Genomic DNA, 57,671 nt, shown 5'->3' on the forward strand with positions numbered 1-57,671 from the left:
GTGTCGAATTCCAAGAATGAGCTCATCAGCCAATGGCGGACGGTGGTCTCGACCCTGGATCAGGACCCCAGTCTGACCGCCCACCAGAGGGGATTCCTCTCGCTCGCGCTGCCCAAGGCTCTCGTCGACAATGCTCTGGTCCTCCTCGCTGTCCGCGACGAACACACGCGCAGAACCATTGAGACTCGACTTCTCGGTCCTCTGACCAGGGAGTTCTCCCATGTTCTTGGCTTCGAGGTGACCTTCGGGTTCGTCGTCGATCCGGAACTCGATGTACCGATTCGGTTCGAAGATCTCATCGGGGAACCCACACCGGGATCACCGATCGAAATCGATCCGGAGACATCCACCTCGGCGATGGATTCCACGGGATCCCCAAGCTATGCGCCGACGCAGGCCCCAGCGTCCGAGCCGCAGATCCCCTCTCCCTACAACCGCGCGCCTCACCCGCAGCCGCAGTCACCCAGGTACGAAGACGCCGGGCCGGCACCCAGCAATGGGGCACCTGTGGAAAGGACGACGCGAGAGATGAAGATCGCCGAGGCGACCGCCGCCCAGTCGACTCCGCCGGTCGAGGTTCCCGGACTCGCCCAGCTCAACCCGAAGTACACCTTCGACACCTTCGTCATCGGCGCTTCCAACCGCTTCGCACATGCCGCGGCCTTCGCTGTGGCCGAGGCACCGGCCAAGGCCTACAACCCACTGTTCATCTACGGCGATTCGGGTCTGGGCAAAACGCACCTCTTACACGCGATCGGCTACTACGCAACGCAGCTGTTTCCTGAGATCCGAGTGAAATACGTCTCGAGCGAAGAGTTCGTCAACGACTTCATCAACACCATCGGTTCGTCGAAGACCTCGAATTCGCTGCGTCCCGCGTTCCAGCGTCGCTACCGCGAGGTCGACATTCTGATGATCGATGACATCCAGTTCCTGCAGGGCAAGGATGCGACGGTCGAAGAGTTCTTCCATACCTTCAACGCTCTGCACAATGAGGTCAAACAGGTCGTCATCACCTCGGACCAGCCGCCGAAGATGCTCAAGGGCTTTGAGGAACGGCTGCGCTCACGCTTCGAATGGGGTCTCCTCACTGACGTGCAGCCTCCGGATATGGAGACCCGTTTCGCGATTCTGCGTCGCAAGGCCGCCGGCGAGCAGCTCGACGTTCCCAATGACGTCCTCGAATACATCGCCTCGCGGATCTCATCGAACATCCGCGAGCTCGAGGGCGCACTCATTCGCGTGACGGCCTTCGCCAACCTCAATGATCAGCAGGTCGATGTGAGTCTGGCCGAGACAGTACTCAAGGACTTCATCACCCAAGACGACACCCCAGCCATCACCGCAGCCGACATCATGGGACAGACCGCTGCCTACTTCAGCCTCACCCTCGATGACCTGTGCGGCACGTCCCGGTCGCGAACGCTGACCACTGCCAGGCAGATCGCCATGTATCTGTGCCGTGAGCTCACGGAGCTGTCGCTGCCCAAGATCGGCCAGGCCTTCGGCGGTCGCGATCACACCACCGTGATGCATGCGAACAAGAAGATTCGAACTCAGATGGCCGAACGACGAGCGGTCTACACTCAGGTCACCGAGTTAACAAACCGCATTAAACAGCAACATCGCCTATAGAACGCGGTATACACATCTGTGGATAACCATGGGGACAAACTGCGTATCCTGGGGATAGAATGGTGGATAACTCCACGAAGTGAGTGGACGGCTGTGAACTACATGGATGTGCTTACCCAAGCGCCCACCGAAGCATGTGTGAGCGTACACAGGGGATCCACACCCTCGGAGATCGCCCAAGCCTTGATTACTAGGGCGTAACCGATGGTTGTCCACAAACTCCACAGGTGCTAATACTTCTACTCATTGAATGGAAGTAATAAGAGGGTGACCGCCACCGACTGCATCGGGTCGGTTGGGGAGCTCTCGAGTGAGAGCTCGAGACCCATTCTGAGCACTGCCATTTATTCGAACACACTGTCACAGCCGATTCTCGAATACGAGATCCCTGAGTTCTCGCTTGAGTCGGTGTCTGTCGACGTTCATGATGTTGGCTGCCCAATGCCGGGACGCTGATATTTCCGATAGGCTGTGTAAAGTTTTCCGAGCAACGTCAAGCCAGTGTCTTGAGTACGTCGGGTGGCCACCCCGAAGGAGTAAAGTGAACGCCGAAGCATCTCCCCTGAAGTTCAAAGTCAACCGCGATGTCCTTGCCGATGCGGTGACTTGGGCTACCAAGACCCTCCCCAGTCGTCCCTCCGCACCAGTTCTCACCGGCATCCTCATCACCGCCGAGGCTGGTGGCACGGTCCGGCTCTCCGTCTTCGACTACGAAGTCTCGTCCCGAGTGGAGATCGCGGCCGACGTGGTCACGCCCGGTACGGTCCTCGTCTCCGGTCGACTCCTCGCAGACATCTCCAAAGCTCTTCCGAATCAGGACGTCACCCTGGAACAGATCGATTCGAAGGTCGACGTCACCTGCAGCTCGTCTCGCTTCTCGCTGATGACGATGCCGGTCGGCGAATACCCATCGCTGCCGCAGGTTCCCGACGCTTCGGGAACGGTCTCCGCCGGGGAATTCCAGAACGCCGTCTCCCAGGTCACGATCGCAACATCGAAAGATGACACTCTGCCGATCCTGACCAGTGTTCGCGTTGAGATCGAGGGCGAGAAGGTCACACTCCTGGCCACCGACCGCTACCGGCTCGCTGTCCGTGAGTTCACCTGGAATCCAGGTCGCCCAGATGTCTCCGCCGTTGCCCTTCTGCGCGGACGGACACTGTCCGATGTGTCGAAGTCCTTGGGCGGAGATGTCACGATCGGCCTGAGCAACGATGCGGGCAAGGATCTCATCTCCTTCACCTCGGCGGGCCGAGTCACGACCTCGCTGCTCGTCGAAGGCGAATATCCGAAGGTGCGGTCGCTGTTCCCCGATTCTGTGCCGATCCACGCGATCGTCGAAACAGGCGTTCTGCGTGAAGCAGTTCGTCGTGTCTCCCTCGTTGCCGAGCGAAACACTCCGCTGCGCTTCGAGGTCAGCGACGGAATGCTCACACTCCACGCCGGCACCGGTGACGATGCCCAGGCATCGGAAGCCGTTGAGGCTGTGCTGCAGGGTGACCCGATCACCGTGGGCTTCAACCCGCACTACATCGCCGAGGGTCTGGCCGCGATCGAGAGCCCGTACGTGAACTTCTCGTTCACTCAGCCGATGAAACCCGTCATCATCTCGGGACAGAGAGATCTGGAATCGACGGCCGACGAATCGTATCGATACTTGCTCATGCCAACTCGTATCTGAATGTGGATATCCCGACTTTCGCTGCGTAACTACCGGTCCTATCCGGAACTCGACCTCGAGTTCGAGCCCGGAGTCACCACATTCGTGGCCGACAACGGAACCGGCAAGACCAATATCGTCGAAGCCATCGGGTATCTGGCCCATCTGCGTTCTCATCGAGTTGCCTTCGATGCGCCTTTGGTCAACGAGTCCGCGCAGACGGCGACCGTGTCTGCTCTCGTCAACCGCGATCAGCGTCACGCCACTGTGGAAGTATCGATTCAGTCGAAGGGCGCCAACCGGGCACGAGTCAACCGCTCTCCAGTGAAGATGAAGGAGATTCTGGGACTCGTCTCCTGTGTGGTCTTCGCGCCGGAGGATCTCAGCCTGGTGCGCGGCGAACCAGCTGAACGACGTTCGTGGATGGACACCCTGGTCGTCTCACGCAACCCTCGATATTCCTCGGTGATCACGGACTTCGAACGCGCGCTCAAGCAGCGCAATGCTCTGCTCAAACGTCTTCGTGAGGACCGTGACCCGGGACTCGAGGCGACCTTGGACATCTGGAACATGGCCTACGCCGACTCTGCTTCGGAGCTGGTCTACGGCAGGCAGCGGATCCTCGCCGACATCGTCGAGCCGCTGCAGAAGAACTTCGCCTATATCGCCGCCGATGCTCGACTTGAGCGTCAGGGAATCCAGGCTCGCTATGATTCGCGCATCGACTATTCGCAGGCCGAATCGGCCGCCGAATGCCGCGAGCTGCTGTTGGCCGCCCTCGAACGTCGCCGCACCACCGAGATCGAACGCGGTCTGACCCTGCACGGTCCCGGCCGTGACGATCTGGCGCTGACGATCGGAGACCACCCGGCAAAGGGCTACGCCTCACATGGAGAAACCTGGTCCCTGGCCTTGGCCATGCAATTAGCCGGATGGGACCTGCTCAGCTCCGATGCCGGATCTGCTGCCGAACAGCCTGTCCTTGTCCTCGACGATGTCTTCGCCGAACTCGACACCGGACGCCGCAACCGACTTGCGTCGCGCATCACCGAGGCCGAACAGGTATTCATCACCGCGGCCGTGGACGGAGATCTGCCCGAAGGGCTGGAAGGCCGAAGGATCGGGCAGGAGCGTCTGCAGTCATGAGCGGCATCCAGAAGGACACCTCAACTCCGGTGGCCTCACTTGAGGCTCTCGACCGGGTCCGACGGATGGAGGCGACCGAGGCAAAGTTCGTTCGCAGCCGTCGCCGCTCGCGACTGCGCGGTGAAGCCGTCTACAGCGGCGCAGGTAAGGACAGACGAGATCCGGCAGCGATCTCATCGGCCCTGGGGAAGCTGATCTCCGCCCGAGGTTGGTCCTCGTCGATCGACATCGGCAAGGTGCTGGGCCGGTGGCCGGATCTGGTGGGAGAACAGGTGGCGATGCACTGCAAGCCCGTCGACTTCTCCCCTCCTCTGCTGATCATCGCCGCGGACTCAACGACCTGGGCGACTCAGCTGCGAGTGCTTAAGCCGACGATCCTCAGAGCGCTCGAGGCTGGTCTCGGCTCACAGACGATCACGGAGATCGAGATCCGCGGACCTAGGGGGCGCAGCTTCAAGAAAGGCCGGCGCAGCGTATCCGGCCGGGGACCTCGCGACACCTACGGCTGAGCCTCAGAGCCAACCCGAACGACGGTGTTCGGAGGGACTTCAGCAAGTGAAATTCTGACTCGGCTAGAGCCGAGATCTGAAAAGCGATAGAGAGCCTTAAACGGCGATAGCCGGTCCCGTTCGTGCCCGGGGGTACATCTGAGGCTTGGAAAATCCGGAAATGCACCTTAAAGGGCCGCTTACGGGCATTTCCGGTCATGGCGCGGTAGAATAGGAAGCTGATAGCGCCCACCCTTACAAGGAGTCATATGACGACCGAGGATCTGCCCCATTACGATGCCGGGGATATTACGGTACTCGAGGGTCTCGAAGCAGTTCGCAAACGACCTGGCATGTATATCGGTTCGACCTCGGAACGCGGTCTCCACCACCTGGTGCAGGAAATCGTCGACAACTCCGTCGATGAGGCGATGGCCGGATACTGCTCCCACATCGAGGTGACGATCCTCGCCGATGGTGGCGTGAGAGTCGTCGATGACGGGCGCGGAATGCCAGTGGCGATGCACCCCACCGAGGGCAAACCCACCGTCGAAGTGATCCTGACGATTCTGCACGCCGGCGGTAAGTTCGGCGGAGGCGGCTACGCCGTGGCCGGCGGTCTCCACGGTGTGGGTTCGACAGTGGTCAACGCGCTCTCCGAGCGTCTTGAGGTCGAAGTCCGCCGTGACGGCTACTTCTGGAACATGAACTTCGAGAAAGGCGTCCCTACCGGTGAGCTCACCCGTGGTGCTGAAACCTCAGAGACCGGCACGATGGTTACCTTCTGGCCCGACTCGACGATCTTCGAGACCACCGACTTCTCGTACGAGTACCTGCGCGCCCGCTTCCAGCAGATGGCGTTCCTCAACAAGGGCATGAAGATCAGCCTCACGGACGAACGCCACGTCCAGGTGGATGACGACAATGTTCAGATCGACGAAGACGAAGAGACAGACGCCAAACCGCGTGAGGCTACCTACCACTACGAACATGGTCTGCTCGACTACGTGCAGTACCTGAATTCGACGAAGAAGGCCGATCTCGTCCACCCTGACGTCATCGTCTTCGAGGCCGAGGAAGCCGAAGAGACGCTGTCGCTCGAAATCGCCATGCAGTGGACGACGTCCTACAGCGAATCGGTCCATACCTATGCCAACGTCATCAACACCCATGAGGGCGGCACCCACGAAGAGGGCTTCCGCACTGCGCTGACCTCGCTGATCAACAACTACGCTCGTGAGCAGAAACTCCTGCGGGAGAAGGACGCGAACCTCACGGGTGATGACATCCGTGAAGGACTGACCGCGGTCATCTCCGTCAAGCTCGGCGATCCGCAGTTCGAAGGTCAGACCAAGACGAAACTGGGCAACTCCGAGGTCAAGGGCTTCGTCCAGCGCGTTGTCCGCGATGAACTCGGACACTGGATGGAATCCAACCCGGCTCAGGCCAAGGACGTCGTCCGCAAGGGACTCCAGGCATCCCAGGCGAGATTGGCTGCACGCAAAGCCCGGGAAGCCACTCGACGCAAGGGACTGCTTGAGTCTTCGGGCATGCCCGGCAAGCTCAAGGACTGCCAGTCCAAGGACCCCACGATCTCCGAAGTCTTCATCGTCGAGGGTGACTCGGCAGGCGGCTCGGCGACTCAGGGCCGCAACCCGAACACACAGGCGATTCTGCCGCTGCGCGGCAAGATCCTCAACGTGGAGAAGGCCCGCCTCGACCGAGCTCTGGGCAACAACGAAGTCCAAGCCATGATCACCGCCTTCGGTACCGGTATCGGCGAAGAGTTCGACCTCGAGAAGCTCCGCTATCACAAGATCGTGCTCATGGCCGACGCGGATGTCGACGGCCAGCACATCACGACGCTGCTGCTGACTCTGATCTTCCGCTACATGAAGCCGCTCATCGAGCACGGTTACGTGTATCTGGCGACTCCTCCTCTGTATCGGATCAAATGGTCGAATGCTCCTCATGAGTTCGCCTACACCGAGAAGGAAAGCGACGGATTGCTGGAAGCCGGTAAAGCGGCGGGCAAACGCCTGCCCAAGGACATGGCGATTCAGCGCTATAAGGGTCTGGGCGAGATGAACTACTCGGAGCTGTGGGAGACAACGATGGATCCCGACCACCGGCTGCTCAAGCAGGTGTCGCTCGACGACGGGATCGTCGCGGATGAGATCTTCACAGTCCTCATGGGTGATGACGTTGACTCGCGTCGACGCTTCATCCAGGAGAACGCGAAAGACGTTCGCTTCCTCGATATCTGATTCTCACCGTCGGTTCCCGGCCTGTGCCGGGAACCGACGGTCACACAGACTTTCATGAACTCAAGCACCGCCCTCATGCGCGGGTTAAGACACAAGGGAAGAGCCCACATTGGCTGACGAAAACGATATCGGAACCGAAATCAACCGTGTCGAACAGGTTGATCTCAATCTCGAGATGCAGAGGTCGTACCTCGATTATGCGATGAGCGTGATCGTCGGACGTGCTCTGCCTGACGTCCGTGACGGACTCAAACCAGTTCACCGGCGCGTGCTGTACGCGATGTTCGACGGCGGTTACCGTCCGGACCGCAACTTCTCCAAGTGCTCACGCGTCGTCGGCGATGTCATGGGCCAGTACCACCCGCACGGTGACTCGGCGATCTACGATGCCATGGTCCGACTCGTGCAGCCGTGGACCATGCGCTATCCGTTGGTCGCGGGACAGGGAAACTTCGGCTCTCCAGGTGACGATGGTGCGGCTGCGCCACGTTATACCGAGTGCAAGATGGCTCCCCTGGCTCTCGAGATGGTCAGGGACATCGAAGAGGGCACCGTCGATTTTCAGGACAACTACGACGGCCGTAACCAGGAACCGACGGTTCTGCCGTCACGGTTCCCGAACCTGCTGGTCAACGGTTCGTCCGGCATCGCTGTCGGTATGGCGACCAACATCCCACCGCACAACCTCCGTGAGGTTGCCGCCGGAGCGCAGTGGCTGCTGTCTCACCCCGAGGCCAGCAAGGAAGAGGCTCTCGAAGCACTGCTCGGCATCGTCAAGGGCCCGGACTTCCCGATGGGTGCAACCATCCTGGGTCGCAAGGGCATCGAAGACACCTACCGCACCGGTCGCGGGTCGATCACACAGCGTGCCGTCGTCGAGGTCGAAGAGATCCAGGGACGCACCTGCCTGGTCGTGACTCAGCTGCCCTACATGGTCAACCCCGACACCCTGGCTGCGAAGATCGCCTCCTACGTCAAGGACGGCAAGGTCGCAGGCATCGCGGATCTCCGCGACGAGTCCTCGGGACGAACCGGACAGCGTCTGGTCATCGTGCTCAAGCGCGATGCGGTGGCCAAGGTCGTCCTCAACAACCTCTACAAGCACACCTCGCTGCAGGAGAACTTCTCCGCGAACATGCTGGCGATCGTCGACAGCGTGCCGCGCACTCTCAGCCTGGACTCCTTCCTCCGTCTGTGGGTCAAGCACCAGGTCGAAGTCATCGTGCGTCGCACCGAGTTCCGTCTGCGCAAGGCCGAGGAACGTGCGCACATCCTGCGTGGCTACCTCAAGGCACTCGACGCCCTCGACGAGGTCATCGCACTGATCCGGCGTTCTCCCTCGTCCGATGAGGCTCGGTCGGGACTGATGGACCTCCTCGAGGTCGATGAGATTCAGGCCAATGCCATTCTCGACCTGCAGCTGCGTCGTCTGGCCGCCCTGGAACGCCTGAAGATCCAGGAAGAGGCCGAGAAGATCGAGCAGCAGATCGCCGAGTTCAAATACATCCTCGCAACCCCCGCCCGGCAGCGTGAGATCGTGTCGGAAGAACTCGACGAGATCGTCGAACGCTACGGCGATGATCGTCGGACCAAGATCATGGCCGGATTCGACGGCGATGTATCGATGGAAGACCTCATTCCGGAGGAAGAGGTCGTCGTCACCATCACCCGCGGCGGCTATGCCAAGCGCACGCAGAACCACCTGTATCGCGCTCAGCACCGCGGTGGCAAGGGAATCAAGGGCGCAAACCTACGCGGCGACGACGTCGTCGAACAGTTCTTCGTCACCTCGACACACAACTGGCTGCTGTTCTTCACCAACACCGGTCGTGTGTACCGCGCAAAGGCCTATGAGCTCCCCGAGGGTTCACGGGATGCCAAGGGCCAGCATGTGGCGAACCTGCTTGCCCTGCAGCCGGGCGAGACGATCGCCAAGGTACTCTCCATCCGCGACTACGAGGAAGCAGAGTTCCTCATCCTGGCCACGCAGTCCGGTGTCGTGAAGAAGACCCGTCTGAGCGAATACGACTCGAATCGCACGGGCGGCGTCATCGCGATCAACCTCCGTGAGTACAAGGGTCAGCCGGATGAACTGGTCTCGGCACGGATTGTGAGCTCCGAGGATCACCTCCTCATGATCTCCCGCAAGGGAATGTCGATCCGGTTCGCAGCCGACGATGATTCGATTCGTCCCCTGGGCCGCGTCACCGGCGGCGTGACCGGAATGAAGTTCAAGGGTGATGACGAGCTGCTGACCATGGATGTCATCCAGCCAGACACGTTCGTCTTCGTCGTGACTGAGGGCGGCTACGCGAAGCGGACCCCCGTCGACGAATACCGTCTGCAGGGCCGTGGCGGTCTGGGAATCCGGGTTGCCAAGATCACGGAACAGCGCGGAGACTTGGTGGGAGGACTCATCGTCGACGAGGGAGAAGAAGTCCTCGTCGTCATGGAGCGCGGTAAGATCGTACGGTCGAATATCGATGAAGTTCCGGCAAAGGGACGCAACACCATGGGTGTGGTGTTCGCGAAACCGGGCAAGAATGACCGTATTATCGCAGTAACGCGTGGACCCGAGACCGTGGTCGAAGAGCTAGACGAAGAAGCTGACGAACCAGAGGGCGAGGACGTGGAGCCTCAGACCGGCAGCGAGGATGTGGAAGAGTGAGCGACAACAAACAGCCAGGCTCAGGCAAGATCATACGCACGTCCAGTGGTTCGACCCGCTTGACAGCAGGATCGTCGAAGAACGATGACAAGGCTGGTGCTGCCGGCTCCGGCAATTCGGCGGGCTCGGGGAATTCGGGCAAAGCACCCGATACGACCCGGGTGGTGACCCCGCCTGCTCCTAAAGCTTCACCGAAGCCCAACAGGGCACCTTCAGCTGGGCAGCCCTCGCCCGGACAAACCTCGGGCGGGCCTGGTGGCTCGTCCTCGGCAGGGACCGCCACAGGCGGCTCTGCGCCTTCGAGCCAGGCCACAGGATCACCGAAGCAGTCCTCGGGAGGTGGCCAGTCCACCTCGGCGATGGGAGCCGCGGCCAACACCATTCGCGCCAGCTCCGGCAGCGTGAAAATGGGCGTCAAGAACATGGTCGACAGCGGCAAGGGCAACAAAAAGAAGAAGGGCCCGCGCACGGTCCGCCTCACCGTGTCGGCGGTTGACCCTTGGTCGGTCATGAAGATGTCGTTCCTCATGTCCGTTGCCATCGGCATCGCCACCATCGTGGCCTTCGTCGTTCTCTGGGTCGTCCTCCAAGCCACCGGCGTCATGAGCGGTCTGGAGACGACGATCGGTGAAATTGCCGGCGCGGAGTCGGCCGAGAAGATCGTCGGAATCTTCGGCTTCGGCCGAGTCGTGGCGGCCGGCTTCATCATCGCCGTCATCAACATCGTGCTGATGACTGCCCTGTCGACTCTGGCCGCGTTCATCTACAATATCGGATCCCTCATCGCGGGCGGATTCCATCTGACCCTGACCGACGACTGACCCACTCTGACCGACGTCTGAGGCCTGTGACCGCCTGTTTCGGCGCTCACGCCCCCTCATCGGTTCCTTTGCCAGAACGGCGGCCCGGATGCCCTCCACGGGAATTCCGGGCCGCCGGCAGACGTTTGTGAGACCTGGCAGCGCGTATGATGAGGGCATGTGAGGCGAGTCACTGTCAGCCGATTTGTGTTGGAATGACCGGTTGGGTATCGTTTTACTTCGGGTTCACCCCCTGAAAAGGGCCTATAGCTCAGGCGGTTAGAGCGCTTCGCTGATAACGAAGAGGTCCCTGGTTCAAGTCCAGGTAGGCCCACATCCTTTCGAGGAGGATCATGAAGAAATGGATTCTCAGTGGTCTCACACTTGTGGGACTCGGAGTATTCTTCCGGTGGCGGCACGGCAATCAGAGTGCCCAGGCCGAATGGTCCGAACACACCGACTCGGTGTGAAGGTGAAACCCTTCTGGGGGTATGGCGCAATTGGTAGCGCACCTGCTTTGCAAGCAGGGGGTTAGGGGTTCGAGTCCCCTTACCTCCACCAGACGATGAAGGCTCCGAACCGATATGGTTCGGAGCCTTCGTGGTTTTCGAGCGAGATTCTCAGGCTCGCCAGTAGCCGATGTATGCGTCGATCAGGCCATCGTAGGTGTGCAGAGTCCGGTCGCCGTTGAAGTTCTGGTGCCAGACCTGTCCTTCGTAGTAGATTCCGATGTGGCCGTAGCTGCTGGTCTGGGCACCATCGCCCCACACGAGGATGTCACCGTTCTCGAAGTTGTGGTCGGTGTTCCAGCTGAACCCGTTCGCAGCCATTTTCTTGCCGCCGATTCCGCCGTTTTGGTAGTCAATGGCATTTCCCCACGCGCCGTGGTCGACGCCATGGATTTCTTCGAGAGCTCGGGAGATCAGGCTCACGCATTCGCCCTGGTAGCCGCCCTTCGAGTTCTTAAGGCCCTGTCCTTCGTAGTGGTGGAGGAAGTCACCGGTGTTGTCGAACTTCACCTCTGCCGATGGATTCACCGGGGACGCTTGCCCGGCCTCGACGTTTGTTCCACCTGTGCTGGCAGTTGATGCTTCAGCGGCGGTGGCGACAGTGCTGGTGCCAAGCAAAGCTGCTGCGGCAATCGTCGCCGCTGCCAGGGACTTCGTGGTTACGGTCTTCAGAGTCATTCCTCATCCGTTCGCTCGGAGTGCCTTTGTGAGTGGAAGCACTGGACTTCCAGTCTCGACGCTAACAACGGAGTCGAAGGGACTCAGCCGCTGATGATGGGTGCACAGAGAACTGTGATGGGGTATCCGCGCCGTGTGCACATGCCGTTCATCGATCCGTTGTCGACCAGGAGAAGTGACGGATGCAACCAGGTGTGCAGGTAAGATTTTCCCGATATTCCCAAGTTGACGGAATAAGCTGAGACAGATTGCCGTTGATCTCTTTGCCCACACGCAGATTCGGCCTCTGCCTGTGGTATTCCGCCCAGTCCGGGCGATGACAGAAAATTTTTCGATCGGAGCACCTCTTTGTCCAGCGACACCTCACCGTCCCGTCCCAACGATCCGCGGGCTGACTCCATCGATCCTGCCGGAATGAGGGTGATCTGGCTGCTGCTGGTCGCCGCCTTCGTCGCGATCCTCAACGAAACGACGATGGCCATTGCGATCCCAGAGCTCAACGCTTCGCTGGGGATTCCGCCAGAGCTCGGCCAGTGGCTGACCAGTGCATTCATGCTCACCATGGCCGTTGTCATTCCGACGACCGGATTCCTCCTGCAGCGTTTCAGTACCCGCCAGATCTTCCTGGCGGCGATGATCTTGTTCTCCTCGGGCACCCTGATCTGCCTCGTGGCTCCCGGATTCACCGTCCTGCTCGTCGGACGCGTCGTCCAAGCTGCGGGCACCGGCATCATGATGCCTCTGCTGATGACGACGATGATGAATGTCGTCCCAGCGCACTCCCGTGGCCGCATGATGGGTCGGGTCGGCCTCGTCATCTCACTCGCCCCTGCAATCGGTCCGACGATGTCGGGCATCGTCCTCGACTCCCTCGGGTGGCGCTGGCTCTTCGCCATCGTCCTCCCGATCGCGCTCATCGCCCTCGGCCTCGGCGCCAAGTGGATGACCAACCTCGGCGAGAGCACCCACGCTCCGATCGACTACGTCTCCGTCGTGCTCTCGGTCTTTGCTTTCGGTGGCATCGTCTTCGGCCTCAGCCAGTTCGGCGGAGGACATGGCGGCGACGCAGGTGGAAGCTCCTCAACCGGCTTCGCGTGGACTGCGATCGCCGCCGGGCTTGTCTTCCTTGCCCTCTTCGCCTGGCGACAGCTGGTGCTGCAGAAGGAGGATCGGGCCCTGCTCGACCTGCGCGTCTTCTCCGCGAAGAACTATGTCATTGCTGTCATCATCATGGCCGTCGTCTCACTGGCCATGTTCGGCACCTTCTCCCTGCTTCCGCTGTACCTGCAGAACGTCGCCGGGCTCAACGCCACCCAGTCGGGTCTCGTCCTGCTGCCGGGATCGATCCTCATGGGCGTCCTTGCACCTGTCATGGGCCGCATCTACGACGCACGAGGACCCAAGACTCTCCTGGTCCCAGGATCGATCATGATCGCCGCATCGATGTTCTCCTACTCCATGGTCGGCATCGGCACGCCCACGTGGGTGCTCGTTGTCATCCAGACCGTCATGTCGCTGGGACTGGCCGCGTCGTTCACACCTCTGTTCTCCGCCTCGCTGGGTTCGCTGGAGCGCAAGCTGTACTCGCATGGTTCTGCGGCGCTCAACACCATGCAGCAGGTGGCCGGAGCGGCTGGAACCGCGCTGCTCATCTCCATCTACTCCTCTGCCCTGCATTCGGGTGAGGCGGCAGGCCGTTCCGTGGCGGAGTCCGGTCAGCCGGGAGCGCACAGCGCGTTCCTGCTGGCAGCGATCATCGCTCTCGTGCCCGTGGTGCTCTCGTTCTTCATCAAGAAGCCCGAAGACCAGGAAGATGCCCCCGCCGAGGTGGTCGACCTGGCCCCGAAGTCACCCGCCGAGTGATCTGAGGGACAGTGGGCCCCGGGTGTGCACCGTGAACTGGTGCACACCCGGGGCCTTCTGCAACTCTGGACCTTGAGCACATCGGGTCGTGGGATGACTCAGGGTCTTGATGACTTCGGGTCTTGATGACTCAGCCCTTGACCGTGCTGTGGCGAACCGGTTTCAGACCGACTGTCCGGTCGGTGCAGTCAGCGTCCCCGAGACGCCGTCTCCTGCGTCTTCGGAGTTCGCCAGCGTCTGCGAAGCGCGACGCAGTTCTCCGCCGCGAGACAGGGCTCCGATGAGGAAGACGATGAGGCCGGCGACGGTGACCAGAGAACCGGCCCACAGCGGAGATGAGTAGCCGAGGCCAGCGGCGATGGTGAGTCCGCCGATCCAGGCACCGAAGGCATTGCCCACGTTGAAGGCTGCGATGTTCGCTCCTGAGCCCAGTGTCGGTGCGGCCTGAGAATGGCGCATGATGCGCATCTGCATCGCGGGCACCGTGGCGAACCCGAACCCGCCCATGAAGATCAGGGCGATGATCGTGGCGACCTTGCTGTCGGCAAGCTGCGAGAACACCGCGAGGATGATCACGAGCCCGATGAGCAGAACGAGCAGTGTCCGCCCGAGGTTCCTATCGGCAGCCTTGCCGCCGAGGATGTTGCCGATGAAGAGTCCGACTCCGAACAGGACGAGCAGCCATGGCACGGTGGAACTGGCGAACCCGGTCACCCCGGTGAGTGTGAATGCCATGTAGCTGAAGGCACCGAACATACCGCCATAGCCGAGGATCGTGATGAGGATCGAAGCCCACACCTGTCCGGATGCGAAGATACGGAACTCGCTGAGGATGTTTCCGGTCGACTTCGCCTGTGCAACTGCGGCAGGGATGAGGGCAATGATCCCGGCAAGGGCGATGACGCCGATGATGCTGATGGCCCAGAAGGTTGAGCGCCATCCGGCGGCTTGGCCGAGGAACGTTCCCAGGGGAACGCCGAGGACGTTGGCCGTGGTGAGGCCCGCGAACATCATCGAGATGGCTGCCGCCTGACGGTTTGGTGCGACAAGTCCGGCCGCGACGACCGAGCCGATGCCGAAGAAGGCACCGTGACAGAGCGCGGCGACGATCCGCCCGAGCATCATGAGCTCGTAGCTGGGTGCGAGGGCGGAGAGCGCATTGCCGATGATGAAGAGGACCATGAGCCCGATGAGCGCCGTCTTGCGGTTGACTCGGGTCAGCGCCACTGTGATGAGGATGGCGCCGACGGCGACAGCGAGAGCATATCCCGAGATCAGATAGCCGGCGACGGTTTCGGTGACGCCGAAGTCGGCTGACACCTCGGGCAGCAGGCCCATGATGACGAACTCCGTGAGTCCGATTCCGAACCCGCCGATGGCGAGAGCGAAAAGTGCGAGTGGCATGGTGTGTATCTCCTTTTGCGTCAGGACGGCGGACCACCTCGGCGCGTGTGCAATAGAAGGCGTATGCAGTAGTTGCATGCGCAACGATATAAATACTTGCACACGCGTTCTATCGGCGCAAGTGGTGTATTCTGTGGGGAAGACGATTGTGAGGGAGAGACACATGGGCATCAGGGATGACGCAGTCGAGATCCGGTCTCGAGGCTGGCGCACTCTTGCCGCTCTGCACGCATTGATCGAGACTGAGTTGGAGCGTTCACTCCAGCGTGAGCATCAGCTTTCGGTCGTTGAATTCACTGTTCTGGATGCGCTCAGCCGGCAGGACGGCTGGCACATGCGCATGCGGCAGCTGGCTCGTGCGGCAGCATTGTCGAGCAGTGCTACGACGCGTCTCGTCACCCGTCTGGAGGACCGTGGACTGCTGACGAGGATCCTCTGCAATGACGACCGTCGGGGCATCTACACCGAACTCACCGATGCTGGTTGGAAGCTGTTCGAAGCTGCCCGACCAACACATGATCAAGTCCTTGAGGCGGCGCTGACCGAAGCAGGCGAAGTCCCGGAACTCGGGCCTCTGGTCACCGCTCTGCATTCCGAGGTTGTCCAGGCTTAGATTTCGTGCGCGGTTCCCTGGGCCGAGGCGGCTAGGCACTGTAGTCAGGTTGGGTGTGTGGGAGTAGTGTGTCTGCCACAGTTCGGACTGAGGAAGGACTCATGGACACTCAGATCCTCCCCGCTACAGCAGAGCGTTTCGATGACGTGGAGACGATGCTCGGGCCCAAGCGCGGCCCCGATGCCATCGCCTGCTGGTGCCTGACCTATCGGCTCGGCAGCAGAGCATCAGGCAAGCTCGATGCCGCCGCGAGGAAGGCCGCCGTTCACGATCTGTGCTCCCATTCGCCGTCACCTGGGATTCTCGCCTATCTCGAGGATGAGGTCGTCGGCTGGGCATCGGTGGCTCCTCGCTCTCAGGTCGCGGAACTGGCCGATCCGACGACGTATCCGAGAGTCGATGATGTCGAACCGTGGTCGATCTTCTGTCTGCGCACCCGCGGAGGGAAGCGACGGCAGGGAATCGGTCAGCAGGTGCTGCGCGGAGTCATCGACTTCGCCTGGTCCAACGGCGCCGAGGTGATCGAGGCATATCCCTTGGACACGACGGAGAAGACGGCACCTGTCTTCACCTACCCCGGGCTGCGCTCGATGTTCGAGAAGGAGGGTTTCACGAAGGTCGCGGACACCGAGTCCGTGATCGGCGGAGCCAGGCGTGTGGTGATGCGCTTGGAGTCCTCGTGAGCAGCGGATCCCTCACTCACCCCTGCGATTGCGCAGTCAGTGTATGAGCGGGTAATATCGGCCTGTACTCCGGGGGTATGGCGCAATTGGTAGCGCACCTGCTTTGCAAGCAGGGGGTTAGGGGTTCGAGTCCCCTTACCTCCACTCGAGAAGCTATTGAGACAGCACTCGTAAAAGAAGATCCCGCCGACAGCGATATGGACGCTGTCGGCGGGATCTTTGTCTGTGCTCTGTGCCCGACTAGATTCAGGCGTGGACGCGGATGAGGTGTTCGTTGGTGAACGCCTGGAAAGCCCACTGGGCGTTCTCGCGGCCGTAGCCCGAGCGGTTGATGCCGCCGAACGGGTACTCCGGTCCCGATTCCATGTGTCCGTTGATGAGAGTCATTCCGGCGTTGATCTTGGCACCGAATTCCTCTCCCTTTTCGAGGTCATCGGTCCACACCGAGCTCATGAGACCGTATTCGGTGTCATTGGCCAGACGCAGTGCATCCTCTTCGTCCTTGGCTCGGTAGATCATGACTGCGGGTCCGAAGAGCTCATTGCAGCCGAGGTCCGACTTCGGGTCGATGTCGGAGATCACTGCAGGCGACATGAACCAACCTGGACGGTCGAGCTTCTTGCCGCCGGTGTGCAAAGTGGCACCATCGGATACTGCCTTGTCGATCATGGCGACAACCTCATCGAGGGCGCCCTCGGAGGAGACCGGTCCCATGCCGACATCCGGGTCATCGAAGGTCGAGACCTTCGTCGCCTCGGCGGCCTTGACGGCCTCGGCGAGGAACTCGTCGTAGAGATCATCGACGACGATCATGCGCTTCGGTGAGGTGCAGACCTGACCGGCGTTCGCCAGGCGCAGTCCGACGAGCTTCTGGGCCAGTGCCGGCACGTCCTTCGAGTCGAGGACGACGGCGGGGTCATTGCCGCCGAGTTCGAGGACGGCACGCTTGTAGTACTTGGCGGCGATGGCGGCCACTGAGGCACCGGCACCCTCGGACCCGGTGAGCGAGAAGCCCTTGACGCGGAAGTCCTTGAGGACCTCCTCGGCGTGGGAGCTGTCGAGGTAGATGTTCTGGTACACACCCTTGGGCAGCCCCGCCTCGGTGAGGAGATCTTCGAAGTACTGTGAGGACTTCGGGCAGATGGAGGCCTGCTTCATGATGATCGAGTTGCCGACCATGAGGTTGGGCAGCACGAAGCGAGCGATCTGGTTGTAGGGGAAGTTCCACGGCATGATTCCCAGCAGCACGCCAAGCGGCTGGTGGCGCACGTAGCTGCTGGCCGCACCTGCGGCAGCCAGATGTGTGGGTGCCAGGTGGGTGGCGGCGTTGTCGGCCATCCAGCGGGCTGTGCGGGCGACCTTGTCGACCTCGCCGAGTCCCTGCTTCTTGATCTTGCCCATCTCACGGCCGATGATGTCGGTCATCTCGTCGGCATTGGCATCGACGAGGTCAGCGAACTTCCGCAGGATCGTCGCGCGCTCATGCAGCGGAGTCTCTTTCCACGACAGGTGGGCTTCGTGGGCGCGATCGATGTAACCGGGAATCTCTTCCTTGGGAACGGAGGCGAACTCCTCCTCGATCTCACCGGTATTGGCATTTGTCACTGCGAACTTGCTCATGAACGTCCTCTCGAGCATAGGAAACGGCGATACAGGGTCAACAAGAAGAATGACGTGCGCATTCCGCTGGGGCAAGTCGGTCTCACACCTTGCCCACCTCTGACCCGAATCTCGGGCCTCAGTTCTCAGCGCGAGAAGCGGAACTGGGGGCCGCCTCGGCGATGATGGTGGTCCGGGAAGAGCACTGCCTGCTGCGTTTCACGGCAAACGACAGCGCGGCAGCGACCGCGCACATCGCGGCACCGCCCCACCAGGCGTAGGTGTACTCGCCGAAGACGTCGCGGATGACGCCCGCACCGAAGGCCGCAGCCGCAGCACCGAGCTGGTGGGCCGCGAAGACCCAGCCGAAGACGATCGTCCCCTGCTCGCCGAATACCTCACGACACAGCGCCGAGGTGGGCGGAACGGTGGCGACCCAGTCGAGGCCGTAGATGACGATGAAGAGCACCATGGACGGGTGCACGATGTCCGAGAGCAGCCAGGGCAGAAGCAGAAGCCCGACGCCGCGGAACGTGTAGTACGTGAGGAGAAGGATGCGCGGGTCGAACTTGTCGGTAAGCCAGCCCGAGAATACGGTGCCGACGATGTCGAAGACACCGACGACGGCGAGCAGGCCCGCCGCTGTTGTCGACGGCATTCCGTGGTCATGGGCGGACGGGATGAAGTGGATGCCGATGAGCCCGTTGGTCGTTGCCCCGCAGATGGCGAACGCGATCGCCAGAGCCCAGAAGGAACGGTGTCGCACCGCGAAAGCCAGCCCCGCAAACGCGCGCTTGGCGGCTCCGCCGGTCGGCTTCTCCTCGGGAACATAGGTCTCGGGATCGGCACCGTAGGGCAGGACTCCGCGGTCCTCAGGGTGATCGCGCAGGACGAACCATACGATCGGCACGGCCACGAGAGCCGCGGCGGCGATGAGCAGCGAAGCGGGTCGCCACCCGGTGGACTCGGCGATTGCGGCGACCGGGGGCAGGAAGATGAGCTGACCGGTGGCCGACCCGGCCGTGAGCATCCCCATCACCAATCCGCGGCGGCGGATGAACCAGCGATTGGCAATAGTTGCGGCGAAGACCATGGCCATCGACCCCGTGCCCAGCCCGATGAGCACGCCCCAGAAGACGAGCAACTGCCAGGACGCGGTCATGATGACACTGCCACCGGCGCCGGCTGCGACGAGGAAGAGCGCGAGGGCGACGATCTGGCGAACTCCGAAGCGATCCATAAGCGCAGCGGCGAACGGGGCCGTGAGTCCGTAGAGGATGAGGTTGACGCTGACCGCCAAGGACATGACACTCATCGACCAGCCGAAGTCATTGTGGAGCGGGATCATGAGCGCACCAGGTGCTGCCCGGAAGCCTGCTGCGGCGAGCAGGGCAAGGAAGGCGACGGCCGCCACCCACCAGGCAGGGTGAATGCGGCGGCGCTTCGACCCCTGCGGTCCGGCGGTGCCTCGAGGAGTGGTCGACATCGATCCCTCACACTTTCTTGAAAGAAGTTATGCTGGATGAAGTATAGACAGACTTCGCTGAAGAAAGGAAAGGGCTCATGCCGTTGAGATCAGACTGGTCCGAGGCGCTGTGCCCCATCGGGAGATCGCTCGATGTGCTCGGTGACCCCTGGGTGCTGCTCATCGTCCGTGACGTCCTCCATGGACGCGGTCGCTTTGAGGCGTTGCGTGAGGGACTGCAGATCTCCGAAGCGGTGCTCAGCCGGCGTCTGCATGCGATGGTCGAGGCTGGTCTGCTCGAGCGGGTCGACTATCAGGACGGTGCACGCACCCGCCAGAAATACGCTGGCACCGAGGCCGCGGCCGATCTTCTGCCGATCCTCCAGCAGCTTGCGCTCTGGGGAGAGAAGCACACGGAGATGCCCGCTGCAGGCGGACATATGGCGATGATCCACGAAGACTGCGGCGAGGAGACCACACACGGTGAAGTGTGCAGCTCGTGTGGTCAGACGCTCGTTGCTGAGGCGATGACCTGGGTGAAGCCGTGGAAGAACGTTCGCGTCACCCTCGGACCGGTGGGGTCGCTGGTTTAGACTGCGAAGATGCCCGATCAACGAAGACTGAGCTATTTCGTGGCCTCCTCCCTCGACGGCTTCATCGCAGGACCCGATGGGAGCGATCCGAGTTCCTGGTGGCCCATGACCGATGACTACCTCGACTTCATCCGCACCGAGTACCCCGAGACTCTGCCCGGCCCCGCCCGGCAGGCGCTGGGCGTCACCGACCCTGGGCATCACTTCGATACCGTGGTCGAGGGACGTCGTTCCTTCGAAATCGGCCTGGCCGCTGGATTGCCGGACGCCTACCCTCATCTGCGCCACCTCGTGTTCTCAACGACCTTGGAGTCTCCATCCGATTCGGACGTCGAAATCGTCAGCGGCGATCCGATCGAGCGGATCAGGCAGCTCAAGGACGAACAGGGAAAGGGCATCTGGCTTGTCGGTGGAGGCACACTCGCAGCGAGCCTGCGACCGGAGATCGACGAACTGATCATCAAACTCGGGCCCGTGACCCTGGGCTCGGGAATTCCGCTCTGGGGTCATGATGCGGGATTCGACAGGGAGATCTGGTCTCGGACCGAGGCCACAAGCTACCCCGGTGGAATGACCCTGCTGCGCTTCGAACGGGCCGGGGACGGCTGAGAGCGGCTGAGCTGACTTAAGATCCGTCCGGGGCGATGTGCACCGTGAATGGTCGCGTAGCTGAGTCATAGGCAGCCGTCGTTCCGGTGGCTCCCATGCCGCTGGCTCGGGCCGGCTCATAGGTCCGCACGCCGCTGCCGCCCTGCCACTGATTGACCCAAACGACACCGGCGGGGATGCTGGCAGCCAGATCGATGTGATCGGCATTGCGCGAGTACACCGTGGCAGCCAGTCCGAATGATGACTCTGACGCCCGTTCGAGCCCCTGAACGAATGACGACACGACCGAGACCGGAGCGATAGGACCAAAGGTCTCCTCAGTCATGACCGACATCGAAGAGTCGACATCGGTGATGACAGTTGCTGGATAGAAGAACCCGTGACCATCGGGGACTTCACCTCCTGTTTGCACCGTGGCACCTTTCGCTACGGCATCGCTGACCTGGTCACCGACGATGTGCCGCTGCCTCTCGTCGACCAGGGGTCCCATCATCACATCCGGCTGCAGGCCATCGCCGAAGGCGTACGCTTCGGCAGCCTTGACCAGCTCGACGACGAATTCCTCAGAAATGGCCTGATGCACGAAGATGCGTTCCATTGATGTGCAGATCTGCCCCGTATTGACGAACGAGCCGAAGGCCACCGCCTCAGCGGTCGCCCGAACATCGACGTCTTCGTCGACGATGACCGGATCCTTTCCGCCAAGTTCGAGAACTGCACGGTGCAGTGCCTCTCCTGATGCGGCACCGACCTTCCGCCCGGCGGACACGGAACCGGTGAAGTGAACCAGGTCGATGTCTTCGTGACCGACCAAGGGTTCACCGGCGTGGACGTCGCCGAGCACGAGGTTTAGGACGCCGTCGGGGAGGTCGAGCAGCTCGAACAGTCGCACTGTCGACAGCGGTGAGCGTTCGGAGGGCTTGATCACTACGGTGTTTCCGGCCGCAAGCAGGGGGCCGAGAGCACCTAAAACCATCGTGACGGGGAAGTTCCACGGTGTCACGACGGCGGCCACGCCCACCGGCTGGCGGATGATTCGAGTGCGACCTCCGTCGGGATCGTCGGCAGAGGTTTCGAATGCGTATGTCAGCGCTTCCCGTGCGGAGGCCTTCAGCCCTCCAACTCCGGCCGCGATGAAGTTGCGGCCGATGCCCACGGGTTTGCCCATCTCGCGGCATTCGAGTTCGGCCAGTTCGTCGGTGTGTTCCTCGATCCGATCCGCCCAGCGGATGATCCGGGCCACGCGGTCCTCGACCGTCAGTGCCCTCCACGCGGATTGGGCTGTCCGCGCCGAGATGACTGCCAGGTCGACGTCGGCTTCCGCCCCTTGCGGGAACTCGGCGACTGGCTCCTCGGTCGATGGATTTATCACCGTCAATCGGTTCGGGTCCTGGGAGTCGGTCCAGGTGCCGTCGATGTAGTTCTGCAGTGTCTTCACAATTGTCGCGTCTCCTCTGAAGATGGGAAATGGTCGGTGGCTGTGCCGGAGTCGGCCTGTGCCCTGGTCAGTTGATGCGGTCGGCCATCAGCTCGCCGACCATGATCGATGCCAGGTTCGTGTTGGCGCGGGGCACCGATGGGAAGATCGATGCGTCGACGATGTAGAGGTTCTCGGTCCCGTGCACTCGGCAGTCGGAATCGACGACGGTGGTTGGATCATCGGCTCGTCCCATACGGCAGGTGCTTGTTCCGTGCTGAGCATCGGCGACAGTAGCCAAAAGGTGGGCATCCAGGGCGTCATCGTCGTCCAAAACAGCGAAGAGCTCCTGATTGCAGTCCTTCACGGATCCGCCGAGGATGGCCTGCGTCGCGTCCTGGTCGAGCAGTTTCACTGCGGCTCGGATGCCGGCACGCAGCCGGGCACGGTCGCCAATCTCGGAGAGCATCCGTTCTGCGACTGCAGGTTGCGCGTGGGGGTCAGTCGAGGTCAGCGTGACCGTGCCGCGGGAGTCAGCCTGGTTGAGCCAGACCCCGAAGGCGCCGTATTCGGCACCTGTGTTCGCCGTCGCCATGGAGATCACGCTCTGGTTCATCGAGACGAACATCAGATCGTTGTATCTAACTATCTCGGTTCCCTCTTCTGGGCCGCTGGACCAGCGCACGCACACATTCGTGTGGCGATCGTCCGGTGACGAGATGCCCGAGGAGTCATTGAGCGGAAGGGTGATAGACGCCATCGCATGGTCCTGCAGACCCTGTCCCACAGGAAGGTCGGCGAGGACGTCGATGCCCAGAGACTCGAGCTGGTGGTGTGGGCCGATGCCAGATCGTAGGAGGATCGTCGGTGAGTGGATAACCCCGGCGCTGAGGACGACGGTGTCTGCGTACCGGGTTTCGGAGTCCTGCCCGGAGAGCAGGCTGACACCGACCGCACGTGAGTCTTCGAAGAGGACACGGTCGACCGTTGCCTCGCCGAGGATTGTGAGAGTCGGCAGTTCACGCGCGCCTTCGAGGTAGGCATCGTTGACGCTGACTCGGCGCGAATCATGAGAGTTGATGGGGTAGGGAGAGACTCCAGTCGCCTGCGGTGCATTGACATCGGCGGCCCAGGGGTGGCCGGCGGCCAACGCTGAGTCAGCCAATGCCGTGTCCACTGCGCCCCACTTGTTGCGCGGCGCGCGGTAGATGGGAGTGGGCCCGGAATCGCCGTGATATTCGGCGGCGCCGAAGTCTTCGTCGTTCTCGAGCTTGGAGAAGTACGGCAGAACCTCCTCACCCGACCAGCCTTCGCACCCGGATGTCGACCATTCGTCGAAATCCTCAAGCGGCGGTCGGATCGCAATCTGCCCGTTGACCGATGAGCTTCCTCCTACGCCCTTTCCTCTCCAGTAGATTGCTTCGGGCTGAGTATCGGTGCGAGTTGCGTTGAGATCGGTCCACATCATTCCTGCTATGGCGTCGGGCTCCATGATTGCGACTGCAGGGTTCGGTGATCTCCACGCTTCGTGCATCTCTGCCGAACGATAGTTACGCCCGGCTTCGATGAGGAGGACACGCTTGCCCTTCTCCGCCGATCGAACCGCGAATGCCGCCCCGGCGGAGCCGGCACCGATGACGATGATGTCCCAGTTGTCTTCTTTCACGTCACATCTTCCTTGAGAACGGGTAGCTTGGGAGTGGGTGGCGGACTATTCCGCTCTTCCAATACAATGACGTACGTCACAACATTCAGTCAATAGTGAATGTTCATTAGAAAATGAATTGTTATGAAGGAGTTCGACGTGGCGGCGCTCGCAGACACAGATGATCGGGAAGCGAAGGCGTCGCTGATCGAGAGTTTCAGTCGTCGGATCGGCGAGGCCATGAACTGGCCCCCGATGGCAGGTCGTGCGGCGGGAGTTCTCATGCTCAGCGACTCACCGCTGAGTACGGCCCAGCTTCAAGACGCCCTCGATGCGAGCAAAGGCTCTGTCTCAGAGACCACGAGGCTGCTCATCGACAACGGCGTGATCGAACGGTTCAAGGAACCGGGACAGCGGCAATTCGTCTATCGCTGGAGGTCAGACGCGTGGATCGGGTGTCTTGACCATCAGTATCGAGCAACGACTCAACTGCTCGATTTCGCAGAGTCGGTGCAGGATCAAGGTAGAACATTGCCATCTGTCCAGCGTCGGCGAGTCGAACAGATGGAAGAGTACTATCGCTTCATGACCAATCGGCTTCAGGAGCTGCTCAGGGAATACTCCGAATCGGCGACGTCAGGCGACAGCGTCTGAGGCCTCTTCGGGCGTTGCGACGCCGATACGAGTACTCCAGACCCGTTCGACCCGGATCGCAACTGCGACGACGACCAGGGAAGCTAGTGCCAACACGATGGCGACGACGACCGGTGCCGTGAATCCCCACCCGAGTGCGATGACCGCCGCGCCCAACGCCGGTCCGATGGCATTGCCGACGTTGAACGCCGAGGTGTTCACACTGGCTGCCAGGGTCGGTGCCTGGGTGGCGATCTGGAAGACGCGGGCATTGAGCGCCCCGGCGATGGAGAACCCGCTGGCGCCGACGAGGACGATCATCACGATCGCCGCCCAGCCGTTTTCGGCCACGAGCCACAAGGCGAAGAGGCTGATCGCCAGGGCAATGAGGCTGCCGACGATATTGCCGAAGATATTGCGATCGGCGAATCGCCCGCCCACGACGACGCCGATGAATGCGCCGATGCCGAAGGCGGCCAGGACTCCCGGCACAAGGTCGTGGGAGATTCCGGCCACCTGGGTGAGCAGGGGCGAGAAGTAGGAGAAGGCTGCGAAGACCGAAGCCTGGAAGAGTGCAGTCGTGGCCAGAGCCAACCAGATCCGCGGGCCCTTGAACGCTTGGATCTCGGCCTTGAAAAGGGTGGGCAGATGCTGGCTCGACCCGCTGCGCTCCCCGGTCGCGCTGCGAACTGTGAGCGCAATGAGGACGGCGGCGAGAGCGGTGACGATCGCGACGGCCCAGAAGGTCGCCCGCCAACCGAACTGGGTGCCCACCCACGTGCCCACGGGCACACCGATGAGGTTTGCAACGGTCAGACCGCCGACGAGGCTGGCCAGGGCACGACCATGCACCTCGGCGGGGGCGATGCGGGTCGTGTGGACGGCGGCGACGGCCCAGAACCCGCCGCAGGCGATGGCCGCCAGGACACGGGTGACCATGAGGATCGAATAGTTCGGCGACAGAGCGGCCACAATGTGCAGTGCGGAGAAGGCGACGATCGAGATGATCATCGTCGCCTTCCGCGGCAGCTTGAGGGTCAGTAGCGCCATCGCCGGTGCCCCGACGATCATTCCCACGGCGAACCCGGTGATTAGGAGACCAGCCTGGGGGATGCTGACCTGCAGGTCAGCGCTGATGGGTTCGAGGATCCCGGCGATCATGAACTCGCTGGTGCCCAGGCAGAAGATCACCGCTGCCAGAAGGTAGACCTGGGCCGGGACACGGACTCTCGCGTGAGTCGAAGTCGTCACTGGGGGCTGCTTTCGGTTGAGACGGGAAGTCCGGGTGAGCGGAGGTCGGTGCGGGCTGCGGTGTGGTTGTGAAGTGCTGTGAGCCCCGCAGGAGTGCACAGCCCTGCGATGAACGCGGTCGCCTGCGCCTGGACGTTCTCGGCGGGCATGACCCGAGCTGCGACTCTCAATCCGGCGAGCACACTGTGGATGAGTTCCGCATGCACCTCCGCATCGAGCTCGGAGCGAATGTGGCCCTCGACCTGGCCGCGTTCCACGACGATGCGGTACGTCTCCAGCCATGCCTGACGATCGGGATCGAGGATCGTGCACACCGCGTCGACCTCACGTCCGAGTTCGGCAGCGGTGTTGGCAGACAGGCATCCGATGCGCTGATCGTCCTCACACTGTTTGGCCAGTTCCCCGCCGAGGCGGTGCATGATGAGTGCTGGTGCCGGTGCTGTCCCTGTCCTCAGTTCCTCCCGGAGCGGGATTCCAGACGCGGTGTATTCGCGCAGTGCCCGTAGGAACAGGGCATCGAGGCTCTCGAAGGTGTTGTAGAAGCTGGAACGGCCGATGTCAGCGCGTTCGCAGACGAGGCGACGTCGGTGCCGGTATAGCCGTGCTCGCTGAAGACGGCGATCGCGGCGTTGATCACCGCCTGCTCGTCGAAGCTCTTCTTCCTGCCCATGGAACGAGAGTAGGTTATTTTGGACACTGCTGTCCAATATAGGCTGAGGACTGATCAGATCATGGGTGGCGCCAGATCACGGGTCGTGGGGTGAGAGGACGCAGAACTCGTTGCCCTCCGGGTCGGCGAGGACCACCCAGGGCTCCTCACCGGTCTGGCCGACGTCGACGCGGACGGCGCCGAGACGAAGCAGTCGCTCCACCTCGGCGTCGCGATCCTTCGGTCGGAAGTCGAAGTGGAGTCGGTTCTTCACGGACTTCGTCTCATCGTCGCGTCCGAAGAGGATGCCCGGAAGTCTGTCCTTGGTCTCGCGGATCTCGAATTCTTCCGGATCATTGCCCACGACGACCCAATCGAGTGCCTCGGCCCACCAGCGGCCGAGGACCTGCGGGTCGTGGGCATCTACGACGGTCTGCTCCCATTCCAGTGCCATGAGTCAACGATAGTTTTCGCGCGAGCACTTGTGAACCGGGCCCAGGTGCCGAACGGGGTACTGCAGGTGTAGCGTTACGGCAAGGAACCATGCTCACGCACCACACTCGAGGAGGAGAGTCGTCCATGAGCTCGATCAGCCCGGAAGAGAAGCAGAGACTTCGCGATGACGATGCGAACTGGAAGCTCGGAGTCCTCTACTTCTGTCCCAAAGACCCAGCGTTCCTCGTGCCGAAGCGCGTCGGGATCGGCTGGGGATTCAACTACGGCAGCCCCTGGACCCTCGTATTCGTCCTCGCCGTCATCGCGATCATCGTCTGGGGCGTCGTCTTCTGAAGTGCCGAGGTGCTCAGGCGTTCACGCGCTGACGTCGTGGAGATGATGCTTGAGTTCGTGCAGTCCGTATCGGGTCAGTGAAGTGACCGTGAATTCGCGCCCGTCGGCGCGGTAGCCGACCCGATCCCACTGGTCCCCGGAGACCTGCGACAGGCCGGCAGCGTAAGCCAGGGCTGCAGCTCTCAGTTCCACGGCCACCTCGGCGGGGTCCTGGTTCCGGTAGTCGGATTCGATGGCGACAGCATCACCGTCGAAGTTCGGCAGGGTCGGGGACTCCTGCGTGATGATCAGGTGCGTGCGCTCGCGGAAAAGGTCGAGGATGTCACGCACATGAGCGGCGTACTCGACGTCAGACCAACGGTCCGGTTGGGTGCGCTCGCGCGCATTCGGCCTGGTCAACACCTCGTTCCACGTTTCCGCCGAGGCTGTCGCGAAGTCGGGGACGCTCGTGACGTCCTCGTGTCCGGTGAACCCGCATTCGGGGCATCCGGCCTCGAGCACATCCGCCCAATCGCGTGTGTCCGGTTCGATCTCGTTCATGTTCCGCCCTTGTTCCCTCAGTTCGAATTCTTGCCGTCGAGCACGTGTTTGAGCACCGTCGCGTCGCTGATGTCGTCGCGCTTCGAGGCCGTGATGAGGGTCAGTTTGCCCTTCTTCGCGTACTCCTTGAGCTGCTTGAACGCCTCGGCATGGTCATCGTCTTTGAGCTCGTCACGGTAGCGCCGCGAGAACTCCTCGAACTTGTCGGGGTCGTGGGAGTACCACTTGCGCAGGTCGCTGGAGGGAGCGAGCTCTTTGAGCCAGTCGTCGAGCTCGGCCTTGTCCTTGCTCACTCCGCGCGGCCAGATGCGGTCGACGAGGATCCGAGTGCCGTCGTTCTGAGCCGGGTCGTCATAGGCCCGCCGAACCTGAACCTGATGCTTCTGCGTCATGCTCGACCTCCATGCTGTCGTCCTGATCCCAGTGTAGGACAGACGAAGTGAACGGCAAGGACAACTTCCGCGGTTGTCGAAAACGGATATTTCCCGTTGTCAGACGGTTGCCGGCCGTTGTCAGAGGGGGCGTATACTGACCAGCCAAGCACCATTGCGATGATGCAGTGCACCTCGATGATCATTCGTGCGAACGAGGAGATGATGGCGTGACGGTACAGAACGTGGCACTTCCGAACGGGAGGACTCCGCAGCACGTCCTGGGTCCGCCTGCCCCCTCGGCGATCTTCCTCGTCGTCACCGTCCACCCGGGCGCGGAAGCTGAGGTCAAGGACTTCCTCGGCGATGTCAGCGGACTCGTGCGCACCGTCGGATTCCGCTCCCGCGAAGACCACCTGAGCTGTGTCACGGGCATCGGCGCCTTGCTGTGGGACCGCATGTACTCGATACCGCGGCCCGCTCAGCTCCACCCCTTCATCGAACAGCGCGGTGACACCCACACGGCACCTTCGACCCCGGGTGACATCCTCTTCCACATCCGCGCGCGACGCATCGACCTGTGCTTCGAACTCGCGCGGCTCATCATCGGAGAAATCGGCTCGTCTGTCGACGTCGTCGACGAAGTGCACGGATTCCGCTACTTCGACGAACGCGACATCTTGGGATTCGTCGACGGGACCGAGAATCCCGAAGATCAGGAGGCCATCGACTCGGCCTACGTCGGTCCCGAGGACCCCGACTGCGAAGGCGGCAGCTACGTCATCGTGCAGAAGTACACGCACGAGATGAAGGACTGGGAATCGCTGAGCGTCGAGGACCAAGAGGCGGCATTCGGTCGCCACAAGCTCTCCGACATGGAGTTCGACGACGATGACAAGGCCGCGAACTCCCATCTCATCCTCAACACCATCGAGGATGAGGACGGCACCGAACATAAGATCGTCCGCGACAACATGGTCTTCGGTTCCGTCGAGTCCGGCGAATACGGAACGTACTTCATCGGCTACGCCGGCGATCCCTCGGTGACCGAGCAGATGTTGGAGAACATGTTCATCGGAGATCCTCCCGGGACCTATGACCGCATCCTCGACTTCTCGACCGCGGAGACCGGCAATCTGTTCTACGTCCCAACCCAGGACTTCCTCGAGGATCCGGGCGAGGACGAGGATGCAGCCACGGACGACGACACTGGTCGCGCCGAGGTCCTCGCCGAGGATTCCACCGAACCCGCAGATCAGACAGCCGAAGAAGCCGCTCGGGATACATCCGACGGCAGCCTCGGAATAGGCAGTCTCAAAAGGAGTAGACAGTGAATAATCTCTATCGCGATCTCGCCCCAGTCACGGACTCCGCCTGGGCCGAGATCGAAGAGGAAGCCCGCCGCACCTTCAAACGCAACATCGCCGGCCGCCGCATCGTCGACGTCGAAGGCCCCACGGGCTTCGAGACCTCATCCGTGGGCACTGGTCACATCCGCACGCTCGGAAGCACGGGCGGCGACATCTCGATCAAGCAGCGCATCTCGCAGGAATTCATCGAGCTGCGAGTGCCGTTCACGGTCACCCGGCAGGCCATCGACGATGTCGAACGCGGGTCCGGCGATTCGGACTGGCAGCCGGTCAAGGATGCCGCCACCACGATCGCGATGGCCGAGGACAGCGCGATCCTCCACGGCCTCGACTCGGCCGGCATCGGCGGAATCGTGCCCGGCAGCTCGAATACCCCAGTGGCGATCCCTGATGCCGTCGAGGACTTCGCCGACTCCGTGGCCCAAGCGCTCAGCGGTCTGCGCAAGGCCGGCGTCGACGGTCCCTACAGCCTGTTGCTGTCCTCGGAGGAGTACACGAAGGTCTCCGAATCGACCGACCACGGCTACCCGGTCCGCGATCATCTGTCCCGCCTGCTCGGCGACGGAGAGATCATCTGGGCCCCGGCTCTCGAGGGCGCGCTTCTCGTCTCAGTGCGCGGCGGAGACTACGAACTGCACCTCGGCCAGGACCTCTCGATCGGCTATCACAGCCATAACGGCGACAGCGTCGAGCTCTACCTGCAGGAGACCTTCGGATTCCTCGCCCTGACGGACGAATCCAGTGTTCCCCTGCACCGCTGACCTCATCCTCAGCGGCAACAAGGACGGTCGATGAGCGGCGATCCGAGTGACGTCTCGACCGGCGCTCCGAGTGTGAACAGGCTCGTGCCCGCGCCGCTGGAGACGGTCACGCTGCCTGAGGCCTTCGCCTTCCCGGAGGGTGTCGAACACTGGGTGCGCGCCGTGTTCGTGGCTTCGGTCGATGGCGCTGCCACCATCGCCGGTCACGCTGGTGGACTGGGCAATGACACGGACAAGTCGCTCTTCGCGCTCAATCGCGCGCTGGCCGACGTCATCCTCGTGGGCGCGGGCACGGCTCGGATCGAGGACTACGGCCCGGCCGAAGACGATCGGCAGTGGCGTCACCTGCGTCAGGGGCGAACCCCGACTGCGCCCATGGCTGTGGTCTCACACAGCCTGGACTTCGACTTCTCGTCCCCGCTGTTCACCGAGGCTCCCGACGATGCACGAACAATCGTCATCACGTGTGCCGATGCTCCCGCGCAAGCCCGTGCGCAGGCAGCTGAGGTCGCCGAGGTGGTCGTGGCCGGGCGCTCGACCGTGAACCTGAGCGCGGCGATCGCTGAGCTCGTCTCTCGCGGGCTGACGCGCATCGTCTGCGAAGGCGGACCCCGCCTGTTCACCGATCTGCTGAGAACCGGGGACGTCGACGAACTCAGCCTGACGAGGAGCCCCATGCTGGTGGCAGGGGATGGAACCAGCATTCTCCACGGTGCGCGGTTCGACCCGCCAGCCGACCTTTCCCTGGCGTCCCTTTACGGCACCGACGACGGCTATCTTTACCTGCTCTATCGCTGCGAAGGCTGATTCGCCGCGCTCACTGAGTCCCCGCGCAAGCTGATTCGGGCGTCTGTTGAGCGGGGCCTCAGCTCACCCGAAGCCGATTCCTGCTCACCCGACTGCCGACGTATCCACTCGCTTCCGCGCGCTCTCGCTGAGGTTGTTCATGACAACCGTACGCACCTGCTGGGCGATGTACTCCTCGAGACTGACCTCCCGCTGCTGGAAGTACCAGTGCTTGAGTGCCCACATGTGCGCCATCGTCATGAGGTCGTGGCCGAGGGTATGCGCATCGACGTTATGGAGATCGTCTTGTGCCGCTGCCTCGGAGACGACATCGATGAGTGGCTGCAGGGTTGCGAGTTCCTGAGTCTGGATGGACTCGAGGCCGTCACGCGAGAGTGACCGTGAGACCTGGTAGGTCAGCACAACCGCCTGCCGATGCTCGTCGACGACCTGGCAGAACTCCGTGAAGGCCGCGATGATGCGGTCGACGGGGTCGTCGGCCTTCTCAATGGCCGCCGGCACGCGGATGCGGAAGTCCTCGAGCACCCGCGTGATTGCGGCGAGGACGATCTGCTCCTTGTCCGAAAAGTACTTGTAGAGCAGACCGACGCTGACCCCGGTCGACTTCGCGATCGCCTGCATGGACACGGAATGCGCGCCCTTCTTCTGCATCAGGCCGATAGCGGCGTCGACGATCTGCCGTTCACGGAACTCGGCTCGAGCACCGCGAACGATGGCATTGAGATCTTCGGTCTCACTTGTCATGCTTCACGACCACTTCCTCGCGCAGTTTGAACTTCTGAATCTTACCGCTCGGAGTGCGCGGGAACTCGTCGAGGATCTGAAGAACCTCGGGCCAGTAGTGCTTCGTGACCCCCTTCGAGGCGAAGAATTCACGCAGATCGTCCATTGTGAAGGACTCTCCTTCGCGCAGGGAGACCACGGCACAGGCGATCTCCTGCAGGCGCGGATGAGGCACGGCGACGAGAGCGACCTGGGTGATCGCCGGGTGCTCGTAGAGGATGTTCTCGACGTAGGCGACGGGAATATTCTCCCCACCACGAATGATGATGTCCTTGGAGCGTCCGCCGATCTTGATGAAGCCCTCGGCGTCCATCTCGGCGATATCGCCGGTGTCCAGCCAGTCCCCGTCGAAGGCGCCTTCGGTGAGCTTCGGCTCCAACAGGTAACCGACGAACAGGAATGGGCCTTTGACCTGGACCTTTCCCTCACTTCCTGCAGGTACCGGCTCGCCGAGAGGATCGACGACCCGCAGCTGCATGTCGCCGAGGGCACGTCCGTCCGTGCTGGCGACCTTCTCCTCTGAGTCACCGGGAGCGGTCATGGTGACGAGGCCGCACTCGGTCTGACCCCAGCCGCCGAAGACGTTGAGCTCGGGCAGCAGTTCCTTCGACTCGCGGATCATGACACGAGGGATCGGTGCACCCATGCAGCAGAAGTGCCGGAGGCTGGACAGGTCATGGCTCGTCGTCTTCGCCACCTCGATGAGGTCGTGGAGGAACGGTGTGGCTCCCGAGGTGTGTTCGACCTTGAATTCGTCGATGAGACGGGCAAACTCCTCACCGTTCCAGACATCCTGGAAGACCCCGGTTCCGCCGATGAGCAGGGGCAGGCACACTCCGTACATGAACCCGGTGAGATGGCCGAACGTCGAGGCCATGTGAATGACCGAGCCGGCTCCAAGCCCTAGGTGGTCCGGCCAGGGCAGGGCAGCCGCCAGCACGGAGTTGTGGGTGTGCATGACGCCCTTCGGGTCGCCGGTGGTTCCCGATGTGAAGAGGATGAGACCGACGTCGTTGGGGTCGGGTCGACGCGCTTCCCAATCGACGCCGGCAGCGGAAGCGCTGTTGCCGCGGCCGAGGAAGTCCGACCACCGTTCGAATCCCTCACGTGGGGCGAAGTCGGTTTCCCCAGGCGTGCTGAGCACGACCGTGTGGCGCAGATCTGGGAGCTGGGCCCGCAGCCGGTCGACCATCTCCGTGTAGTCGAACTTCCGAAACGTGTGCGGGACGAAGAGCACGGACACTCCCGATTTCTTCGCCATGTAGCCGATTTCGCGGTCGCGGTAGATCGGGATGAGGCCGTTGCTCACAGCCCCTGCCCGGATCGCGCCGAGGTGGATGACCAGCCACTCGTACCAATTGGGCAGTTGGATGCCGACAACGTCGCCGGGCTCCACACCGAGGTCGACCAGGGCGCGGGCGCACCGCTGAGAGTCCTCGGCCAGCTGCCGATAGGTGTGGGACCCGTAGGGGTCACGTGAGGCTATCGCATTCGGAGTCTCCGCCGTCCAATGATCGAGGTGGTCGAGCAGTGTTCTGTTCTTCCATGCACCGGTCGAGGTGTGGTCCGCGATGAGGGATTCGGTGAGGATCGTGTCGAATCGAGTGGGCATGTCAGGGCTCCTTTGCGCTGTGTGCGTGCCGTTGATTGCTGATCGTGCGGGTGGACTGTTCGGTTGATCGGGGTGGGGACTGAACGGGGTGGGTGGGTCAGGCCATGGTGAGTCCGCCGGAGACGGACAGGGTCTGACCGGTGACGTAGGCCGATTCGGGCTGGGCGAAGAAGGAGACCGCGTTGGCCAGATCGTCGGGGTGGGCGAGGCGACGCATCGGAATCGCCTTCTCCAGCGCGGTGCGCAGCTTCGGGTTGTCAGCCGAGATCTCCGCGAACAGCGGGGTGTCGGCAGGGCCGGGGCAAACGCAGTTTGCGGTGATGTTGTGTCGGGCAACCTCGCGGGCGAAGGTCTTCGTGAACGAGATGATGCCGCCCTTGGCCGCGGAGTACACGGCTTCACCGCTGGAACCGACGCGACCGGCGTCGGAGCCGATGCTGATGATTGCACCGGATTCAGCGGCGATCATGTGACTGGCGACCGACTGGGTGCAGTTGAGGGTCCCGATTAAGTTGATCGCGATGACGCGGTCCCAGGTGTCGGCAGTCGATTCCATGAAGGGTTCGACCTTGTCCCAGCCGGCGTTGTTGACGAGGACGTCGATGCGTCCGAATTCTTCGATCGTTCGCGCGGTCATGGCATCGACCTTGGCCCGGTCGGTGACATCGACGGCGATGCCGATCGATCCGTTGCCCAGCGCCGAGGCGGTCTCCTGGGACTTCTTCTCGTCGAGGTCGGCGACGACGACGGTGGCTCCGTCTGCGGCCAGGCGGGTCGCGATGCCCTTGCCGATTCCGGAGGCGGCGCCGGTGACGATGATGATGCGGTTGTCGAGTGCAGACATGATGTGGTCCTTTCGGAAGGTGTCTTGGTCGGATGAGTGGCTGTGATGGTGTTTCAGGGGGCGTAGGCGCGTCCGGCTGATTCTCTGGCGATGACGAGCTTCATGATCTGCGCGGTTCCGTCCCCGATCTGCATGCCCAGGACGTCGCGGAGGCGTTTCTCCACGTCACGGTCCTGTTTGTAGCCGTTCTGACCGTGGAGCAGAAGACACTGGTGGATGGCGTGATAGGACTCGAGTGGAGCCCACCATTTGCACATTGCCGCCTGCGAAGTGTGAGGTAGACCCTCGTCGCCGAGCCACAGCGTATTCAGACACAGCAGCCTTGCGGCGGCCATCTTCGTCTCCGCCTCCGCGAGGGGGAATGAGACGCCTTGGAACTTCGACAGCGGCTGGTCGAAAGCCTCGCGTTCCCGCACGTACCCCCACGTGTCTTCGATCGCTCGGGTGGCGCTGCCTGTGCACTGGAGTCCGATGAGGGCACGGGAGAAGTCGAATCCCTGCATGACCTGGGAGAATGCTGTTCCTTCGGCGCCGAGGAGGTGATTGCCCGGGACCCTGACATCGGTGAAGTCGACGGAACCGCGAGCCACCGCGGCCTGCCCCATATCGGCGATCGCAGTGCGGGTCACTCCGGGGGCATCGAGGTCGACGAGGAAGGCGGAGATGCCCTTGCCTCGCTTCGCATCAGGATCGGTGCGGGCGAAGATGACCGTGGCCGTCGAGGTCATGGCCAGTGACATGGACTTTGTGCCGTTGATGATCCAATCGTCGCCATCGCGCGTGGCGGTGGTCTGGGGATTGCCTGCATCGGAGCCGGCGTCGGGTTCCGAGAGCCCGATTGCCACTGTCTCGGCACCCGAGGTGATGAGTCGGCAATAGTGCTCGGCAACTTCAGCGCTGGCATTGCGGGCGATGACTTGACCCATCAGCGAGCCCACCACCTGCAGATATGCCACGTTGAGATCGCCCCGAGCGATCGCCTCGGTGACCAGTCCTGCGCTCACCTTCGTTTGGCCCTGCCCGCCGAGGTGGGTCGAGAGTTCGGGTGCGATGAGTCCGGCGCGACCCATCTCCTGGGTCAGCTCGGCTCCGATCGACCCAGCGGCCTCCCGGTCACGCGCCTCGGATATGAGGCGGTCCTCGAACGTCGCTGCTGTGTCGAGCAGTCCCTGTGTCTCTGGGGTGATTGCGAAGTCCACTGTGATCCTCTGTTCTGGTGGGCTGGTTCAGTACGCATTGTCGAAGCTGCTGAAGTCCGGGTCGCGCTTCTCGGCGAAGGCGGCCGCGCCCTCATGCGATTCCGGTGAGTGCGCGTAGAGGTCGAGTGCGCTCATAGCCAGGTTGGTGAACCCGGTCTGCATCTCGCTGTCGGCATTGAACGACTGCTTGAGGAAGCGCAGCGCTGTGGGTGCCTTGAGTCCCAGTGCTCGGGCCCGTTCCTTGGCCCGTGGCATGAGTTCCTCGGCCTCGACGACTTCATTGGTCAGTCCCCAGTTCTCGGCCTTCTGGGCGTCGATGAGCTCGCAGAAATACCACATCTCGCGAGCCCGCTTCTCGCCGACGACCCGTGCAAGGAAGGCCGTCCCATATCCGGCGTCGAAGGATCCGACCTTCGGCCCGGCCTGTCCGAAGCGAGCATGCGTGGCCGCGATCGTGATGTCGCAGAGGGTGTTGAGGACGTTGCCTCCGCCGATGGCTACACCGTTGACTGCGGCGATGATGGGCTTCGGCACCGATCGCATGGTCTTGTGCAGCTCCGAGATGCGGAACATGCCGTACCGGCTGGGACCGTAGTCTCCGGTCTTCGCCTTCTGTTTGACGTCGCCGCCGGCGCAGAACGCCTTCTGCCCCGAACCGGTGAGGATGATCGAGCGGACGCGATTGTCACCCCAGGCCAGTGTCAGCGCCTCGATGAGTTCGTCGACGGTCTGTGAGCGGAAGGAGTTGAACGAGTCGGGACGGTTGATGGTGATGACCGCGAAGGAGTCTTCGACCTCGTAGAGGATGTCGTCGAACTCCGGTGTGGTGGCCGCGGATTCGTGTGTACCTTGCATCTTTGCCTCCTCGATCGGCTTCTCTCTACGGGCGAAGGGTCTTCGCTCAGAGGGAAATGAATCTATGTTCACAACTAGTGAACATCAATTCATTAGTGAGGTCAAGGCCCGAGTCGGCAGGAAAATTCCGCGCGTTGACGGTAAGAGGCGGCCTCAAGTGTGAGAATGAGATGGTCTCAGGTGTAAGAATGTGAGCACAGACCCGAGTCCGGGCCCCGGCAGCAGGATCAGGGTCCCCCGAGTCACCACCGAAGAAGTGGTGTCCATGCACTCCCGACAGGACGATGATGACCCACGCAGTGCACTCCAGACCGCAGCCCGCCACGGGCGCGGAGATCGGCTCGCTCATCGGCGGAGCCTTCGGACTCGTCTTCCTCATCGTCAACAGCGCAGGCTTCTCCACCCTGGGCCGGACGCTGGTGCTCATCGTGGGCATAGCCGCCTTCGCCGCCATCGCGTTTCTCGCGCTTCGCGGGTTGGGGCGGATGAAGCGTCCTCGGGCGCAGACTGCAGACTCGCAGCTGCGCACGACCGGCCCCTTCGGGCGCAGTTACTGGATCATTGTCGCGATCGAGGCAGTCGCACTCTTCGGGGGCAGTCGTCTGCTCAGCGGTATGGGTCATCCCGAACTCGGTGTGGCCTGGGTGTCATTCGTCGTCGGAACGCACTTCTACGCCCTCGGCTATGTCTTCAAGCTCGGGCGCTTCCACATTCTCGCCACGGTCGTCACGGCGTGCGGCATCGCCGGTTTCATCGCCTTCTTCGCCGGTGCTCCCGAATTCATCCCCGTCTTAGGCGGGATCATCCCCGGTTTTGTGCTCCTCGCCTTCGGCCTGTGGGCGCTCGTGCCGCTCGAAAGTCGCTGAGGAACTCTCAGTGTGCTCTCGGAGCCCAGAAGCACACCAAAAGTCCCTCCATGCGCCGGTCCCAAGTTCGAACCCGGCTGATTGACCCCGGGCTCTACTCCGACGGAGCTCCTGGAGCCTGGGGCTTCGGGGGTGTTTGCACGCGCGGGGCCGGGAAGTCCGGGGGCGTGGCCGCAGGGGTCTTCTCCAGGCCGGAGAGCACCTCGGCGATGGCGCGGTCGAGCTGCAGATCGTCCTCACTGAACAGCTGTGAGGGATCATGCTCGACCTCGATATCAGGCTCGACACCGTAGTTCTCCACGTCCCAGCCCTTGCCCTCAAGCCAGAAGGCGTAGCGCGGCTGAGTCACACCGGTGCCGTCGACCAGGTCGTAGCGGCCATCGATGCCGACGACTCCGCCCCAGGTGCGCACACCGATGACGGGGCCCAAGCCCTTCGCCTGAGCACGGGCATTGATGATGTCACCATCGGAGCCCGAGAACTCATTGGCGACGAAGGCCACTGGCCCTCGGCGTGCGTCTTCGGGATCGGCGATCATGGCGTCGTAGTTGCGCACGGCGTTCCAGGCGATGACACGATCGGCGAAGCGCTCGGCCACCAGGGCGCTGGTGTGACCGCCGCGGTTGAACCGGACATCGACGATGACGCCGTCGGCCGACATCGCCTGTCTGAGGTCGCGATGCAGCTGTGCCCAACCGTTGGGCATCATGTCCGGGACGTGCACATAGCCGACGCGTCCCTCGGACTTCGACCTCACATACTCTCGCCTCGATCGCACCCAGTCCTGGTACCGCAGCTTCTCCTCGCTGGTCAGCGGCACGATCGCGACCACGCGGTCCTTGCGGCCACGGCGCAGTGTGAGTTCGACGATCCTGTTGCCGGCACCCTGCAGGTGGGCGGCAGGCCCGCGTACCTCATCGACCCGTTGACCATCGACAGCCAGGATGATGTCGCCCTCCTGAGCCCCGACACCTGCCTGGCGCAATGGCGACCTGGCCGCGGGTTCACTGCTCTCACCAGGCAGAATCCGTGCGATCTGCCAACCGTTCGGTGTCCGTTCCAGGTCGGCGCCGAGGAAGCCGAGTCGCTTCGACGGGTTGCCCAAGCCAGTCGAGGGAGTGACATAGGCATGCGATGTGTTGAGTTCCCCGACCGTCTCCCACAGCACGTCGACGAGATCATCATGGGTCAGTGCCTTCGCGGCGACTCGGCGCCACCGCAGGGTGACTCCCTCCCAGTTCACGCCGTTCATGTCGGCACGCCAATAGTGATCGCGCATGATCCGTGAGTTCTCTTCGAACATCTGCAGCCACTCGGCACGCAGGTCGAGTTCGAAGCGCAGCCGGGAGAGATCCACCGAGACGCACTCGTCATCGTCATCTTCGACCTTGCGGTTGCTTGGACGCACAGTCACATCGCCGTCGTTGTAGACAACCATGAGCTTGCCGTCCCCGCTCACCCAATAGGCATCGACCTTATCGACGATGGTGACGAGTTTGCGTTTGGCGAAGTCGAAGTACTGGATCGACTCCGTCGGAGGGGCATCAAGGTCGGTGCCGAGCACACCGTCCTCCGATTCCCCGGCACGGATCCACAGGACACCGCCGACTGCCGACTCAAGCTTGCGGAAGACACCGGCAGAGACGGGGAACGCGAGGATCCGCTCCTCGGCGCCCTCGACATCCAGCTCGACGCTGGTGACCTTGGACTTCTCCGCCTTGGTCTTCTCTGCCTTCGAAGCCTCATCTGTCAGTTCGCTGATCGCCCACCCGCTCGAGGTCGGTCCGAACGGAGCCGGCTCAGTGGCGCTCAAGGGCAGCAGCCACGGCCTGGTCACACCGTTGAACGACAGATCGAAGGAGTGCTGATTGTAGGCAGGATCGAAGGTCCGGTCAGACAGGAACACAATGTACTTGCCGTCAGAGGAAAATGTGGGGGAGTAGTCGTTGTACTTCCCACTGGTCAGCTCCAGAGCCGCACGGTCTGATCTGGTGTCGACGAGCATGAGCTGCGCCAGCTGCTCCTCACCCTGAGTGGGCTGTGACCAGATGAGATACCGCCCGTCGGGCGAGAACTCAGGCGATCTGGCCTCACCGAAGCCGGAACGCCCGACCAATCTGGTCTTGCCGTTTCCGACCTCGACAAGACGAACGCTTCCGTCGTGGGAGATCGTGGCCAAGGTCTTCCCGGACGGATCGGAGGTCATGTGCAGAACCCGTCCGAGAGCGCCGGCTCCAATTCGCCGTTCCGTCGCCGTCGCCGAGGTGGCGCGAACTTCGATGGCATCCTCACCTTCGACATCGGTGATGTAGGCCGCCTGCCCGGTCTGTCCGAGCACCACCGGGAGGCGTGTGCGGATCGAAGAGTCCGCGCACAATGCTCGTGCGGGGCCCTCACGATGAGCCAACCAGAAGGTCTTTCCTCGCCATTCGATGAGGGAGGCATTGCCCTCGTGATCTGGGGCGATGGCGCCGATCCTGGACTTCGAGTCGAGGTTGAGCGGCTGCACCTGGGTGCCCGGAAGCTGGACTGCAAGGGTCCGGATGGCGGCATCGAGGCTGTCGAGGATGCGGATCTCGCCGCGGCTGTGCCACACGATGCGCGTCCCGTCGGTCGTCGCATTGCGGACGTAGCCTTCGGCCTCCGTCTGGAACGTCAGCTGTCGAGGTTCACCCGGCTCTCCACCGCTGCGAGTGGCCAGACCGTCCCAGATCCAGAGGTTGGCCTGCTCGTTGGCATGATGGGGAAAGCTCGCGGCCTTGTCAGAGGTGATGACCAGTGAGTCGCCGACCCACAGCGGGTCGGTCAGCGACGCCTCTTCTTCACGCAGCAGCCGCTGCCACTGGACTCCGCTGCCCGAGGCATCTGCGCTGCGATCAAGCCAGAGCCGGGGCGCGGTTCCCCCTCGGTAGCGCTTCCAGTGCGCGGGTTCACGACTGTAGGGAGTGGCCAGTGCCGTCACCGACGAGTGATGGCGGGCCATTCCCGAGGCACGACCCCAGGACAGGCGCTCGACGCTGCCGTCGATTCCCACAGACCGCACCACGTGATTGCGTGACTCGAACTCGCCGGCATTGGAACCGATGAGGACGTGCTCATCGTCGGCCCAACCGAGCATCGTCATCGCCGTCGACCCCTGCCAGGTGAGTCGGTGCAGAGAACCGGAAGCCACCTCGGCGAGCATGAGCTCAGGGTGTCCGTCGCGGTGTGAGACATAGGCGATTCGGGACCCATCAGGGGAGAACCTTGGGCTGCGCGCGGGGGCATGATCCGAGGTCAGACGCCACGCACGCCCTCCCTCGGTGGCGACGAGCCACACGTCATCGTCGGCAACGAAGGTGATGAGATCACCGTGGATGTGCGGATACCGGAGATAAGTGTTGGAATTCACGTGACCCACATTACAAGCATGCACGGACGCGGACCCGTGAAGGACGAGGATGCCCAGCCAACTTGCACGCTCGGCGAGCCCTCGTCGGCACAGGCGACCGGGCTCGGTACCGCGAGGTGACGCGGCCCATGCGGCGCGGTCGGCCCCTGACCAATAGAATGGTGTCATGCCATCTCTGACTTCGCTTCTCAACGATCGTTTCGCACTCGCCCTCGAACAGTCCTTCGGCGAGGACTTCAAGCGACGCGACCCCGTGATCAGGAGCAGCCAGTTCGCCGATTTTCAGGCGAATGTGGCTCTGCCCCTGGCCAAGGAGCTGAAGTCCAAACCGCGTGACATCGCGAACACGATCGTTGGCAACCTGGACCTCGCGGGCATCTGCGAGACCCCTGAGATCTCGGGCCCCGGCTTCATCAACCTCACCTTCACCTCCGACTTCCTGGCATCGACCCTCAACCAGGGCACCGCCGCCGAGGCTGTGGCTGAGACGCCTGCGACATCCAAGGATGCGACATCCGAGGGTGCGGCCGCTGCCGGTCAGCGCGTCGTCATCGACTACTCGGCGCCCAACGTCGCCAAGGAGATGCACGTCGGTCACCTGCGGACCACCGTCGTCGGCGATGCGCTCGCCCGCACGCACGAGTTCCTCGGCAACACCGTCGTGCGCCAGAACCACATCGGCGACTGGGGCACTCCGTTCGGCATGCTCATCGAACACCTCCTCGACGTCGGCATCGAATCCGAGACGGCCCAGGACATCTCGGCCAACCCGAATGCCTTCTACCAGGCGGCGCGCGCGAAGTTCGACAGCGACGAGGCCTTCGCCACCCGCGCCCGCGCCCGCGTGGTCGAACTGCAGGGCGGTGACCAGCAGACCCTTGAGCTTTGGGAGCGGCTCGTCGGTTTCTCCAAGACCTACTTCAACCACATCTACTCACTCCTCGACGTCACCCTGACCGATGACGACCTCGCAGGTGAGAGCATCTACAACGACGATCTCGCCGCGGTCTGCCAGGAACTCGAGGACGCGGGCCTGGCGCGCATCAGCGACGGTGCCCTGTGTGTCTTCCCCGAAGGCTTCACCGGCCGTGAGGGCGAACCGCTGCCGCTCATCATCCGCAAGTCCGACGGCGGCTACGGCTACGCCACGACGGACCTCGCGGCTGTTCGCCACCGCGTGCGCAACCTCAATGCCGACCGTGTCCTCTATGTCGTCGGCACCCCGCAGGCTATGCACTTCGAGATGGTCTTCTCCATCGCTCGGGCCGCCGGCTGGCTGCCCGAGGGCGTCGAATTCGAGCACGTGAAGATCGGCAATGTGCTCGGCGACGACGGCAAGATCCTGCGTACGCGCAGCGGAGCTCCGGTGCGTCTGGCCGAGCTCCTCGACGAGGCTGTCGCCCGCGCGAAGGCCACCCTCCAGGAGTCGAACGTCGAGTTCGATGCTGAGGAGGAGGCCCTAGTGGCCAAGACCGTGGGCATCGGAGCCGTGAAGTACGCCGACCTCTCCGTCGCCCACGACACGAGCTACACCTTCGACCTCGACCGCATGCTCGTGCCCATCGGCAATACCGCCCCGTACCTGCAGTACGCCGGTGCACGGATCCGATCGATCCTGCGCAAGGCGGAAGGGGATGCGTTCACGGCCGCGCCGATCCACCTCGGCGAGGCTGCCGAACGTGACCTGGGGCTGGCGCTTCTCGGGTTCTCCGATGTCGTCGCCGAGGTGGTGGCCGGTTCCGCGCCGCACCGACTGTGCACGTACCTCTTCGACCTCGCCCAGTCGTTCACATCGTTTTATGAGCAGTGCCCGGTTCTCATCGCAGAAACCGCCGAGGTGCGCGATTCTCGGCTGCGCCTGAGCCAGACCGTCCTCGAGGTGCTCGAAGCCGGACTCGGAGTCCTGGGCATCCGCGTGCCCGAGCGCATGTGAACCAGCCTGACCCCTCCGTCGCCCGGCGGATGCTGCCGTGGATGGTCGTGGGCATCGTCGTCCTGGCGATCAACCTGCGGGCACCGATCATCGCACCGACGGCCGTCCTCGGCGACATCCAGGACGATACGGGACTGAGCGCGGCCGGGGTTGGCCTCCTCACGGGCCTGCCGGTGCTGCTGTTCGCCCTCGTCACCCCTGTGGCGGGCAAAGCCATCGGACGGTTCGGCGCCGAGGCGGCCGTGCTGTCCTGCCTCACCGGCGTGCTGCTGGGAACCGTGCTGCGCTCACTCGGACCGCCCTGGCTCGTGCTCGTGGGCACCGGAATCATCGGCTTCGCCATCACTCTGGGCAATATCGCGGTCCCGGTGATCATCCGGCGCGAGGTCCCCTGGAGCCAGGTGTCGATGGTGACCGGCCTGTATTCGGCCACCATGAATGTCGGGTCCATGATCACCCTCCTCGGCACCGGTCCCTTGGCTGCAGCCGTCGGATGGCGGTGGGCCGTGGCCATCTGGGGCGGCATGGCCGTGCTCGGACTCGCCTACTGGCTGTTCGCGATCCGGCTGCGGATCCGACGCAACGCGATCGTCGCAGCCGCGGCCGAAACGCCGCCGACGCCCGCACCCACACCGGAACGTCGCCCGTGGCGGGAGGCCCCGCCCGAATTCCGCGCCATCATCGCACTGCTCGTGGTCACCTTCAGCGGACAGTCGATCGCCTACTACACGACCACGACGTGGCTGCCGTCGATCCTGGCAGACACCGGAGGGCTGAGCGCGACAGCCTCGGGTGGCACCGCCTCGCTGTTCCAGATCGCGGCCATCCTCGGCGCATTCGGAGTGCCGCTGCTGGCGGCCCGCACCAAACCGTGGGTGCCGGTGGCGATTATCGCCGCACTGTGGCTCTCGCTGCCTGTCGGACTGCTGCTGGCCCCAAGCTCGTTCGTGCTGTGGTCGATCACCGGCGGAATCGCCCAGGGCGGCGGATTCACCGCGATCTTCTCCATCATCGCCCGTACCGCCGGAAGTGACCGGGAGACGGCTTCGGCTTCGGCCCGGGTGCAGGGAGGCGGCTACCTCGCAGCCACCCTGGCTCCGCCGTTCGCGGGCTGGCTGGGCAATGTCACCGATGGGTGGACGGCCCCGATCCTGCTCATCCTCGCCGCGACTCTGGCGTTCACGATCACCGGTCTGCTGGCGGTTCGGATCTCCGGGCGTTTCCGGGGCGGCGGACCGGCCACGAGGCGTGAGGTTCTGGATGAATGACGAACGGCTCCCGTCGTCGAGGTTCGCTCACCTCAATCAGTGAGCACCTCGACGACGGGAGCCGTTCGATCTGTCTGCGCTGGTCAGCTGACCAGCTAGTCAGAACAGATCAGTGCTTGGCGTTCTTGTCCTCGGCTGTTTCGGCCGCTGACTTCGAATCCTCTGCAGGCTTGACGACGCTGGCCGGCGTTGCCTGGGTTCCCTTGGCCTCGGTTGCAGGATTCGGGGCTGCTGCGGCGGTCTTCGACTCAGGCACTGCCGTCTGCGATACCTCGGGTGCTGTTCCCTGGCGTGAAGCCGGGGTCGAGCCCACCGGACGGGCATCCTGCGGACGGTTGTTGGGCAGCGGCGTCGACCATGGGTCCTCGACCGGCTGCGCCTTCTTCCAGACGTAGTAGCCGATTCCGGCTGCCGAGCCGATGACCAGGGTCCACACGACTGCGGCCTTGCCACCACCGGACTTGCGAGCGGTGTCCTTCTGAATCCGCTTGCCGGCGTTCGTCAGGGCCTTGCGGGCCTTCTTCACTGCCTTCTTGTCACCGGTCAGGCGCACAGCGAGGTCGTCGACCAGCTGAGGGGTTTCGACGGCGGCCAGCGAGTTGGCGGCATTGGACGCGAACTTGCCGGCACGTTCTGTGGCCTCGGGGCGGTAGGCATCGAGCTTGTCTGCCCAGGCGTGAACCTGCTCATTCGCCCTGTCGGCGAATGCTTCGACCTGCGGACGTGCCTTGACGGCAAGACCTTCGGCCCGATCGGCAAGTGCTTCAACCTGAGGGCGTGCCTTCTCTGCAAGGGCCTCGACCTGAGGGCGTGCCTTGTCAGCGGCTTCGCGGAGCTTTGGACTTGCGGCCCCGCTGGCATCGGCCAGGACTCGGAGTGACGTCTTCTTCGCGGAATCGAGCTTCGAAGTGAACGGATCTCGAGCTGACTTCTTCGACATGAACATTCCCAATCCTCTTTGTCGGGGTCAATTGATCAGTCTCAGTCTACGGCCTAGGCGCAAGCCGCTGGTCACCAGGGCGTCATGAAATTGTCTGCAGAAACGCTGACAGAGTCCGCAATCCGAGCCACGGGAATCTGCATTAGCCGTGAGGGCGTGGAAGAATGGACCTATGACTACAGCTTCTACGCATACAGCAGTCCTGCACACCAACCACGGTGACATCACCATCAGCCTCTTCGGCAATCACGCGCCGAAGACTGTTGCCAACTTCGTGGAACTGGCCAAAGGTGAGCGTGAGTTCACCGATCCCGCCACCGGCGAACCCACCAAGCGTCCCTTCTACGACGGTCTCAACTTCCACCGCATCATCGCGGACTTCATGATCCAGGGCGGCTGCCCGCTGGGCACCGGTACCGGCGGACCCGGCTACACCTTCGACGACGAGATCCACCCGGAGCTCCAGTTCGACCGCAAGTACCTGTTGGCCATGGCCAACGCTGGCAAGCAGATGGGACGCGGCACCAACGGATCGCAGTTCTTCATCACCACCGCCGAGACCCCATGGCTCAACGGCAAGCACACCATCTTCGGCGAGGTGGCCGACGAAGCCTCACAGAAGGTTGTCGACGAGATCAACAACGTTCGCACCGCAGCCATGGACAAGCCAGTAGAGCCAGTCGTTCTCGAATCGGTCGAGATCAGCGCCTGAGACCGCTTCACCGGTGAGCAGCAGACTTCGAGTGCGGAGTACTGAGACTCACTGAACTGAGTACCATGGTGTGATGGACACACCGCAGGAGGGCTCGGCCCGGGAGACCGGCCGGGCCCCTTCTGTGTCTCCACCCCTTGTCACGAGCATCATCATGATCCTCACCGGCGTGGTCTTCCTGGCCCAGCTGCTGCCCAGCCTGGACTTGGTCCATCGACTCAGCTTCGTTCCCGCACTCGTGCTCGAACAGCCCTGGCGGGTCCTGAGCGTGGCGCTGGTGCACGAACAGCCCTCGCCGTTCCATCTCCTGGCCAACATGATCGGCCTGTTCTTCTTCGGATCCTTCATCGAGCGTGCCTTGGGCCGCTGGAGGTTCCTCACCATCTATCGCTGGAGGTTCCTCACCATCTATCTGCTCGGCACGGTGGGCGGATCAGTCATGGTCCTCGTCCTCGCCAAGCCGTTCACGGTGGATTGGGTGACGAACAACATCGGCGCCTCCGGTGCGGTCTTCGCCATCGTCGGCGTCCTGCTGGTGCCGACGCAGAAGCTGGATCGCAACATCACCGGCGTCGTGCTGTTCGTAGCACTCAACTTCGGATACGGATTCCTCGTCGCAGGAGTGTCTTGGCAGGCCCACCTCGGCGGGCTCATTGCGGGCTTCGTGCTCGGGTGCGGTGCTCTTCTCGTACCGAAGAAGCAGTCGACGCTGGTGTTCGTGCTGACAGCCGTCGGTCTGCTGCTGGCGATGCTTGTCGCCGGGGCCTGGAGGATCAACGACGCTTGGTAGATTGCTGCGATGTGATGGGCACCGAGCGCCGCAGCATCCACGGTGTCGACCACGGGTGATAGGCGGCTCTCAGGCTTATATCAGACTTCCGTCGAAAATTGGCACCTGCGGGGCTCGAATTTACTTGTCCACAACCTTTATCCACATGGTGGATAACTTACATAGGTGTATTTTCCCTGGTTACAAGCTCAAAATAAGTTATGCACAAGCGACGCACCCGGCTTGGGTATAACTTCGACCCTGTGGACAAGGGCGATGGCGAGGCGATCACGAGGCGATTGAAACGTCAATATCGGGTCCTCGACACAACCGCAGATGAGCCGCTTGCCAGCATGGTGCGGGTGCGCGAGTGCACCCATTGCGCGATCGAATAACGGGCGCTGCGTCGACTATCGGGATTACGCACCCGTGCGTCGACACAACGCCCGTTATTCGTGAAGCGGCTTGCTGACTACCGCCAGCGCGTGGACATGATCAGCCCCGCGACAAAGAAGGCGAAGCCGATGAGGATGTTCCAGTTGCCCCACGCCTCGACCGGGAACGCTCCCTGCGAGATGTAGAAGGTCACGAGCCAGACCAGGCCGATGAGCAAGAGGCCGATGAGCACCGGCAGGAACCAGCGTGGGTTCGGCTTGATCGTCTGCTGACCGGACTGCGAGGTGTATGAGGCGGTCTTGCGGCCCTGGGGGCGCTTGGCCGGATTGCCCGAACGCGAGGTGCGCTTGGCCGAGGAGCCCTTGGCGGACGAACCCTTGGCCGCGGCCTTGGAGGACTCGCTCTTCTTCTTCGAGGACTTGCTGTCCTTCTCGTGCTTGTCGACTTTGGCCGCCTTGGCAGACTTCTCAGACTTCGTGGCCGTCTTCGAGTCCTCGGCTGAGTCGTCGGCGTCGGCTGCGTCGGCCTCATCAGCGTCGGAATCATCGACGTCAACAGCGTCGTCGGCATCGAGGTCGGCGGACGTGTCGCTGTCCTTTGCGTCAACCTTCTTGGCCCCGGCTCCGACGCTCTTCGGCGCGGACTTCTTGTCCGCGGCAGTCGTGGCGGCGGTGGACTTCTCGTCTGCATCAGCATCGTCGGCAACCACATCGGAGGCGTCCGAGGAGTCATCCAAGTCGAGGAGATCGCCGTCGAGACGCTCGTCCTTCGGATCCTCGGCCTGCACGGTCTGCGGATCCTCGACATCGTCGTTCGACTGGGCCTTGGTTTCGACCTTGGCCTTCGACGAGTTGCGAGAAGTGCGCTGAGGGCGCTGGGTCCGTCCGTTGGACTTGGCCACGAGTACTCCTTTTACGGCCGACCGTTGCTGGGGTCACCGATTGATGTATAGGGACAATCGCACATCAGTCTACTCGTGACATCCGGCAGTTTTAAAAACTCCAATTACCCTGAGAACGACCTGTTTGTGCAGTTTCATACGATAAAGTGCAATACGGTGTCCCCGCTTGTCCTTTGGGCAAGCCCCGGATTCGAAACATTAGGCACGGTGCAGCAGTGGTGAATAGTCCCTCCTCGGGTAACGAATCAGACGCGGATGCGTCATCGCGACCCACTATTCGTCCTGCTCAGAGGCAGAACTCATCGCATCACCCGGCTCACGACCAGTACCCCGCTCAGGGCGGGTACCGCGGACGCGAAGCCAGCCCGGCCACAGAACCCATGAGCACCGCACCCGAGCTTGGCGGGGGCCAGAACTCCGGAGCAGGTTCGCATCCCGGGACGGGCTCACAGGCAGGAACCGATCAGCCACTTCCCAGTCGCCGTGAACTTCGGCGCCGCGAAGCCGAAGCGGCCGCGGCCAACGGTGCCCCGACTGCCGTCTACTCCGACGCCCCGCCCGCGTACACCGACTCCACCCAGGTGCAGCAGCCGGTCAGCAGTGAAACGAACCCCAACCTCGGCGCCTATGCGGGTGCGGCCGTTGCGGGCTACAGCGCACCCGGCGAGGGCAGTCGTCGCACCAATCGGCGGAGGCAGAAACCGGAGCGGGAGCCCTTGGGCCCCGTTCGCGGCACCATCCGCACCTTCGGCGAGCTCTGCATCACGGCCGGAATGGTCCTCATCCTGTTCGTGGTCTGGCAGCTGTGGTGGACCGATATCGAGGCCAACCGGGACAACGAGCAGCTCGCCGACAAGTTGGCCCAGGACTGGCAGAACCAGGATCCCAACGAGCTTCCCGATGACCCGGACGAACCTGTCGTGGCGGATCCGGTGGAGAAGAACAGCGCGTTCGGAATCTTCTACATTCCACGTTTCGGCGATGACTACTACCGCACCGTCGCCGAGGGTGTCAATCTCGAACCCGTCCTCAACCGGATGGGCGTGGGCAGGTACCCGAACTCGGCGATGCCCGGAGAGGTCGGCAACTTCTCGATCGCCGGCCACCGCGTCACCTACGGCAAGCCGCTCAACCAGATCGCGCAGCTGCGCCCCGGCGATGAGATCATCGTCCAGACCAAGGACGGCTTCTACACTTACACGTTCCGCAACTTCGACATCATCCTTCCCGACGCCGTCGAGGTTCTCGCCCCGGTTCCCAACGAACCCAAGTTCAAGGGCAAGGACCGGATTCTCACGATGACGGCCTGCAACCCGATGTTCTCGGCCAGGGAGCGCTACATCGCCTACGCCGAGCTCACCGACTGGACCCCGGCCGGCGATGGCGCCCCGGACAACATCAAGGACTCGAAGGCCTACGACAAGGTCAGCAAGAATGGTGGTGCCTGAGAATGTATGGTCTGATCTGGCGACTGCTTCCCGGCAATTGGTTCGTCAAACTCATCTTCGCCCTCATCCTCATCGCGGCCGTGGTGCTGCTGCTCATGCAGTACGTCTTCCCGGTCGTCGCCCCTTACATGCCCTTCAACAACGCAACTGTGACTGATGGAAGCGGTGGCCAATGACAAAGATCCTCGTCGTCGACAACTACGACAGCTTCGTCTACACGCTCGTGTCCTACGTCAGTGAGCTCGGAGCGCAGACGCAGGTCATCCGCAATGACGATATGTCCGCCGAGGCTGTCGTGGCCCTGGCGGCCGACTTCGACGGTGTCCTCCTGTCCCCAGGTCCGGGTGTGCCGGCTGAGTCGGGAGTGTGCCCGGATCTCATCTCCTGGGCTGAGACGTCCGGAACCCCGGTGTTCGGCGTCTGCCTGGGCCATCAGGCCCTGGGCGAGGTCTTCGGCGCCACGGTGACCCATTCGCCGGTGCTCATGCACGGCAAGACCTCGGTCATCACCCATGACAGCCAGGGCATCTTCTTCGGCTGTAAGAACCCTCTGACCGTGACCCGCTACCACTCGCTGGCGATCGTCGACGAGACCATCGACGGCGAGAAGTTCATCGTCACGGCCCGCACCGAGGACGGTGTCGTCATGGCGATCGAACATCGTGAGCAGCCGTTGTTCGGAGTCCAGTTCCACCCGGAGTCGGTGCTCACCGAATGCGGCTACCTGATGCTGGGCAATTGGCTCGAGGTCTGCGGAATCGAAGGCGCCGCCTCACAGGCCGCGACGATGTCGCCCATGGCATCGGCGATTGCAGCGAAGTCCGTGCCGGCCGGCACACCCGCATAAGCCAGCACCGCTTCAGCCGTCGCGACAGGCATCTGCGCTCACGCTCTTCCTGTGGCTCTCTCGCCGCATTAGGATTGTGAGTCACCAAGAGATCCAGCACCGCTTGCCATCCCCGGGAGACCCCGAAAGCTCGCCGAGGTGGGGCTGGGCCGGCAGGCGGAACCGAGAGGACCACTGATGCCAGAGTCGAGTTTCAACCGCACCGAGCCATTCTCCGAACTCACCGTGTTCGAGGCGTCCGAGATCCCCACGGCCGTCGTGGAGGCCAGGAACGTCGCCATGGAGGACCTTCCGGCACTCTTCGATGCCACGTTCACCGGGCTGTTTCCTACACTGCAGGAGGCCGAGATGGAGATCGCCGGTCCTGCGTTCGCACTGTACACGCGCCAGCCCAGCGACACTGTTGACCTGGAGATCGGGCTTCCGCTGACCTCGGGACTGACCCAGGCCCTGCCTCTGAGCAGGGACCTCATCGCGATCCCCTCTCAGCTGCCTGGGGGATCGATCGCAGCCATGAGTCACACCGGAGGATACGACGGCCTCGGTGAGGCCTGGGCGGTGTTCACGAAGGCTGCCGTCGATGCGGGGCACCATCCCGGGCTGCCGTTCTTCGAGGTCTACGTGACCGAACCGAACCCCGACATGGACCCCGCGGACCTGCGTACAGACCTGTTCATCACCTTGTCCTGAGGGCGGGTGCCCACACCATAGGTGGACAGGCTGGTCGTCAGTTCAACTGGTCGGTTCAGTTGGTCAGTTCAGCTGGCGCTTAAGCTGGCGGCCGGTTCAGCTGGCGTCTGAGAAACCGTCGAACAGGCCGCCTACGTCACCGGGACCCATGGAACTGTCGTCGTCCTTATTATCGTCGTTGCCGCCATTGTCGTTACCACCGTTACCGCCGGTGTCATTGCCCTCATCGTCGCTGCCACCGTCGTCAGACGGTGAGGTGGGGATTCCACCAGGGATCGACGGGATGCTCGGCGACGAAGGCTCCTCCGGTGGCTTCTTGGCAACCTTGACGGTGATCTCCGTGCCCTGCTTGACCTCGCTGCCGCCGCTGGACGACTGCTCGAAGACCTTCTTGGCCGGCTCGTCGGCGGTCTCGACCTCTTCGGTCTTGCACCCCAACTGGTAGTCATCGCCCTCAAGGATCTCGCAGGCTTCCTTTGCGGACTTGCCTGTCACATCGGGGATCTTGACCATTCCCGAGGATACGACCAGGTCGACGTTGGAATCCACATCCACCTCGGAGCCGTTGCCGGGTTTCGTCTCGATGACGACGCCCTTCTCGACGTCCGGAGAGTTCTGTGAGATGTGCGTGCCGGCCTGCAGCTTGGCGTCATTGAGGACCTTGCGAGCGCTCTCCTCAGACTTGCCGGAGACATCGGGGACCTTGACGCTCTCAGGGCCGGAGGAGATGACCAGCTTCACGACGCTGTCCTGCTCAACTCGCTGACCGCCGGCGGGGTCGGTCTTGATGGCCTTGCCCTCGTCGACGTCTTCGCTGTACGCCTCATCACGGTCGACTCTCAGGCCTTGTTCGATCAGGGCGGATTCTGCCTCGTCGGCATTCATATTGGCCACGTCCGTGACCTCGACCTGGATGATGTCCGGTGGTTTGTTGATCTCGTAGACCCACAGTGCGATTGCGGCCAGAGCCAACAGCACGAAGATGCTGCCGATCCAGATCCAGGCACGTGACCGCCTCGGCGGTGGTGCTTCGTCCTGCTTGGCCATGATCGTCGACACGGCACCCGTCTCCGGGTCGACCTCGGAGTCCTGGGCGTACTGCGGGGGACCCATCATGGCCCCGGCCATCGGGAACGCCTGGGTGCGATCCATGTGGTCATCGAAGCTCAGCGGACGGCCGTCACGGGCCGCGAGAACGTCTTCACGGAAGATGTAGGCGTCCTGGTAGCGCTCGTCGCGGTCCTTGAGCAGGGAATGCATGAGGAGGCGATCGACCTCGGGGGGAACATTGGGATTGTAGAAGCTCGGAGGCTTCGGCGTCTCACCCACGTGCTGGTAGGCGACCGCGAGCTGCGAATCACCGACGAACGGGGGACGGCCGACGAGGAGCTCATAGAGCAGGCACGCCGTCGAGTACAGGTCGGAGCGGGCGTCGACGACCTCACCGCGGGCCTGTTCGGGGGACAGGTACTGGGCGGTGCCCACGACGGACTGCGTCTGGGTCAGGCCGCTGTTGTCCTTGAGCGCGCGGGCGATGCCGAAGTCCATCACCTTGATGTCACCCTCGGGGGTGAGCATGACGTTGGCGGGTTTGATGTCGCGGTGGACGATGCCGTTGCGGTGGGAGTACTCGAGCGGCGCGAGCACACCGGCGACGACGTTGAGCGCCTCGTCGATGGTCAGGGTGCCGTGTTCGTTGAGGACCTCGCGCAGGGTCTGACCCTCGACGTATTCCATGACGATGAACGGCACGGAGACGCTGGAGCCGCCGGTTTCGACGAAGTCCTCTTCGCCGGAGTCGTAGACGGCGACGATACCCGGATGGTTCAGCCCTGCGGCGGACTGAGCCTCACGCTTGAGACGTGTGTGGAACGAGGGATCGCGGGCGAGATCGGACCGCAGAAGTTTGATCGCGACGCGTCGACCGAGTCGGTTGTCGACGCCCTCGTGCACTTCTGCCATGCCCCCACGGCCGAGGAGCGCACGAACTTCGTATCGCCCCGACAGCACCTTGGGTTCATTCATTCTGGTCCTCCGCTTGGTTCACCCACGTCGTGGGAAAGTACTCCGCATGTCATGTAGATTACTCGTCTTCTCAGCGCATGATGTCAACCAAAGATCGCCTCGTCCAGGTTCGCTCCGGCACTCGAGTTCCCCTCGTTGCCGCCGGACGGGTTCGATCCGCCGTTGGCAGTGCTAGACGATCCGTTGCCCGATCCGCTGTCTGATCCGTTCGGATCACTGCCCTGATCAGAGCCGTTCGGATTGGCGCTGTCCTGATCCGAACCGCTCGGGTCGCCGCTGTCCTGATCTGAGCCGTTCGGATCGCTGCTGTCCTGATCTGAGCCGTTCGGATCGCTGCTCGAACCGTTGTCGGCATCGGCAGTGCCGGTGTCGTTGCTCGAGGAGCCCCCGTCGTCGTTGCTGCTCGATCCCGAACCATCGTCGCCGCTGGTCTCGGACGGCGTGGGAGTGCTGCTGGGCTCAGGTTCTTCGGTCTCCACCGGTTCCTCGGCCGGACCTGAGGAGATGTAGAGCGTGACGGTGTCGCCCTCTTCGAAGGTGTAGCCGTTCTCGCCCTCGCCCACATCGGCGACCGTGCCCGCAGCGCGGGAGGACTCGATGGTCTGGGTATCGGCTTCCAGGCCCTGTTGTTCGAGGTTCTGAGTCGCCGAGGATTCGGTGAGTCCGATGTAATCGCTCTTGTCGATCTCGATCGTCTTCGCGGCCTCGGAAGTAGTAGGCGCGCTGGTGCTGGGGTCCGGCTCGGGTTCGGCATTGCCCCCGCCGAGGAAGAACCACAGCAGCGAACCGACGGCGATGAGCGCGATGATCGCAAGGATCCAGATGAGGGCGCGGCCCTTCTTCGACTGCTTCTCGTCGAGTTCCTTGTCCTCTGCGTTCTCCGCATCGAGTTCGCTGCCATTCGCAGTCCCAACCCCAGCGGCTCCTGTCGCACCGGCACCGGCGACACCTGCGGCAGCGGCGCCCGGGTAGACGCGAGTCTCCTCATTGGACGCAGTGACCGGCATCGCCTTGGTCGTCGGCACGGGTTCGGGGTTGTTGAAGACCTGGGTCAATGCCTCGGAGGCGGCGCTGCCCAGCACCATCTGCGGCAGAATCTGCTCGGCACCGGCGACATCGCCGGCGGCCAGCGCATCGGCGGCTCGGGACACGGCCATGGCATCCGAGGGCCTGCGCTCGGGCTTCTTCTCCAGGAGGCAGTCGACGAAGCGACGCAGCGGTTCGGACACCGTGTCCGGCAGCGGCGGATGCTGCTGATTGACCTGGGCGATGGCGATCGCGACCTGCGAGTCACCGGTGAACGGACGCTGCCCGGCCAGTGCCTCATAGGCGATGATGCCCAGGGCGTAGAGGTCGGAGCCGGAGCCCGAGCCCTTGCCCGTGGCCTGCTCCGGTGCCAGGTACTGGGCGGTGCCCATGACCTGACCGGTCTTCGTCAGCGGAGCCTGGTCTGTGACTCGGGCGATGCCGAAGTCGGTGATCTTGACCCGGAAGTCCGGTGTCATGAGGATGTTGCCGGGTTTGATGTCGCGGTGGATGACGCCGACCTTGTGGGCCGCACCCAGCGCCTGCGCGGACTGGGAGACGATGCTCAGAGTGTCCGTCTCCGACAGGGGTGCGCTGCGTTCGATGATCGCCGACAGTGCCTCGCCGGGCACGTACTCCATGACGAGATAGGGGGATCCCTGCTCGTCGCCGTAGTCGAAGACGCCGGCGATTCCGGGGTCGGATGCGCGGCCCATGTTCTGCGCCTCGGCGCGGAAGCGTGCGAGGAAGGTGGTGTCCGAGAGGTATTCGTCCTTGAGGATCTTCGCTGCGATCTCACGGCCGAGCACGGAGTCGACGCCCTTCCAGACCTCACCCATACCGCCCACGGCGATGCGAGAGGTGAGCTTGTATCGGTTTCCCAACAGGGTGCCTTCGACGGGTCTCATTTTTCGACCACCGCTTCCATCATGTCCTTGGCGATCGGTCCTGCGACCGTCGCTCCATAAGCTTCGTTGCCCGCGTTTCCGCCGTTCTCCACGACGACCGCCACTGCGATCTTCGGATCATCGGCTGGGGCGAATGAGATGAACCAGGCGTGCGGGGCCGCACCGGGTCCGTGCTGTGCGGTACCGGTCTTCGCGGCGACCTTCGTTCCGTCCATCTTGGCCACCGAGGCGGTTCCATCCTCGACAACGCCTTCCATCATGGTGGTGAGCTGATCGGCGGTTTTGCCTGAGACAGGCCGAGACTTCTGCGCCGGACGCATCTCCTTGATGGGTTCGAGGGTATTCGCGTTGAGCACCCGGTCGACAAGCTGAGGCTTCATCATCTTGCCGCCGTTGGCGATCCCCGCGGTCATCATCGCCATCTGCATCGGCGTGGACCTGACCTCGTACTGACCCAGCGAGGACTGCGCCAGCTGGGGCGGATTGAGGTTGTCGGGGAACGTGGACGGGCTGACCTTGAGCGGAATCTCCATGTCCTGGCCGAAGCCGAACTTCTCCGCCTGCTCCTTGATCGCGTCCTCGCCCAGATCCATGCCGAGTGAGGCGAACGAGGTGTTGCAGGATTCGGCGAGGGAATCGGCCAGCGTCGGTTGCCCTCCGTTGCGGCAGGCTCCTGGATGGGAGTTGCCGATGGTGGAAGTTGTCTGGGGCAGGTCGAGTTCGGCCGGACCGTTCAGGGTCGAATCCGGCTTGTAGTCGCCTGATTCCAGTGCGGCCGCGGCCACGAGGACCTTGAATGTCGAGCCCGGTGGGTACAGGTTGCCGCCGATCGCGCGGTTGTAGGCAGGCTTGCCCTCAGCGTTGTTGAGCTCCTCGAAGGCGGACTGCGCCGTCTCGGAGTCATGGCTGGCAATCGGGTTGGGATCCCAGCCCGGCGTCGAGGCCATGGCGAGGATCTTGCCGGTCTTCGGGTCCAATGCCACGGCGGCACCGTTCTGGTTGCCCAGGCCGTCCCACGCGGCCTGCTGCACCTTCGGGTCGATCGTGAGCTCCACGGCCGCTCCGCGCGGCTGCTCGCCGGTGAACAGGCTGCCGACCTTGTCGTAGAACAGGGCGTCGGAATCGCCGGAGAGGTAGTCTCCGGACGCGCGTTCCATGCCCGAGGCTCCCGAGACGATGGAGTAGTACCCGGTCATTGAGGCGTACGCGCGGGGGTTGAGGCCCTCAGCGCCGTACTTGCGCTGGAACTTGTACTTGTCGTCGACCGGTTCGGAGTAGGCGATCGGCTTGCCGTCGACGAGGATCGGACCCCGGTCGCGGGCCAGCTGATCGAGGACCTTGCGGTTATTCAGCGCATTGTTGTTCAGCGAGTCGGCGGTGACGAACTGCACCCAGCTCGTGGAGCCGAACAGGAGCGCGAACATGACGAACCCGACGATGCTGATGTGTGTCAGTGGTCTCTTCATCGTTCACCTCCGGTAGTGCCCAGATTCGTCGTCGGGTCCTCATCGGACCCGGTGGTCTTAAGATCGGCGGCGCCGAGGTTGGTCGTCGGTGCGTCGTCACTGGTGGTCCGGTCGGTCGCGAGGCTGCCCGCCGCGTGTTCGCGCGCCCCCTCGACACGTTTCGTGTCGTTGCGGGTTCCGGCTCCCCGCGCCGAGGCGGTGGGTTCCTCGGGATCCTCCGTGATCTTGAGGACGCCGGTGTGGAATTCCTCCACTGGGCGCCTGGCATTGTCGGAGATGCGCAGGAGCAGGGCGATGATCATCCAGTTCGCGATCAGAGACGACCCGCCTTGGGCAAGGAACGGCGTGGTCAGACCCGTGAGGGGGATGAGGCGGGTGACGCCGCCGACGACGACGAAGACCTGCAGGGCGATCGTGAAGCTCAAGCCCGTGGCGAGCAGGGTGCCGAATCCGTCGCGCAGCTGCTGGGCGGTCTTGATGCCGCGTTGGAAGATGAAGAGGTAGCAGAGCAGGATGACGAAGAGTCCGGCCATGCCCAACTCTTCGCCGAGGCTGGCGTAGATGAAGTCAGATTCCGCATAGGGGACCATATTTGGTCGGCCCTCGCCGAGTCCGGTGCCGGTCAGACCGCCGTTGGACATGCCGAACAGGCCTTGGACCAGCTGATATGACCCGCCTGGAGTCTTGTTGTACTCCTCAGCGGTCAGGGCGTTGAGCCAGCCGTCCACGCGCTGCCCGACGTGGTCGAAGAGGAAGGTCGCGGCGACCGCACCGACGGCGAAGAAACCGAGTCCGAGGATGATCCAGGAGACCTTGCTTGTCGCCACATAGAGCATGGCCACAAACAGGCCGAAGAACAGCAGCGAGGTTCCCAAGTCTCTTTCGAAGACAAGGATGCCGACGCTGGCGACCCAGGCGATGACGATGGGGCCGAAGTCTCGCAGGCGCGGGAAGCGGATGCCGAGGATCTTCGGCCCGGCCAGAACCAGCTGGTCACGGTAGGACACGAGGTAGCCAGCGAAGAAGATGGCCAGCAGGATCTTCGCGATCTCACCGGGCTGGAAGGACATCGGGCCGATGCCGATCCAGATGCGTGCGCCGTTGACCGTCTTGCCCAGGCCGGGAATCAGCGGGAGCAGGAGGAAGATCAGCGCAGCGAACCCCGAGAGGAAGGTGTAGCGGCGCAGCCACCGGTGGTCACCTAAGAAGATGATGATGCCGACGGCCAGGGCCACGCCCAAGGTCATCCAGATCAGCTGAGTGACTCCGCTGTTCTGATACTCATCCCGACCCAGGTCGACGCGGTAGATCATGGCCAGGCCCAAGCCGTTGAGCAGGACGGCGATCGGGACGAGGACGGGGTCGGCGTACTTGGCCTTCCACCACACGACGACGTGGATGATGAGGCCCAGCGCGGCCAACCACGCCGCATACTGATAGACGTTGGCGGGAATCGTGTCCTCGGTGCCGAGCCCTACAAGTGCATAGGCGCTCGTGGAGACCGCGATCGCGAGGATGAGGAGGCCGAGCTCAGCAAAGCGATAAGGCCGTGGCCGTGCGCCTTGGTTGGGGTTCTCGGACATTACTGTGACTCCTCAGTGATGGCATCACTGGGATCGACCGCTTGGGAACTCGGCGGTGAGGGCGCGGGATCGCTGGGACTTGCGGCATCCTCGACATTGCCGGAGACGGTACCGGACTTATCGGCTTCCTGTCGCAGGTTCTCAATGATGCGATCGGCCTCATCACGGGAATCGGCCTGAATGGAGCCGCGCAGACGATCCTGCGAAAAGCTGTTGAGGGTCCCGACTTCGATGTCGGTGGTGTCTTCGAGCTGACTGAGTTCGATGGGTCCCAGAGTCGTGTCGAGGCCCCGGTA

Annotated in this window: 51 protein-coding genes and 3 tRNA genes (1 of these 54 running past the window's edge); 29 read left to right on the forward strand and 25 right to left on the reverse strand. The window is 62.8% G+C overall.

Going from position 1 to position 57,671, the window contains the following annotated elements; translation table 11 throughout:
- From dnaA to PGC08_RS00045, 9 genes are all read left to right on the forward strand, one after another.
- A complete protein-coding gene (gene dnaA / locus PGC08_RS00005; RefSeq protein ID WP_114384817.1) occupies positions 1-1,635 on the forward strand; it encodes a chromosomal replication initiator protein DnaA in 1,635 nt (544 codons plus the stop codon).
- A 541-nt stretch (positions 1,636-2,176) separates the two neighbouring features.
- Complete coding sequence (gene dnaN, locus PGC08_RS00010) at positions 2,177-3,316, forward strand: DNA polymerase III subunit beta (protein ID WP_009882741.1); 1,140 nt, start codon at positions 2,177-2,179, stop codon at positions 3,314-3,316.
- Positions 3,317-4,441, forward strand: a complete 1,125-nt coding sequence (gene recF / locus PGC08_RS00015) for a DNA replication/repair protein RecF (RefSeq protein ID WP_009882740.1) — start codon at positions 3,317-3,319, stop codon at positions 4,439-4,441.
- Positions 4,438-4,950 (forward strand): DUF721 domain-containing protein, encoded by a 513-nt coding sequence (locus PGC08_RS00020; RefSeq protein ID WP_009882739.1) that lies wholly within the window; start codon positions 4,438-4,440, stop codon positions 4,948-4,950. The genes recF and PGC08_RS00020 overlap by 4 nt, the downstream gene beginning before the upstream one ends.
- Positions 4,951-5,198: 248 nt before the next feature.
- Positions 5,199-7,196, forward strand: coding sequence for a DNA topoisomerase (ATP-hydrolyzing) subunit B (gyrB, locus tag PGC08_RS00025; protein WP_009882738.1), 1,998 nt, complete (start codon positions 5,199-5,201; stop codon positions 7,194-7,196).
- Positions 7,197-7,305: 109 nt separating this feature from the next.
- The gene (gyrA, locus tag PGC08_RS00030; RefSeq protein ID WP_009882737.1) at positions 7,306-9,864 is read left to right on the forward strand and encodes a DNA gyrase subunit A; all 2,559 of its coding nucleotides are present in this window, start codon (positions 7,306-7,308) and stop codon (positions 9,862-9,864) included.
- A complete protein-coding gene (locus tag PGC08_RS00035; protein ID WP_236850572.1) occupies positions 9,861-10,685 on the forward strand; it encodes a DUF3566 domain-containing protein in 825 nt (274 codons plus the stop codon). Before gyrA ends, PGC08_RS00035 begins: the two co-directional genes overlap by 4 nt.
- A 239-nt stretch (positions 10,686-10,924) precedes the next feature.
- Positions 10,925-10,998, forward strand: a tRNA-Ile gene (locus PGC08_RS00040).
- A 151-nt stretch (positions 10,999-11,149) separates the two neighbouring features.
- Positions 11,150-11,225: transfer RNA gene (locus PGC08_RS00045), tRNA-Ala, on the forward strand.
- 59 nt (positions 11,226-11,284) lie between these two features.
- Here PGC08_RS00045 and PGC08_RS00050 read toward each other — a convergent pair.
- Positions 11,285-11,851: a CHAP domain-containing protein gene (locus tag PGC08_RS00050; RefSeq protein WP_271709202.1), complete on the reverse strand. Its 567-nt coding sequence runs from the start codon at positions 11,849-11,851 to the stop codon at positions 11,285-11,287.
- Positions 11,852-12,199: 348 nt separating this feature from the next.
- Here PGC08_RS00050 and PGC08_RS00055 point away from each other — a divergent pair, with 348 nt between their 5' ends.
- Positions 12,200-13,714, forward strand: a complete 1,515-nt coding sequence (locus tag PGC08_RS00055) for an MDR family MFS transporter (protein WP_069599107.1) — start codon at positions 12,200-12,202, stop codon at positions 13,712-13,714.
- Positions 13,715-13,876: 162 nt separating this feature from the next.
- On the opposite strand, the gene PGC08_RS00060 is transcribed toward PGC08_RS00055, so the two are convergent.
- The gene (locus PGC08_RS00060) at positions 13,877-15,118 is read right to left on the reverse strand and encodes an MFS transporter (RefSeq protein ID WP_096157837.1); all 1,242 of its coding nucleotides are present in this window, start codon (positions 15,116-15,118) and stop codon (positions 13,877-13,879) included.
- Between the two features lie 163 nt (positions 15,119-15,281).
- On the opposite strand from PGC08_RS00060, the gene PGC08_RS00065 reads away from it, so the two are divergent.
- The 3 genes from PGC08_RS00065 to PGC08_RS00075 all read left to right on the forward strand — a co-directional run bounded on the left by PGC08_RS00065 (position 15,282) and on the right by PGC08_RS00075 (position 16,558).
- Positions 15,282-15,731: a MarR family winged helix-turn-helix transcriptional regulator gene (locus tag PGC08_RS00065; protein WP_069599109.1), complete on the forward strand. Its 450-nt coding sequence runs from the start codon at positions 15,282-15,284 to the stop codon at positions 15,729-15,731.
- Positions 15,732-15,832: 101 nt separating this feature from the next.
- The gene (locus PGC08_RS00070; protein WP_271709203.1) at positions 15,833-16,414 is read left to right on the forward strand and encodes a GNAT family N-acetyltransferase; all 582 of its coding nucleotides are present in this window, start codon (positions 15,833-15,835) and stop codon (positions 16,412-16,414) included.
- 71 nt (positions 16,415-16,485) lie between these two features.
- Positions 16,486-16,558 (forward strand) — tRNA-Ala (locus tag PGC08_RS00075).
- 102 nt (positions 16,559-16,660) lie between these two features.
- Here the strand turns inward: PGC08_RS00075 and PGC08_RS00080 are convergent.
- Together PGC08_RS00080 and PGC08_RS00085 are read right to left on the reverse strand one after the other, a co-directional pair.
- Positions 16,661-18,034, reverse strand: a complete 1,374-nt coding sequence (locus PGC08_RS00080) for an aldehyde dehydrogenase family protein (protein ID WP_069599111.1) — start codon at positions 18,032-18,034, stop codon at positions 16,661-16,663.
- 118 nt (positions 18,035-18,152) lie between these two features.
- Positions 18,153-19,499, reverse strand: a complete 1,347-nt coding sequence (locus PGC08_RS00085; protein WP_101598038.1) for an MFS transporter — start codon at positions 19,497-19,499, stop codon at positions 18,153-18,155.
- 77 nt (positions 19,500-19,576) lie between these two features.
- Here PGC08_RS00085 and PGC08_RS00090 point away from each other — a divergent pair, with 77 nt between their 5' ends.
- Positions 19,577-20,071, forward strand: a complete 495-nt coding sequence (locus tag PGC08_RS00090) for a winged helix-turn-helix transcriptional regulator (protein WP_101598037.1) — start codon at positions 19,577-19,579, stop codon at positions 20,069-20,071.
- Positions 20,072-20,080: 9 nt separating this feature from the next.
- Positions 20,081-20,680, forward strand: coding sequence for a dihydrofolate reductase family protein (locus PGC08_RS00095; protein WP_101598036.1), 600 nt, complete (start codon positions 20,081-20,083; stop codon positions 20,678-20,680).
- Positions 20,681-20,696: 16 nt separating this feature from the next.
- Here the strand turns inward: PGC08_RS00095 and PGC08_RS00100 are convergent, their stop codons facing one another.
- Positions 20,697-22,118 (reverse strand): aldehyde dehydrogenase family protein, encoded by a 1,422-nt coding sequence (locus PGC08_RS00100; protein ID WP_271709204.1) that lies wholly within the window; start codon positions 22,116-22,118, stop codon positions 20,697-20,699.
- A 67-nt stretch (positions 22,119-22,185) separates the two neighbouring features.
- Positions 22,186-23,763, reverse strand: coding sequence for a GMC family oxidoreductase (locus PGC08_RS00105; RefSeq protein WP_096160133.1), 1,578 nt, complete (start codon positions 23,761-23,763; stop codon positions 22,186-22,188).
- Between the two features lie 123 nt (positions 23,764-23,886).
- On the opposite strand from PGC08_RS00105, the gene PGC08_RS00110 reads away from it, so the two are divergent.
- On the forward strand, positions 23,887-24,396 hold the full coding sequence (locus PGC08_RS00110) for a GbsR/MarR family transcriptional regulator (RefSeq protein ID WP_096160132.1): 510 nt from the start codon (positions 23,887-23,889) through the stop codon (positions 24,394-24,396).
- Here the strand turns inward: PGC08_RS00110 and PGC08_RS00115 are convergent.
- The 4 genes from PGC08_RS00115 to PGC08_RS00130 all read right to left on the reverse strand — a co-directional run bounded on the left by PGC08_RS00115 (position 24,379) and on the right by PGC08_RS00130 (position 26,729).
- Complete coding sequence (locus PGC08_RS00115; RefSeq protein ID WP_271709205.1) at positions 24,379-25,626, reverse strand: Cmx/CmrA family chloramphenicol efflux MFS transporter; 1,248 nt, start codon at positions 25,624-25,626, stop codon at positions 24,379-24,381. The two genes, PGC08_RS00110 and PGC08_RS00115, sit on opposite strands and share 18 nt — an antisense overlap.
- Positions 25,623-26,045, reverse strand: a complete 423-nt coding sequence (locus PGC08_RS00120) for a TetR family transcriptional regulator C-terminal domain-containing protein (RefSeq protein ID WP_271709206.1) — start codon at positions 26,043-26,045, stop codon at positions 25,623-25,625. The genes PGC08_RS00115 and PGC08_RS00120 overlap by 4 nt, the downstream gene beginning before the upstream one ends.
- Before the next feature lie 32 nt (positions 26,046-26,077).
- Positions 26,078-26,296 (reverse strand): hypothetical protein, encoded by a 219-nt coding sequence (locus tag PGC08_RS00125; RefSeq protein WP_271709207.1) that lies wholly within the window; start codon positions 26,294-26,296, stop codon positions 26,078-26,080.
- Between the two features lie 76 nt (positions 26,297-26,372).
- Entirely contained in the window at positions 26,373-26,729 is a 357-nt protein-coding gene (locus PGC08_RS00130; RefSeq protein ID WP_009884815.1) for a VOC family protein, read from the reverse strand.
- 125 nt (positions 26,730-26,854) lie between these two features.
- On the opposite strand from PGC08_RS00130, the gene PGC08_RS00135 reads away from it, so the two are divergent.
- The gene (locus PGC08_RS00135; protein WP_009884816.1) at positions 26,855-27,064 is read left to right on the forward strand and encodes a DUF5808 domain-containing protein; all 210 of its coding nucleotides are present in this window, start codon (positions 26,855-26,857) and stop codon (positions 27,062-27,064) included.
- A 21-nt stretch (positions 27,065-27,085) separates the two neighbouring features.
- Here PGC08_RS00135 and PGC08_RS00140 read toward each other — a convergent pair whose 3' ends face one another.
- Together PGC08_RS00140 and PGC08_RS00145 are read right to left on the reverse strand one after the other, a co-directional pair.
- Complete coding sequence (locus tag PGC08_RS00140; RefSeq protein ID WP_271709208.1) at positions 27,086-27,604, reverse strand: DinB family protein; 519 nt, start codon at positions 27,602-27,604, stop codon at positions 27,086-27,088.
- Positions 27,605-27,621: 17 nt separating this feature from the next.
- Positions 27,622-27,996, reverse strand: coding sequence for a DUF488 domain-containing protein (locus PGC08_RS00145; RefSeq protein ID WP_009884818.1), 375 nt, complete (start codon positions 27,994-27,996; stop codon positions 27,622-27,624).
- 209 nt (positions 27,997-28,205) lie between these two features.
- Between PGC08_RS00145 and PGC08_RS00150 the strand changes: the two genes are divergently transcribed.
- From PGC08_RS00150 to PGC08_RS00160, 3 genes are read left to right on the forward strand one after another with little or no spacing between them, the layout of a single operon-like run.
- Entirely contained in the window at positions 28,206-29,309 is a 1,104-nt protein-coding gene (locus PGC08_RS00150; RefSeq protein ID WP_069601202.1) for a Dyp-type peroxidase, read from the forward strand.
- Positions 29,306-30,106 carry a family 1 encapsulin nanocompartment shell protein gene (locus PGC08_RS00155; RefSeq protein ID WP_009884820.1) on the forward strand — a complete coding sequence of 267 codons (801 nt, stop codon included), beginning with the start codon at positions 29,306-29,308 and terminating at the stop codon, positions 30,104-30,106. The genes PGC08_RS00150 and PGC08_RS00155 overlap by 4 nt, the downstream gene beginning before the upstream one ends.
- A gap of 30 nt (positions 30,107-30,136) precedes the next feature.
- Positions 30,137-30,913: a pyrimidine reductase family protein gene (locus PGC08_RS00160; protein ID WP_271709209.1), complete on the forward strand. Its 777-nt coding sequence runs from the start codon at positions 30,137-30,139 to the stop codon at positions 30,911-30,913.
- An 84-nt stretch (positions 30,914-30,997) separates the two neighbouring features.
- Here the strand turns inward: PGC08_RS00160 and PGC08_RS00165 are convergent, their stop codons facing one another.
- The 5 genes from PGC08_RS00165 to PGC08_RS00185 all read right to left on the reverse strand — a co-directional run bounded on the left by PGC08_RS00165 (position 30,998) and on the right by PGC08_RS00185 (position 36,206).
- Positions 30,998-31,657: a TetR/AcrR family transcriptional regulator gene (locus PGC08_RS00165; RefSeq protein ID WP_271709210.1), complete on the reverse strand. Its 660-nt coding sequence runs from the start codon at positions 31,655-31,657 to the stop codon at positions 30,998-31,000.
- Positions 31,647-33,308, reverse strand: a complete 1,662-nt coding sequence (locus PGC08_RS00170) for an AMP-binding protein (RefSeq protein WP_096160124.1) — start codon at positions 33,306-33,308, stop codon at positions 31,647-31,649. Before PGC08_RS00170 ends, PGC08_RS00165 begins: the two co-directional genes overlap by 11 nt.
- A gap of 97 nt (positions 33,309-33,405) precedes the next feature.
- The gene (locus PGC08_RS00175) at positions 33,406-34,152 is read right to left on the reverse strand and encodes an SDR family NAD(P)-dependent oxidoreductase (protein WP_096160123.1); all 747 of its coding nucleotides are present in this window, start codon (positions 34,150-34,152) and stop codon (positions 33,406-33,408) included.
- 53 nt (positions 34,153-34,205) lie between these two features.
- On the reverse strand, positions 34,206-35,351 hold the full coding sequence (locus tag PGC08_RS00180) for an acyl-CoA dehydrogenase family protein (RefSeq protein ID WP_096160122.1): 1,146 nt from the start codon (positions 35,349-35,351) through the stop codon (positions 34,206-34,208).
- A gap of 27 nt (positions 35,352-35,378) precedes the next feature.
- Positions 35,379-36,206 (reverse strand): enoyl-CoA hydratase-related protein, encoded by an 828-nt coding sequence (locus PGC08_RS00185; protein WP_271709211.1) that lies wholly within the window; start codon positions 36,204-36,206, stop codon positions 35,379-35,381.
- 299 nt (positions 36,207-36,505) lie between these two features.
- On the opposite strand from PGC08_RS00185, the gene PGC08_RS00190 reads away from it, so the two are divergent.
- Positions 36,506-37,072, forward strand: coding sequence for a hypothetical protein (locus tag PGC08_RS00190; RefSeq protein ID WP_271709212.1), 567 nt, complete (start codon positions 36,506-36,508; stop codon positions 37,070-37,072).
- 94 nt (positions 37,073-37,166) lie between these two features.
- Here the strand turns inward: PGC08_RS00190 and PGC08_RS00195 are convergent, their stop codons facing one another.
- A complete protein-coding gene (locus PGC08_RS00195) occupies positions 37,167-40,463 on the reverse strand; it encodes a S41 family peptidase (RefSeq protein WP_271709213.1) in 3,297 nt (1,098 codons plus the stop codon).
- A 166-nt stretch (positions 40,464-40,629) separates the two neighbouring features.
- Here PGC08_RS00195 and argS point away from each other — a divergent pair, with 166 nt between their 5' ends.
- Together argS and PGC08_RS00205 are read left to right on the forward strand one after the other, a co-directional pair.
- Complete coding sequence (gene argS / locus PGC08_RS00200; protein WP_271709214.1) at positions 40,630-42,396, forward strand: arginine--tRNA ligase; 1,767 nt, start codon at positions 40,630-40,632, stop codon at positions 42,394-42,396.
- On the forward strand, positions 42,393-43,664 hold the full coding sequence (locus PGC08_RS00205; RefSeq protein WP_096146187.1) for an MFS transporter: 1,272 nt from the start codon (positions 42,393-42,395) through the stop codon (positions 43,662-43,664). The genes argS and PGC08_RS00205 overlap by 4 nt, the downstream gene beginning before the upstream one ends.
- 109 nt (positions 43,665-43,773) lie before the next feature.
- Here the strand turns inward: PGC08_RS00205 and PGC08_RS00210 are convergent, their stop codons facing one another.
- Positions 43,774-44,604 carry a hypothetical protein gene (locus tag PGC08_RS00210; protein ID WP_271709215.1) on the reverse strand — a complete coding sequence of 277 codons (831 nt, stop codon included), beginning with the start codon at positions 44,602-44,604 and terminating at the stop codon, positions 43,774-43,776.
- A 172-nt stretch (positions 44,605-44,776) separates the two neighbouring features.
- Between PGC08_RS00210 and PGC08_RS00215 the strand changes: the two genes are divergently transcribed.
- Both PGC08_RS00215 and PGC08_RS00220 read left to right on the forward strand, forming a co-directional pair.
- A complete protein-coding gene (locus PGC08_RS00215; protein WP_009884828.1) occupies positions 44,777-45,316 on the forward strand; it encodes a peptidylprolyl isomerase in 540 nt (179 codons plus the stop codon).
- Positions 45,317-45,389: 73 nt separating this feature from the next.
- Entirely contained in the window at positions 45,390-46,106 is a 717-nt protein-coding gene (locus PGC08_RS00220) for a rhomboid family intramembrane serine protease (protein ID WP_271709216.1), read from the forward strand.
- Positions 46,107-46,557: 451 nt separating this feature from the next.
- On the opposite strand, the gene PGC08_RS00225 is transcribed toward PGC08_RS00220, so the two are convergent.
- Positions 46,558-47,382: a cell division protein CrgA gene (locus tag PGC08_RS00225; RefSeq protein WP_271709217.1), complete on the reverse strand. Its 825-nt coding sequence runs from the start codon at positions 47,380-47,382 to the stop codon at positions 46,558-46,560.
- Positions 47,383-47,762: 380 nt separating this feature from the next.
- On the opposite strand from PGC08_RS00225, the gene PGC08_RS00230 reads away from it, so the two are divergent.
- From PGC08_RS00230 to PGC08_RS00245, 4 genes are all read left to right on the forward strand, one after another.
- A complete protein-coding gene (locus PGC08_RS00230; protein ID WP_271709218.1) occupies positions 47,763-48,830 on the forward strand; it encodes a class E sortase in 1,068 nt (355 codons plus the stop codon).
- A gap of 2 nt (positions 48,831-48,832) precedes the next feature.
- On the forward strand, positions 48,833-49,006 hold the full coding sequence (locus PGC08_RS00235; protein WP_009884833.1) for a hypothetical protein: 174 nt from the start codon (positions 48,833-48,835) through the stop codon (positions 49,004-49,006).
- Positions 49,003-49,677 carry an anthranilate synthase component II gene (locus PGC08_RS00240; RefSeq protein ID WP_271709219.1) on the forward strand — a complete coding sequence of 225 codons (675 nt, stop codon included), beginning with the start codon at positions 49,003-49,005 and terminating at the stop codon, positions 49,675-49,677. Before PGC08_RS00235 ends, PGC08_RS00240 begins: the two co-directional genes overlap by 4 nt.
- Positions 49,678-49,854: 177 nt before the next feature.
- Positions 49,855-50,367, forward strand: coding sequence for a GyrI-like domain-containing protein (locus PGC08_RS00245; protein WP_069599127.1), 513 nt, complete (start codon positions 49,855-49,857; stop codon positions 50,365-50,367).
- Between the two features lie 96 nt (positions 50,368-50,463).
- On the opposite strand, the gene pknB is transcribed toward PGC08_RS00245, so the two are convergent.
- The 5 genes from pknB to PGC08_RS00270 form a co-directional block, all read right to left on the reverse strand.
- Positions 50,464-52,392 carry a Stk1 family PASTA domain-containing Ser/Thr kinase gene (gene pknB, locus PGC08_RS00250; protein WP_271709220.1) on the reverse strand — a complete coding sequence of 643 codons (1,929 nt, stop codon included), beginning with the start codon at positions 52,390-52,392 and terminating at the stop codon, positions 50,464-50,466.
- 83 nt (positions 52,393-52,475) lie between these two features.
- Positions 52,476-54,326, reverse strand: a complete 1,851-nt coding sequence (locus tag PGC08_RS00255) for a protein kinase domain-containing protein (protein ID WP_271709221.1) — start codon at positions 54,324-54,326, stop codon at positions 52,476-52,478.
- Positions 54,323-55,792 carry a peptidoglycan D,D-transpeptidase FtsI family protein gene (locus PGC08_RS00260; RefSeq protein ID WP_271709222.1) on the reverse strand — a complete coding sequence of 490 codons (1,470 nt, stop codon included), beginning with the start codon at positions 55,790-55,792 and terminating at the stop codon, positions 54,323-54,325. Before PGC08_RS00260 ends, PGC08_RS00255 begins: the two co-directional genes overlap by 4 nt.
- A complete protein-coding gene (locus PGC08_RS00265) occupies positions 55,789-57,375 on the reverse strand; it encodes an FtsW/RodA/SpoVE family cell cycle protein (protein WP_096146192.1) in 1,587 nt (528 codons plus the stop codon). The genes PGC08_RS00260 and PGC08_RS00265 overlap by 4 nt, the downstream gene beginning before the upstream one ends.
- A protein-coding gene (locus PGC08_RS00270) for a PP2C family protein-serine/threonine phosphatase (RefSeq protein WP_271709223.1) crosses the window boundary here: on the reverse strand, positions 57,375-57,671 show its end. It continues 1,158 nt past the right edge of the window; only the last 297 of its 1,455 coding nucleotides appear in the window; its start codon lies beyond the right edge, outside the window — the gene reads right to left on this strand; it ends in the stop codon at positions 57,375-57,377. The genes PGC08_RS00265 and PGC08_RS00270 overlap by 1 nt, the downstream gene beginning before the upstream one ends.

The organism is Brevibacterium sp. BDJS002 (genome assembly GCF_028201555.1).
In the GTDB taxonomy this organism is placed as follows: domain Bacteria; phylum Actinomycetota; class Actinomycetes; order Actinomycetales; family Brevibacteriaceae; genus Brevibacterium; species Brevibacterium aurantiacum.

Excerpts from the sequence above, each read along its gene's own strand:
- PGC08_RS00125 (WP_271709207.1), bottom strand. The coding sequence starts at position 26,296 with ATGGGCAGGAAGAAGAGCTTCGACGAGCAGGCGGTGATCAACGCCGCG.
- PGC08_RS00240 (WP_271709219.1), top strand. The coding sequence starts at position 49,003 with ATGACAAAGATCCTCGTCGTCGACAACTACGACAGCTTCGTCTACACG.
- PGC08_RS00090 (WP_101598037.1), top strand. The coding sequence starts at position 19,577 with ATGCCGTTGAGATCAGACTGGTCCGAGGCGCTGTGCCCCATCGGGAGA.
- PGC08_RS00185 (WP_271709211.1), bottom strand. The coding sequence starts at position 36,206 with ATGCAAGGTACACACGAATCCGCGGCCACCACACCGGAGTTCGACGAC.
- PGC08_RS00065 (WP_069599109.1), top strand. The coding sequence starts at position 15,282 with ATGGGCATCAGGGATGACGCAGTCGAGATCCGGTCTCGAGGCTGGCGC.
- gyrB (WP_009882738.1), top strand. The coding sequence starts at position 5,199 with ATGACGACCGAGGATCTGCCCCATTACGATGCCGGGGATATTACGGTA.
- argS (WP_271709214.1), top strand. The coding sequence starts at position 40,630 with ATGCCATCTCTGACTTCGCTTCTCAACGATCGTTTCGCACTCGCCCTC.
- PGC08_RS00220 (WP_271709216.1), top strand. The coding sequence starts at position 45,390 with ATGGACACACCGCAGGAGGGCTCGGCCCGGGAGACCGGCCGGGCCCCT.
- PGC08_RS00265 (WP_096146192.1), bottom strand. The coding sequence starts at position 57,375 with ATGTCCGAGAACCCCAACCAAGGCGCACGGCCACGGCCTTATCGCTTT.
- PGC08_RS00020 (WP_009882739.1), top strand. The coding sequence starts at position 4,438 with ATGAGCGGCATCCAGAAGGACACCTCAACTCCGGTGGCCTCACTTGAG.
- PGC08_RS00130 (WP_009884815.1), bottom strand. The coding sequence starts at position 26,729 with ATGGCACTGGAATGGGAGCAGACCGTCGTAGATGCCCACGACCCGCAG.
- PGC08_RS00135 (WP_009884816.1), top strand. The coding sequence starts at position 26,855 with ATGAGCTCGATCAGCCCGGAAGAGAAGCAGAGACTTCGCGATGACGAT.
- PGC08_RS00230 (WP_271709218.1), top strand. The coding sequence starts at position 47,763 with ATGAGCACCGCACCCGAGCTTGGCGGGGGCCAGAACTCCGGAGCAGGT.
- PGC08_RS00165 (WP_271709210.1), bottom strand. The coding sequence starts at position 31,657 with ATGACAAGTGAGACCGAAGATCTCAATGCCATCGTTCGCGGTGCTCGA.
- PGC08_RS00085 (WP_101598038.1), bottom strand. The coding sequence starts at position 19,499 with ATGTCGACCACTCCTCGAGGCACCGCCGGACCGCAGGGGTCGAAGCGC.
- PGC08_RS00070 (WP_271709203.1), top strand. The coding sequence starts at position 15,833 with ATGGACACTCAGATCCTCCCCGCTACAGCAGAGCGTTTCGATGACGTG.
- PGC08_RS00060 (WP_096157837.1), bottom strand. The coding sequence starts at position 15,118 with ATGCCACTCGCACTTTTCGCTCTCGCCATCGGCGGGTTCGGAATCGGA.
- PGC08_RS00215 (WP_009884828.1), top strand. The coding sequence starts at position 44,777 with ATGACTACAGCTTCTACGCATACAGCAGTCCTGCACACCAACCACGGT.
- PGC08_RS00245 (WP_069599127.1), top strand. The coding sequence starts at position 49,855 with ATGCCAGAGTCGAGTTTCAACCGCACCGAGCCATTCTCCGAACTCACC.
- PGC08_RS00145 (WP_009884818.1), bottom strand. The coding sequence starts at position 27,996 with ATGACGCAGAAGCATCAGGTTCAGGTTCGGCGGGCCTATGACGACCCG.
- PGC08_RS00255 (WP_271709221.1), bottom strand. The coding sequence starts at position 54,326 with ATGAGACCCGTCGAAGGCACCCTGTTGGGAAACCGATACAAGCTCACC.
- PGC08_RS00050 (WP_271709202.1), bottom strand. The coding sequence starts at position 11,851 with ATGACTCTGAAGACCGTAACCACGAAGTCCCTGGCAGCGGCGACGATT.
- PGC08_RS00120 (WP_271709206.1), bottom strand. The coding sequence starts at position 26,045 with ATGCACCGCCTCGGCGGGGAACTGGCCAAACAGTGTGAGGACGATCAG.
- PGC08_RS00210 (WP_271709215.1), bottom strand. The coding sequence starts at position 44,604 with ATGTCGAAGAAGTCAGCTCGAGATCCGTTCACTTCGAAGCTCGATTCC.
- PGC08_RS00235 (WP_009884833.1), top strand. The coding sequence starts at position 48,833 with ATGTATGGTCTGATCTGGCGACTGCTTCCCGGCAATTGGTTCGTCAAA.
- PGC08_RS00160 (WP_271709209.1), top strand. The coding sequence starts at position 30,137 with ATGAGCGGCGATCCGAGTGACGTCTCGACCGGCGCTCCGAGTGTGAAC.
- PGC08_RS00260 (WP_271709222.1), bottom strand. The coding sequence starts at position 55,792 with ATGAAGAGACCACTGACACACATCAGCATCGTCGGGTTCGTCATGTTC.
- pknB (WP_271709220.1), bottom strand. The coding sequence starts at position 52,392 with ATGAATGAACCCAAGGTGCTGTCGGGGCGATACGAAGTTCGTGCGCTC.
- PGC08_RS00110 (WP_096160132.1), top strand. The coding sequence starts at position 23,887 with ATGAAGGAGTTCGACGTGGCGGCGCTCGCAGACACAGATGATCGGGAA.
- PGC08_RS00140 (WP_271709208.1), bottom strand. The coding sequence starts at position 27,604 with ATGAACGAGATCGAACCGGACACACGCGATTGGGCGGATGTGCTCGAG.
- recF (WP_009882740.1), top strand. The coding sequence starts at position 3,317 with ATGTGGATATCCCGACTTTCGCTGCGTAACTACCGGTCCTATCCGGAA.
- PGC08_RS00080 (WP_069599111.1), bottom strand. The coding sequence starts at position 18,034 with ATGAGCAAGTTCGCAGTGACAAATGCCAATACCGGTGAGATCGAGGAG.
- PGC08_RS00175 (WP_096160123.1), bottom strand. The coding sequence starts at position 34,152 with ATGTCTGCACTCGACAACCGCATCATCATCGTCACCGGCGCCGCCTCC.
- PGC08_RS00095 (WP_101598036.1), top strand. The coding sequence starts at position 20,081 with ATGCCCGATCAACGAAGACTGAGCTATTTCGTGGCCTCCTCCCTCGAC.
- PGC08_RS00170 (WP_096160124.1), bottom strand. The coding sequence starts at position 33,308 with ATGCCCACTCGATTCGACACGATCCTCACCGAATCCCTCATCGCGGAC.